This window comes from Pseudacidovorax sp. 1753 (assembly GCF_040544975.1).
GTDB lineage: Bacteria > Pseudomonadota > Gammaproteobacteria > Burkholderiales > Burkholderiaceae_C > Xenophilus.
On the sequence record NZ_JBEPKY010000015.1, the window covers coordinates 113506 to 168906 of the forward strand.

Annotated in this window: 55 protein-coding genes and 2 tRNA genes (2 of these 57 cut by a window edge); 32 read left to right on the forward strand and 25 right to left on the reverse strand. The window is 63.5% G+C overall.

The window, feature by feature from the left end; genetic code table 11:
* From ABIC63_RS19405 to ABIC63_RS19420, 4 genes are all read left to right on the forward strand, one after another.
* Positions 1-249 carry the final stretch of a gamma carbonic anhydrase family protein gene (locus tag ABIC63_RS19405; RefSeq protein ID WP_294373164.1) on the forward strand. Its footprint begins 276 nt before the window's first position, so 249 of the gene's 525 nt are visible here — the last part of the coding sequence; the start codon falls outside the window, past its left edge; its stop codon occupies positions 247-249.
* Positions 250-294: 45 nt separating this feature from the next.
* Positions 295-1281: an Hsp33 family molecular chaperone HslO gene (hslO, locus tag ABIC63_RS19410; protein ID WP_354320999.1), complete on the forward strand. Its 987-nt coding sequence runs from the start codon at positions 295-297 to the stop codon at positions 1279-1281.
* A gap of 188 nt (positions 1282-1469) precedes the next feature.
* Positions 1470-1829 (forward strand): hypothetical protein, encoded by a 360-nt coding sequence (locus tag ABIC63_RS19415; protein WP_234193892.1) that lies wholly within the window; start codon positions 1470-1472, stop codon positions 1827-1829.
* Positions 1830-2104: 275 nt separating this feature from the next.
* Positions 2105-3481, forward strand: a complete 1377-nt coding sequence (locus ABIC63_RS19420) for a phospholipase D family protein (protein WP_354321000.1) — start codon at positions 2105-2107, stop codon at positions 3479-3481.
* 21 nt (positions 3482-3502) lie between these two features.
* On the opposite strand, the gene ABIC63_RS19425 is transcribed toward ABIC63_RS19420, so the two are convergent.
* The 9 genes from ABIC63_RS19425 to pyrG form a co-directional block, all read right to left on the reverse strand.
* The gene (locus ABIC63_RS19425; RefSeq protein WP_294373173.1) at positions 3503-4495 is read right to left on the reverse strand and encodes a hypothetical protein; all 993 of its coding nucleotides are present in this window, start codon (positions 4493-4495) and stop codon (positions 3503-3505) included.
* A gap of 7 nt (positions 4496-4502) precedes the next feature.
* Positions 4503-5147: a hypothetical protein gene (locus tag ABIC63_RS19430; RefSeq protein WP_294373175.1), complete on the reverse strand. Its 645-nt coding sequence runs from the start codon at positions 5145-5147 to the stop codon at positions 4503-4505.
* A 35-nt stretch (positions 5148-5182) separates the two neighbouring features.
* On the reverse strand, positions 5183-5461 hold the full coding sequence (locus tag ABIC63_RS19435) for a septum formation initiator family protein (protein WP_294373177.1): 279 nt from the start codon (positions 5459-5461) through the stop codon (positions 5183-5185).
* A gap of 65 nt (positions 5462-5526) precedes the next feature.
* On the reverse strand, positions 5527-6813 hold the full coding sequence (gene eno, locus ABIC63_RS19440) for a phosphopyruvate hydratase (RefSeq protein ID WP_234193896.1): 1287 nt from the start codon (positions 6811-6813) through the stop codon (positions 5527-5529).
* Between the two features lie 48 nt (positions 6814-6861).
* Positions 6862-7152 carry a DUF1330 domain-containing protein gene (locus tag ABIC63_RS19445; RefSeq protein WP_234193897.1) on the reverse strand — a complete coding sequence of 97 codons (291 nt, stop codon included), beginning with the start codon at positions 7150-7152 and terminating at the stop codon, positions 6862-6864.
* Between the two features lie 14 nt (positions 7153-7166).
* On the reverse strand, positions 7167-7595 hold the full coding sequence (gene hepT, locus ABIC63_RS19450) for a type VII toxin-antitoxin system HepT family RNase toxin (RefSeq protein WP_076503362.1): 429 nt from the start codon (positions 7593-7595) through the stop codon (positions 7167-7169).
* Positions 7592-8011: a type VII toxin-antitoxin system MntA family adenylyltransferase antitoxin gene (mntA, locus tag ABIC63_RS19455; protein WP_354321001.1), complete on the reverse strand. Its 420-nt coding sequence runs from the start codon at positions 8009-8011 to the stop codon at positions 7592-7594. Before mntA ends, hepT begins: the two co-directional genes overlap by 4 nt.
* Positions 8008-8865: a 3-deoxy-8-phosphooctulonate synthase gene (kdsA, locus tag ABIC63_RS19460; protein ID WP_354321002.1), complete on the reverse strand. Its 858-nt coding sequence runs from the start codon at positions 8863-8865 to the stop codon at positions 8008-8010. The genes mntA and kdsA overlap by 4 nt, the downstream gene beginning before the upstream one ends.
* 23 nt (positions 8866-8888) lie before the next feature.
* Positions 8889-10559, reverse strand: a complete 1671-nt coding sequence (gene pyrG, locus ABIC63_RS19465) for a CTP synthase (RefSeq protein WP_354321003.1) — start codon at positions 10557-10559, stop codon at positions 8889-8891.
* Between the two features lie 133 nt (positions 10560-10692).
* Here pyrG and coaBC point away from each other — a divergent pair, with 133 nt between their 5' ends.
* The 4 genes from coaBC to ABIC63_RS19485 all read left to right on the forward strand — a co-directional run bounded on the left by coaBC (position 10693) and on the right by ABIC63_RS19485 (position 13532).
* Positions 10693-11919: a bifunctional phosphopantothenoylcysteine decarboxylase/phosphopantothenate--cysteine ligase CoaBC gene (coaBC, locus tag ABIC63_RS19470; RefSeq protein WP_354321004.1), complete on the forward strand. Its 1227-nt coding sequence runs from the start codon at positions 10693-10695 to the stop codon at positions 11917-11919.
* Between the two features lie 20 nt (positions 11920-11939).
* The gene (locus tag ABIC63_RS19475) at positions 11940-12404 is read left to right on the forward strand and encodes a hypothetical protein (RefSeq protein ID WP_354321005.1); all 465 of its coding nucleotides are present in this window, start codon (positions 11940-11942) and stop codon (positions 12402-12404) included.
* The gene (gene dut / locus ABIC63_RS19480) at positions 12401-12850 is read left to right on the forward strand and encodes a dUTP diphosphatase (RefSeq protein ID WP_354321006.1); all 450 of its coding nucleotides are present in this window, start codon (positions 12401-12403) and stop codon (positions 12848-12850) included. Before ABIC63_RS19475 ends, dut begins: the two co-directional genes overlap by 4 nt.
* A 163-nt stretch (positions 12851-13013) precedes the next feature.
* A complete protein-coding gene (locus ABIC63_RS19485; protein WP_354321007.1) occupies positions 13014-13532 on the forward strand; it encodes a glycine zipper 2TM domain-containing protein in 519 nt (172 codons plus the stop codon).
* An 88-nt stretch (positions 13533-13620) separates the two neighbouring features.
* Here the strand turns inward: ABIC63_RS19485 and ABIC63_RS19490 are convergent, their stop codons facing one another.
* Positions 13621-14145, reverse strand: coding sequence for an FKBP-type peptidyl-prolyl cis-trans isomerase (locus ABIC63_RS19490; protein WP_043117948.1), 525 nt, complete (start codon positions 14143-14145; stop codon positions 13621-13623).
* Positions 14146-14162: 17 nt separating this feature from the next.
* Here ABIC63_RS19490 and ABIC63_RS19495 point away from each other — a divergent pair, with 17 nt between their 5' ends.
* The 3 genes from ABIC63_RS19495 to ABIC63_RS19505 all read left to right on the forward strand — a co-directional run bounded on the left by ABIC63_RS19495 (position 14163) and on the right by ABIC63_RS19505 (position 17473).
* Positions 14163-15290 (forward strand): JmjC domain-containing protein, encoded by a 1128-nt coding sequence (locus tag ABIC63_RS19495; protein ID WP_354321008.1) that lies wholly within the window; start codon positions 14163-14165, stop codon positions 15288-15290.
* Complete coding sequence (locus ABIC63_RS19500; protein ID WP_354321009.1) at positions 15280-15774, forward strand: hypothetical protein; 495 nt, start codon at positions 15280-15282, stop codon at positions 15772-15774. The genes ABIC63_RS19495 and ABIC63_RS19500 overlap by 11 nt, the downstream gene beginning before the upstream one ends.
* Positions 15775-15988: 214 nt before the next feature.
* Positions 15989-17473 (forward strand): putative bifunctional diguanylate cyclase/phosphodiesterase, encoded by a 1485-nt coding sequence (locus tag ABIC63_RS19505; RefSeq protein WP_354321011.1) that lies wholly within the window; start codon positions 15989-15991, stop codon positions 17471-17473.
* 45 nt (positions 17474-17518) lie between these two features.
* Here the strand turns inward: ABIC63_RS19505 and ABIC63_RS19510 are convergent, their stop codons facing one another.
* The 6 genes from ABIC63_RS19510 to ABIC63_RS19535 form a co-directional block, all read right to left on the reverse strand.
* The gene (locus ABIC63_RS19510) at positions 17519-18298 is read right to left on the reverse strand and encodes an MBL fold metallo-hydrolase (RefSeq protein WP_294373199.1); all 780 of its coding nucleotides are present in this window, start codon (positions 18296-18298) and stop codon (positions 17519-17521) included.
* Positions 18299-18301: 3 nt separating this feature from the next.
* Entirely contained in the window at positions 18302-19390 is a 1089-nt protein-coding gene (gene bamC / locus ABIC63_RS19515; protein WP_043117943.1) for an NlpB/DapX family lipoprotein, read from the reverse strand.
* A 118-nt stretch (positions 19391-19508) separates the two neighbouring features.
* Positions 19509-20435, reverse strand: a complete 927-nt coding sequence (gene dapA / locus ABIC63_RS19520; protein ID WP_476345651.1) for a 4-hydroxy-tetrahydrodipicolinate synthase — start codon at positions 20433-20435, stop codon at positions 19509-19511.
* Position 20436: 1 nt separating this feature from the next.
* Positions 20437-21030: a class I SAM-dependent methyltransferase gene (locus ABIC63_RS19525; RefSeq protein ID WP_354321012.1), complete on the reverse strand. Its 594-nt coding sequence runs from the start codon at positions 21028-21030 to the stop codon at positions 20437-20439.
* Positions 21027-21176 (reverse strand): hypothetical protein, encoded by a 150-nt coding sequence (locus ABIC63_RS19530; protein ID WP_294373205.1) that lies wholly within the window; start codon positions 21174-21176, stop codon positions 21027-21029. The genes ABIC63_RS19525 and ABIC63_RS19530 overlap by 4 nt, the downstream gene beginning before the upstream one ends.
* Positions 21173-22387, reverse strand: coding sequence for an MFS transporter (locus ABIC63_RS19535; RefSeq protein ID WP_294373207.1), 1215 nt, complete (start codon positions 22385-22387; stop codon positions 21173-21175). Before ABIC63_RS19535 ends, ABIC63_RS19530 begins: the two co-directional genes overlap by 4 nt.
* Before the next feature lie 129 nt (positions 22388-22516).
* Between ABIC63_RS19535 and ABIC63_RS19540 the strand changes: the two genes are divergently transcribed.
* The 4 genes from ABIC63_RS19540 (at position 22517) to parC (ending at position 28900) form a co-directional block, all read left to right on the forward strand.
* Positions 22517-23101: a Uma2 family endonuclease gene (locus tag ABIC63_RS19540; protein ID WP_354321013.1), complete on the forward strand. Its 585-nt coding sequence runs from the start codon at positions 22517-22519 to the stop codon at positions 23099-23101.
* Between the two features lie 68 nt (positions 23102-23169).
* Positions 23170-25146: a DNA topoisomerase IV subunit B gene (locus tag ABIC63_RS19545; RefSeq protein WP_294373210.1), complete on the forward strand. Its 1977-nt coding sequence runs from the start codon at positions 23170-23172 to the stop codon at positions 25144-25146.
* A 194-nt stretch (positions 25147-25340) separates the two neighbouring features.
* The gene (locus ABIC63_RS19550) at positions 25341-26327 is read left to right on the forward strand and encodes a lytic transglycosylase domain-containing protein (protein WP_354321014.1); all 987 of its coding nucleotides are present in this window, start codon (positions 25341-25343) and stop codon (positions 26325-26327) included.
* Between the two features lie 203 nt (positions 26328-26530).
* A complete protein-coding gene (gene parC / locus ABIC63_RS19555; RefSeq protein ID WP_354321015.1) occupies positions 26531-28900 on the forward strand; it encodes a DNA topoisomerase IV subunit A in 2370 nt (789 codons plus the stop codon).
* Positions 28901-28981: 81 nt separating this feature from the next.
* Here the strand turns inward: parC and ABIC63_RS19560 are convergent, their stop codons facing one another.
* From ABIC63_RS19560 to ABIC63_RS19575, 4 genes are read right to left on the reverse strand one after another with little or no spacing between them, the layout of a single operon-like run.
* Positions 28982-29752 carry a glycosyltransferase family 2 protein gene (locus tag ABIC63_RS19560; RefSeq protein WP_354321016.1) on the reverse strand — a complete coding sequence of 257 codons (771 nt, stop codon included), beginning with the start codon at positions 29750-29752 and terminating at the stop codon, positions 28982-28984.
* Positions 29749-30384 carry a methyltransferase gene (locus ABIC63_RS19565; RefSeq protein WP_354321017.1) on the reverse strand — a complete coding sequence of 212 codons (636 nt, stop codon included), beginning with the start codon at positions 30382-30384 and terminating at the stop codon, positions 29749-29751. The genes ABIC63_RS19560 and ABIC63_RS19565 overlap by 4 nt, the downstream gene beginning before the upstream one ends.
* 21 nt (positions 30385-30405) lie before the next feature.
* Positions 30406-31191: a PIG-L deacetylase family protein gene (locus ABIC63_RS19570; RefSeq protein WP_354321018.1), complete on the reverse strand. Its 786-nt coding sequence runs from the start codon at positions 31189-31191 to the stop codon at positions 30406-30408.
* A complete protein-coding gene (locus ABIC63_RS19575) occupies positions 31188-32243 on the reverse strand; it encodes an acyl-CoA dehydrogenase family protein (protein WP_354321019.1) in 1056 nt (351 codons plus the stop codon). The genes ABIC63_RS19570 and ABIC63_RS19575 overlap by 4 nt, the downstream gene beginning before the upstream one ends.
* 204 nt (positions 32244-32447) lie before the next feature.
* Here ABIC63_RS19575 and ABIC63_RS19580 point away from each other — a divergent pair, with 204 nt between their 5' ends.
* The 5 genes from ABIC63_RS19580 to ABIC63_RS19600 all read left to right on the forward strand — a co-directional run bounded on the left by ABIC63_RS19580 (position 32448) and on the right by ABIC63_RS19600 (position 35736).
* Entirely contained in the window at positions 32448-33341 is an 894-nt protein-coding gene (locus tag ABIC63_RS19580; protein WP_354321020.1) for an NAD(P)-dependent oxidoreductase, read from the forward strand.
* Positions 33342-33445: 104 nt separating this feature from the next.
* Positions 33446-33519, forward strand: a tRNA-Cys gene (locus ABIC63_RS19585).
* 43 nt (positions 33520-33562) lie between these two features.
* A tRNA-Leu gene (locus ABIC63_RS19590) sits at positions 33563-33653 on the forward strand.
* 26 nt (positions 33654-33679) lie between these two features.
* The gene (locus ABIC63_RS19595) at positions 33680-34321 is read left to right on the forward strand and encodes a DUF6806 family protein (RefSeq protein ID WP_294373228.1); all 642 of its coding nucleotides are present in this window, start codon (positions 33680-33682) and stop codon (positions 34319-34321) included.
* A gap of 104 nt (positions 34322-34425) precedes the next feature.
* Positions 34426-35736, forward strand: a complete 1311-nt coding sequence (locus ABIC63_RS19600; protein WP_354321021.1) for an MFS transporter — start codon at positions 34426-34428, stop codon at positions 35734-35736.
* On the opposite strand, the gene ABIC63_RS19605 is transcribed toward ABIC63_RS19600, so the two are convergent.
* From ABIC63_RS19605 to ABIC63_RS19615, 3 genes are read right to left on the reverse strand one after another with little or no spacing between them, the layout of a single operon-like run.
* Positions 35719-36504 (reverse strand): PA3715 family protein, encoded by a 786-nt coding sequence (locus ABIC63_RS19605; protein WP_502935890.1) that lies wholly within the window; start codon positions 36502-36504, stop codon positions 35719-35721. The genes ABIC63_RS19600 and ABIC63_RS19605 overlap by 18 nt on opposite strands.
* Positions 36505-36553: 49 nt before the next feature.
* Complete coding sequence (murI, locus tag ABIC63_RS19610; protein WP_354321023.1) at positions 36554-37354, reverse strand: glutamate racemase; 801 nt, start codon at positions 37352-37354, stop codon at positions 36554-36556.
* A 3-nt stretch (positions 37355-37357) separates the two neighbouring features.
* Positions 37358-38908, reverse strand: coding sequence for a fumarate hydratase (locus tag ABIC63_RS19615; RefSeq protein WP_354321024.1), 1551 nt, complete (start codon positions 38906-38908; stop codon positions 37358-37360).
* Positions 38909-39159: 251 nt separating this feature from the next.
* On the opposite strand from ABIC63_RS19615, the gene ABIC63_RS19620 reads away from it, so the two are divergent.
* From ABIC63_RS19620 to gmd, 12 genes are all read left to right on the forward strand, one after another.
* Positions 39160-40554: an undecaprenyl-phosphate glucose phosphotransferase gene (locus tag ABIC63_RS19620; RefSeq protein WP_354321025.1), complete on the forward strand. Its 1395-nt coding sequence runs from the start codon at positions 39160-39162 to the stop codon at positions 40552-40554.
* 11 nt (positions 40555-40565) lie between these two features.
* A complete protein-coding gene (locus ABIC63_RS19625) occupies positions 40566-41732 on the forward strand; it encodes a nucleotide sugar dehydrogenase (protein ID WP_354321026.1) in 1167 nt (388 codons plus the stop codon).
* A gap of 35 nt (positions 41733-41767) precedes the next feature.
* Positions 41768-43051, forward strand: coding sequence for a lipopolysaccharide biosynthesis protein (locus tag ABIC63_RS19630; protein WP_354321027.1), 1284 nt, complete (start codon positions 41768-41770; stop codon positions 43049-43051).
* The gene (locus tag ABIC63_RS19635) at positions 43041-44282 is read left to right on the forward strand and encodes an O-antigen ligase family protein (protein ID WP_354321028.1); all 1242 of its coding nucleotides are present in this window, start codon (positions 43041-43043) and stop codon (positions 44280-44282) included. Before ABIC63_RS19630 ends, ABIC63_RS19635 begins: the two co-directional genes overlap by 11 nt.
* Positions 44215-44727 carry an acyltransferase gene (locus ABIC63_RS19640; RefSeq protein WP_354321029.1) on the forward strand — a complete coding sequence of 171 codons (513 nt, stop codon included), beginning with the start codon at positions 44215-44217 and terminating at the stop codon, positions 44725-44727. Before ABIC63_RS19635 ends, ABIC63_RS19640 begins: the two co-directional genes overlap by 68 nt.
* The gene (locus ABIC63_RS19645) at positions 44714-45889 is read left to right on the forward strand and encodes a glycosyltransferase family protein (protein ID WP_354321030.1); all 1176 of its coding nucleotides are present in this window, start codon (positions 44714-44716) and stop codon (positions 45887-45889) included. The genes ABIC63_RS19640 and ABIC63_RS19645 overlap by 14 nt, the downstream gene beginning before the upstream one ends.
* A 6-nt stretch (positions 45890-45895) precedes the next feature.
* Positions 45896-47005, forward strand: coding sequence for a glycosyltransferase family 4 protein (locus ABIC63_RS19650; RefSeq protein ID WP_354321031.1), 1110 nt, complete (start codon positions 45896-45898; stop codon positions 47003-47005).
* On the forward strand, positions 46995-48185 hold the full coding sequence (locus ABIC63_RS19655) for a glycosyltransferase (protein WP_354321032.1): 1191 nt from the start codon (positions 46995-46997) through the stop codon (positions 48183-48185). The genes ABIC63_RS19650 and ABIC63_RS19655 overlap by 11 nt, the downstream gene beginning before the upstream one ends.
* A gap of 271 nt (positions 48186-48456) precedes the next feature.
* Positions 48457-48747 carry an LbetaH domain-containing protein gene (locus tag ABIC63_RS19660; RefSeq protein ID WP_354321033.1) on the forward strand — a complete coding sequence of 97 codons (291 nt, stop codon included), beginning with the start codon at positions 48457-48459 and terminating at the stop codon, positions 48745-48747.
* A complete protein-coding gene (locus ABIC63_RS19665; protein WP_354321034.1) occupies positions 48744-49979 on the forward strand; it encodes a glycosyltransferase WbuB in 1236 nt (411 codons plus the stop codon). The genes ABIC63_RS19660 and ABIC63_RS19665 overlap by 4 nt, the downstream gene beginning before the upstream one ends.
* Positions 49980-50063: 84 nt before the next feature.
* Positions 50064-51560, forward strand: coding sequence for a glycosyl hydrolase family 28-related protein (locus ABIC63_RS19670; RefSeq protein WP_354321035.1), 1497 nt, complete (start codon positions 50064-50066; stop codon positions 51558-51560).
* Between the two features lie 30 nt (positions 51561-51590).
* Positions 51591-52709, forward strand: coding sequence for a GDP-mannose 4,6-dehydratase (gene gmd, locus ABIC63_RS19675; protein ID WP_354321036.1), 1119 nt, complete (start codon positions 51591-51593; stop codon positions 52707-52709).
* Positions 52710-52808: 99 nt separating this feature from the next.
* Here the strand turns inward: gmd and fcl are convergent, their stop codons facing one another.
* Both fcl and ABIC63_RS19685 read right to left on the reverse strand, forming a co-directional pair.
* Positions 52809-53795, reverse strand: coding sequence for a GDP-L-fucose synthase (gene fcl, locus ABIC63_RS19680; protein WP_354321037.1), 987 nt, complete (start codon positions 53793-53795; stop codon positions 52809-52811).
* A gap of 672 nt (positions 53796-54467) precedes the next feature.
* A protein-coding gene (locus tag ABIC63_RS19685) for a hypothetical protein (RefSeq protein WP_354321038.1) crosses the window boundary here: on the reverse strand, positions 54468-55401 show its 3' portion. 854 nt of this gene lie beyond the right edge of the window; 934 of the gene's 1788 nt are visible here — the last part of the coding sequence; the start codon falls outside the window, past its right edge — the gene reads right to left on this strand; it ends in the stop codon at positions 54468-54470.

Consider the following 55401-nt stretch of genomic DNA (forward strand, 5'->3'; position numbering starts at 1 on the left):
GACGGCTCGCTGATCGGCATCCAGGCAGTGGTCTTGAACAATGCGCGCATCGGCCGCAACTCCATCGTCGGTGCCGGCAGCGTGGTGACCGAAGGCAAGGAGTTTCCGGACAACTCGCTGATCATCGGCTCGCCGGCCAAGGTGGTGCGCACGCTCGATGATGCTGCCGCCGCCAAGCTGCGCCAGAGCGCGCAGCACTATGTGGAAAACGCCCATCGCTTCGCGAAGGGCCTCAAAAAGATCGGCTGACCCCTTCGGCGCAGTGCGCCGGCCCGTCGGCCGAGGAAAGCAACCTTGAGCGAACTACACACCTTCCTCTTCGACGGCCTGCCGGTGCGCGGCATGATCGTGCGCCTGGACGGCGCCTGGCAGGAGATCCTTGCCCGCCGCGCCGCCAACACCCAGACGGGCGCCTATGCACCGCCCGTGGCCGAACTGCTGGGCGAGATGACCGCCGCAGCCACGCTGATGCAGGCCAACATCAAGTTCAAGGGCTCCTTGATCCTCCAGATCTTCGGCGACGGGCCGGTCAAGGTGGCCGTGGCCGAAGCGCAGCCCGACCTGAGCCTGCGCGCCACGGCCAGCGTGGTGGGCGATGTGCCGGCCACCGCCGGCCTGGCCGACCTGGTGAACGTGGGCAACAAGGGCCGCTGCGCCATCACCCTCGATCCCAAGGAGCGCCTGCCGGGCCAGCAGCCCTACCAGGGCGTGGTGCCCCTGTTCGGCGACCGTGGCGAGCGCCTGGGCAAGCTATCGGACGTGCTGCAGCACTACATGCTGCAGAGCGAGCAGCTCGACACCACGCTGGTGCTGGCCGCCGACGAGCAGGTGGCCGCGGGCCTGCTGATCCAGCGCCTGCCGCTGGCCGGCGAGGCCAATCTGGCCGGCAGCGCCACCGCGCGGGACGAGGACGAGATCGGCCGCAACGAGGACTACAACCGCATATCGACGCTGGCCAGCAGCCTCACGCGGGCCGAACTGCTGTCGCTGGACATCGAGACCATCCTGCGGCGCCTGTTCTGGGAGGAGCGGTTGCTGCGCTTCGCGCCGCGCGACGGCATGCTTGGCCCGCGCTTTGCATGCACCTGCAGCCGCGACCGCGTCGCCAGCATGATCCGCAGCCTGGGCCGCGAGGAGGCCGACGACATCCTGGCCGAGCAGGGCCGCATCGAGGTGAGCTGCGACTTCTGCGGTCAGCAATACCGCTTCGATGCTGTCGACACGGCCCAGATCTTTGCAGGGCCGCCGGGGCAGGTGCCGGGCAGTTCAATCGTTCAGTAATCGTTCAGCTTTGTCCTTTTTGTTTAGCTGCGGCTTCCGCGGAGTGTCGTCCGCGCCACAGAGGCAGGTCCATTGGGGGGATGGGAGCAGATTCCTTGTGTCACAACCCTTGACGCTTTTGTAAGCCGGTTCCACGATGGGGTGTCGGCCGTTCGCGGTCGGCTTCAATCAACTATCTCGAGGACGATATGAACACCAAGAACCTCTTTGCGGCAACTGCAGCTCTGGCCGTCGCGCTTCTGGCCGCCAGCCCCGCGATGGCTGACGATCCGACCAAGGAACCGCCGACGCCTGCCGCCAAGAAGACCACCAAGGCCGAGCGTGCCGCCGCACGCGAGAAGCGCAAGGCCGACATGACCGCTGCCGAAAAGAGCGGCACCGCTCCCACCGGTGGTGAAGCCACGGCTCCCGAGAAGCAGACCAAGGCCATCTCGGGCACGCACGAGTCGCGCAAGGCCGAGCGCGCGAAGAAGCGCAAGGAAATGGCCGCCGCCAACAAGGCTGGCGCCATCCCGGCTCCGACCGAAGCCGGCGAACCCAAGAAGTAATCGGCCTTCGCTGAGTGGCACAGGCGCATGCCGGCCGCGTGGCGCGCCACGCTCATGCTGGCGCGTCGCCGGTTCCGTGGGTGGGGTGGCTGGTTCGGTGCCTGGGGCTCGGACTTGTTGCGCTGCTCACGGCCTGTGCCAGTCTGCCCGAACCGTCCGTCGCCGCGGCACCGTCCTTCGCGGCGACGGACGTTGGACCCACACCCCTGGCCCATATCGCTGCGGCCAGTCTCGCGGCGGACGCGGCGTCGCGCGGTCGTTCCGGCTTCCTGCTCATGCCCGAGGGGCCCACGGCCCTGAATGCCCGGATTGCACTGATCCGGGCTGCGCGTAAGACCCTCGACGCGCAGTACTACATCCTCCAGGACGACGCGACAGGCCTGCTTTTCCTGAGTGAACTGCTCGATGCTTCGCGCCGCGGCGTGCGTGTGCGCCTGCTGGTCGACGACCTGTACACCCCTGGCAAGGACCAGCTCTTCGCTGCCCTGGCCTCCCAACCGAATTTCGAACTGCGCCTGTTCAATCCGCTCGCCGTGCGCAGCGGTCCATTGGCCTGGCGCGTGGCGCTGTCCCTGGGCGATCTGCGGCGCGTCAATCGCCGCATGCACAACAAGCTGCTGGTGGCTGACAACAGCGTGGCGATCACGGGCGGTCGCAACATCGCTGACGAATACTTCATGCGCAGCGACCAGGCCAACTTCGTCGACATGGACCTGCTCGCCGCCGGGCCGGTGGTGCCGGCGCTGTCGAACAGCTTCGACGACTTCTGGAACAGCCGCCAGGTGAGGCCCATCGGCAGCCTGATGGAATTGCCGCCCGACGATGACCGCACCCGCCGCGTGCTGGCCGAACGTTGCGAGGACCGGCGCGACCTGCTGCCCGAGGCGGCCACCGATGTGCTCGGTCACCCGCCCGTGAGCGTGCAGCTGGCCGCGGGCCGGCTGCTCCTGACCGAAGGCGACGGCCGCGTGGTGTCGGACGTGCCCGAGAAGATCACCTACGACGACCCCGAAGCCAGCTTTGCCGACAGCGTGAGCCAGCGAACCATCGCCATGCTCTATGGCGCGCGGCGGGAAGTGCTGATGGTGTCGCCGTACTTCGTTCCGGGCCAGGCCGGCCTGGCGCTGCTGCGGGAGCAGGCCGCCAGGGGCGTTCAGGTGCTGGTCTTCACCAATTCCCTGGACGCCACGGACGAGACCCTGGTGTATTCCGGCTATGCCCGCTACCGGCTCGCCATGCTCAAGGCCGGCGTGAAGATCTACGAACTCGGCTCGCGGCTGGTGCCCAAGGAACGCCGCTTCGGCGAATTCCGGCATTCCAGCGCGCGGCTGCACGCCAAGATCATGCTGGTGGACCGCGAGCGCGTCTTCATCGGCTCGATGAACCTCGATGGGCGCTCCGCCCGCCTCAATACCGAGGTGGGCGTCATCATCGAGAGCCCGGCCTTGATCGAGCAGTTCGGCGCGCTGATGCCGGTGCGCGAACTGGGCGCCTACGAACTGCGCCTTCGCAAGGACGTCGACGACGTGCAGTGGATCGAGCACCACTCGGACGGCAGCGAGGCGGTGCTCGACGAAGAGCCCGGTGCCAACGTCATCGACCGCGTGCGCGACTGGCTCCTGCTGAAATTGCTGCCCGAAGACGTACTGTGAGGGCGCGGGCCGCGGCCGTCCTCAGCGTTCGAAGGCGCTGTAGCGGATGTCCGGGGCGCTGGTGTTGTGTCGGGAGGGCTCGCTGCGGCCGAAGCGCACCTCTCCCACCCCCGAGGCGCGCCCGAAGTCCGGCAGCGGCTGCGTGTGCGCCACCGCACCGGCGTCGCCGCTGCCGTGCCAGCGGACCTCGCTCATGTCGGCGTTGTCTGCCGCCACATACATCGACCGCAGCACCGAGAAGGGCTGCATGCCGCGGACCGGCCGCGAGAAGCGCACGTCAAGCGCCGTGCGCTCGCGGCTGACCTCGGCAAGGCGGATGCGTGCAGCGCCCCCACCGGCGAATCGCAGGTCGAAGCGGATATCGGGCTGTGTGCGAATGCGGATGTCCCGGATGTTGACCACCGGCCGGCCCTCCTGGCGCACCGGGCCCAGCAGCATCGAGGAGCCGTAGACGCCGTCCCCGAAGCGGGCCAGCGGCAACGGCTTGATGCGCCAGTAGCCGTCCGAGGGGTACATGACCAGCGCTTCCTTCATCTGGCCGTCGATCCGGCGATAGACCTGGATCATGTGGAAGCCGCGGTCGCGCTTGCCGTCCACTTCCACCGGCACCTGCTGCGGCCGCCAGAACACCGGCAGCGTCATGCCCACGATGCGCCACTTGGCGTCCTCGTGCAAGGTGACGGTGCGTGGCTCGAAGCGGTGTTTGGGGTCGGTCGGATGATCGCCGCCGTCGAAGTTGCAGCCGGAGAAGTCGGGGGCGGTGGTGTCCTGCGCGATGCGTTCGATGTAGCCGGGTTGCAGCGCCTCGACGGTGAAACGCTTGACGCCGCCACGCAGCAGCAGCGAGACGTTGTCTTCCTCGGCGCATCGCGTCGGCTTCGTCTGGTTCTCGACCGTCACGGTAGTGGCCGCGGCCTGGGCGGCGGGCGGCATTCCTGCCGCGAGTGCGATCAGTGCGGCACAGGCGGCGAGCGCGCGGCGGATGGGGAAGGGGGCGGATGTCCGGAGGTGCATGAGTGGGTCAGCCCGCGGCCGGCGTCTGCCGGGCAGCGATCAGGTCGGTGAAGAGGCGGTGCTCGCAGTCAGGGTCGGAACAGCGCTCGCAGTTCCACGCCGGCGCGCGCAGGTGGCGCGGGGGGGCCGGTGCCTCTTCCCGCGCATCCAGGGCTGCCTGCAGCGCCGACCAGGCGCGGGACATGTGTTGGGCGGCGTCGCGGCCGTGAATGACGGCGCAAGGCAGGCCTGCCGCGGCGAACCCCGCCCGCAAGCGACCGTCGAGAACCTGCTCGTCGTGGCCTGCCGTGTCCTGTGGGGGCAGCAGCAGGGTGAAGGCATGGCCGCGCTCGGCGGCGACCAGCGAGGGGGGCCAGCTTTCGACCGGGACGCCCCTTTGGGCGAGCAGGGCGATGGGACTGCCGGCCGCCACGACGAGTGCGTCATGGCGCGCTTGATCGATCCGCATGCGCCAGGCATGGGCCCGTGCAAGCGCATCGGCGGGAGCCGGCGGGCGTTCGGGTGCGTCGGTCGGCGCCATCCCGACCAACGCGATGGCCTTGATGCCCCGCTGCATGAAGCGGCGGGCCAGCGCGTCGACCAGTTGCTCCCCGTCTGCCGCCGACACACCCCAGACGGCGATCACGCTGCCGGTGCCGAGGCGCGGTGTCATGGGAGCGGCAGCGCGCGCATTCTTGACGCGCCGTCCTAGCGCGCGATCTGCACCAGGATCTCGTTGGGTTTGACCATGCCCAGCTCCTGTCGCGCCCGCTCCTCGGCCATCTCGATGCCTTCCTTGAGGTCGTTGACCTCGGACTCGAGCCGCTCGTTGGTGTGCTGGGCGCGGAGGTTGGCGGTCTTCTGGTCTTCCAGGTTCTTGCGCAGCTTGGACACGTCGGGCAGGCTGCCGCGGCCTGTCCACAGCTGGAGCTGCAGCAGGCCGAGAAGGCACAGCAGGATGGCCGGGATGACGAGGCGCGTGCGCATCGCCGCTCAGCCGATCTGCACTGGCACCGTGGCCCGCACCACGCCCGAACTGGAAGACCGGCGCATCAACGCAGGTTGTAGAACGCGGCGCGGCCGGGGTAGCTCGCGACGTCGCCCAGGTCTTCCTCGATGCGCAGCAGCTGGTTGTACTTGGCCATGCGGTCCGAGCGCGACAGCGAGCCGGTCTTGATCTGGCCGGCGTTCAGGCCGACGGCGATGTCGGCGATGGTGCTGTCTTCGGTCTCGCCGGAGCGGTGCGAGATCACGGCGGTGTAGCCGGCGCGCTTGGCCATCTCGATGGCGGCGAAGGTCTCGGTCAGCGTGCCGATCTGGTTGATCTTGATGAGGATCGAGTTGGCGATGTTCTGGTCGATGCCCTGCTTCAGGATCTTGGTGTTGGTCACGAACAGGTCGTCGCCCACCAGCTGCACCTTCTTGCCCAGGCGCTCGGTCAGCAGCTTCCAGCCGGCCCAGTCGCCTTCGTGCATGCCGTCCTCGATCGAGATGATCGGGTACTTGTCGCACCAGGTGGCCAGCATGTCGGTCCAGCTTGCGGCCTCCAGCTGCAGACCACCTTCGCCTTCGAGCACGTACTTGCCGTCCTTGTAAAACTCGCTGGCGGCGCAGTCCAGGCCCAGGGCGATCTGCTCGCCGGCGGTGTAGCCGGCCTTGTCGATGGCTTCCAGGATCAGCTGGATCGCCGCTTCATGGTTCTCGACGCTGGGGGCAAAACCGCCTTCGTCGCCCACGGCCGTGGGCATGCCGCGGCTGTCGATAATCTTCTTGAGGGCATGGAACACCTCGGCGCCGTAGCGCAGCGCTTCGCGGAAGCTGGGCGCGCCCACCGGGATGATCATGAACTCCTGCAGGTCCAGGCTGTTGTTGGCATGCGCGCCGCCGTTGATGACGTTCATCATCGGCACCGGCAGGCTCATGCCGCCCATGCCGCCGAAGTAGCGGTACAGGGGCAGGCCGGACTCTTCGGCCGCAGCGCGCGCCACGGCCATCGACACGGCCAGCATGGCGTTGGCGCCCAGGCGGCTCTTGTTCTCGGTGCCGTCCAGGTCGATCAGGGTCTTGTCCAGGAAGGCCTGTTCCGAGGCGTCCAGGCCCAGCACGGCTTCGCTGATCTCGGTGTTGACGTGCTCGACGGCCTTGAGCACGCCCTTGCCCAGGTAACGGCCCTTGTCGCCGTCGCGCAGCTCGATGGCTTCGCGGCTACCGGTGCTGGCGCCCGAGGGCACGGCCGCACGGCCCATGGTGCCGCTTTCCAGCAGCACGTCGCATTCCACGGTGGGATTGCCGCGGCTGTCGAGGATCTCGCGGCCGACGATGTCAACGATGGCACTCATTCAGGGTTCTCCGGTTTTTTGAAATCGGTTCAGGCGGGCGTGCCGCGCTCAGACGCCTTCGACGGCGATCATGTTCATGATCGCGGCGCCGGCACGGGCCTCGCGGGCCTTCTTGTATTCGGGGGTCTCGTAGAAGGCCTTGGCCTGCTCGAACGTGGCGAACTTGAGCAGCACCACGCGCGTGGGCTGCCAGGTGCCTTCGAGCGGCTCGACCTGCCCGCCACGCACGCAGACCTCGGCGCCATGCGCCTGCATGGCGGCGGAGGACCACTTCTTGTATTCCTCGTACTGCGTCGGGTTGGTGACTTCGACGTGGGCGATGACGTAGCCGCTGGGCATGTTGCAGGTGTCCTTCAGTTCGAATCGGGGAATTGGCGCGACAGCAACAGGCCGGCGAAGCGCAGCAACCCGTCCAGCTCGTGCCGGATGACAGCGACCACGATGGCCACATCCAGGCTCTGGTACTCGTGGACCGCGATGTTACGAAAGCCAACCATGCGGCCCAGCACAGCCGCCAGGTCGGCGTCGATCACGCCCTCTTGCTGCAGTGTCGCAAACACCTCGCGCGCACTGCCCGGCAACGCCCAGCCCTGGGCCGCGATCACCATGTTGCCCATGTCGATCGCCAGTTCGCAGGCACGTTGCACGTTGAGGATGGCAGCGTCCTGACGCGAGAAATCGGTCATGAAGTCTGCCGCCGCAGCCAGCTCTTCGCGGGCGCGGCGCACGCAGCGCTCGAGACGGGCGCTCTTTTGCGCCAGGGCGTCAGCAAGGGCCGTCATGGACGCGCTTCTCCCGCGCGAAGCAGTCGATGGGCCAGTTGCTTCACCATCGGCTGCCGCCATGCCTGCATGTGCTGGTACTCGCTGAGCACGAATGCGCAGTAGCCCGTCAGCGCCACCGGGTCCAGGCTGAAGAGGAGGTGGCCGGTGGCCAGGACCTGATGCTGCATCAAGGTGGACAGGCGCCGGAAGTCCAGCAGGTCCACGTCGACGCCAAACTGCGCTGCGATTTGTTCGGAGGCTTCCCACCGAATCTCGGGCGACAAGGGGGCCGGTAGATCCACTGCGATGTCCAGATCGCTGTGGGGGCCGAAGCGGCCAGAGGCCGCACTGCCGAACAGCCAGGCAGCCCGCGCCTGCGGCAGCGCGTTGCGCAGCGCGGCGACGATCCGGTCCTGGCTGGGCGGCAGGGTCATGCGCTGAAGCTGTCTTCCAGAAAGCCGTTCTTCTTGGTGATGCGGTCGAGTTCGACCAGCGTCTCGAGCAGCGCCTTCATGTGCTTGAGCGGCACGGCGTTGGGGCCGTCGGACAGCGCGTTCTTGGGGTCGGGGTGCGTCTCCATGAACAGGCCTGCCACGCCCACGGCCACCGCGGCGCGCGAGAGCACCGGCACGAATTCGCGCTGTCCGCCGGAGCTGGTGCCCTGGCCGCCCGGCAGCTGCACAGAATGCGTGGCGTCGAACACCACCGGTGCGCCGGTCTCGCGCATGATCGCCAGGCCGCGCATGTCACTGACCAGGTTGTTGTAGCCGAAGCTCGCGCCGCGCTCGCAGGCCAGGAAGTTGTCGTCCGGCAGGCCCTTCTCGCGGGCGGCCGCGCGCGCCTTGTCGATCACGTTCTTCATGTCGTGCGGCGCGAGGAACTGGCCCTTCTTGATGTTCACCGGCTTGCCCGACTGGGCAGCGGCGCGGATGAAATCGGTCTGGCGGCACAGGAAGGCGGGCGTCTGCAGCACATCGACCACCTGGGCGGCCTCGGCGATGTCCTCTTCGGAATGCACGTCGGTCAGCACCGCCACGCCAAGCTCCTGCTTCAGCTTGGCCAGGATGGCCAGGCCCTTCTCGCGGCCCGGACCGCGGAAGCTCGTGCCCGAGGAGCGGTTGGCCTTGTCGAAGCTGCTCTTGAAGATGAAGGGAATGCCCAGCGAACTGGTGATTTCCTTCAACTGGCCCGCGGTGTCCATCTGCAGTTGCTCGGACTCGACCACGCAGGGCCCGGCGATCAGGAAGAAGGGCTGTTGGAGCCCGACGTCGAAGCCACACAGTTTCATGCTTGCTCCTTGGCGCCGGCCGCTCAGGCCACGACCTTCAGCGCGCTCTTGTCCGAGCCCTGGTGCGACAGCGCCGCACGCACGAAGGCGTTGAACAGCGGATGGCCGTCCCAGGGCGTGGACTTGAACTCGGGGTGGAACTGCACGCCCATGTACCAGGGGTGCACGTCCTGCGGCAGCTCGACGATCTCGGTCAGCTGCTCGCGCTGTGTCAGGGCCGAGATCACCAGGCCGGACTGGCGCAGCTGGTCCAGGTAATTGACGTTGGCCTCGTAGCGGTGGCGGTGGCGCTCGGTCACCACGTCGCCGTAGATGCTGTGGGCCAGCGTGCCTGGCATCACGTCGGAGCTCTGCGCGCCCAGGCGCATCGTGCCGCCCAGATCGGACTTGGCCGTGCGCGTCTTGATGGTGCCGTCGGCGTCCTTCCACTCGGTGATCAGTGCGATCACGGGGACGCTGGCATTGGGGTCGAACTCCGTGCTGTTGGCGCCCTTGAGGCCGGCCACGTTGCGCGCGTATTCGATGGTGGCGACCTGCATGCCCAGGCAGATGCCCAGGTAGGGAATCTTGTTCTCGCGGGCGAAGCGGGCCGCGCAGATCTTGCCTTCCACGCCGCGCTGGCCGAAGCCGCCGGGCACCAGGATGGCGTCGTACTTGTCCAGGCGCGCCACGTTGTCGGGCTGGATGGTCTCGGAATCGAGGTACTCGATCTTCACGCGGGCATGGTTCTTCATGCCGGCGTGGCGCAGCGCTTCGTTGAGCGACTTGTAGCTGTCCGACAGGTCGACGTACTTGCCGACCATGGCGATGGTCACTTCCTTCTGCGGATGCTCCACCTCGTAGACCAGGTCGTCCCAGCGCTGCAGCTTGGCCGGCGGCGTGTTCAGGCGCAGCTTGTCGCAGATGAGGCCGTCCAGGCCCTGCTCATGCAGCATGCGCGGCACCTTGTAGATGGTGTCCACGTCCCACATGCTGATCACACCCCATTCGGGCACGTTGGAGAACAGCGAGATCTTGGCACGCTCCTCGTCGGGAATCGGCCGGTCGGCGCGGCACAGCAGGGCGTCGGCCTGGATGCCGATCTCACGCAGTTTCTGCGCCGTGTGCTGCGTGGGCTTGGTCTTGAGCTCGCCGGCCGCCGCGATGTACGGCAGATAGCTCAGGTGGACGAAGGCGCTGTTGTTGGGGCCGGCCTTCAGGCTCATCTGGCGCACGGCCTCGAGGAAAGGCAGGGACTCGATGTCGCCCACCGTGCCGCCGATCTCGACGATGGCGATCTGCACCTCGTGCGGCGTGCCGATGCCGGCGCCGCGCTTGATGTATTCCTGGATCTCGTTGGTGACGTGCGGGATCACCTGCACCGTCTTGCCCAGGTAGTCGCCGCGGCGCTCCTTCTCCAGCACCGACTTGTAGATCTGTCCGGTGGTGAAGTTGTTGGACTTGCGCATGCGCGTCGTGATGAAGCGCTCGTAGTGGCCCAGGTCCAGGTCGGTTTCGGCGCCGTCGTCGGTCACGAAGACTTCGCCATGCTGGAAGGGGGACATCGTGCCCGGATCCACGTTGATGTAGGGATCGAGCTTGATGAGGGTGACCGTGAGGCCGCGGGATTCGAGGAGGGCGGCGAGGGAGGCGGAAGCGATACCCTTGCCGAGGGACGACACCACACCGCCGGTGACGAAGACGAATTTGGTCATTGCCGGACGCGGGCGCCATGGCCCGCGGATGGGAAATTGAGATTGTACCGGCCGGCCGATGTCCTCTTTTCAGTTCGGTCACATCGCGTGACGCAGGGCTGGGGCCGGGCGGCGCTCCCTCTACACTGCCCGGATGCAACAAGACCTGGCGGGCAAGCACATCCTCCTGGGCCTCACCGGCGGTGTGGCCTGCTACAAGTCGGCGGAGCTGTGCCGTCTGTTCGTCAAGGCCGGCGCGACCGTGCAGGTGGTGATGACCGAAGCCGCCACGCAGTTCATCACGCCGGTGACCATGCAGGCGCTCTCCGGCCAGCCCGTGTACCTGTCGCAATGGGACGCGCGGCAGGCCAACAACATGCCCCACATCAACCTGGGCCGGGAGGCGGATGCGATCGTGCTGGCGCCGGCCAGCGCCGACTTCATCGCACGGCTGGTGCAGGGGCGCTCCGACGAGCTGCTCAGCCTGCTGTGCCTGGCCCGTCCGCTGGAGCGCGTGCCGCTGCTCGTGGCGCCCGCCATGAACCGCGAGATGTGGGCCCACCCGGCCACCCAGCGCAATCTGCGCCAACTCGCAGACGATGGCGCCCGGGTGCTGGGCGTGGGCCAGGGCTGGCAGGCCTGCGGCGAGACCGGCGACGGCCGCATGCTGGAGCCGGCCGAACTGCTCGAAGAGGTCGTGGCCCACTTCCAGCCCAAGGTGCTGCAGGGCGAGCATGTGGTGGTCACCGCCGGCCCCACCTTCGAGGCCATGGACCCGATCCGCGGCATCACCAACCATTCCTCCGGCAAGATGGGCTTCGCCATCGCCCGCGCCGCGCGCGAGGCCGGCGCCCGCGTCACGCTGGTGGCCGGCCCGGTGCACCTGCCCACGCCGCGTGGCGTGCAGCGCGTGGACGTGGCTTCGGCCCAGCAGATGCTGCAGGCCGTGCAGGCGGCCGTGGCCGATGCCTCGGTGTTCGTGGCGACGGCGGCGGTGGCCGACTGGCGGCCGGCCGATCCGCAGATGCACAAGATCAAGAAGGACGGCAGTGGCCAGACGCCGGTGCTGCGCTTCGTCGAGAACCCCGACATCCTGCACACCGTCGCGCAGGGCGAGCGGGCGCGTGGGCGGCAACTGTTTTGCGTCGGCTTCGCGGCCGAGAGCGAAAACCTGCTCGAACATGCCAAGGCCAAGCGCCAGCGCAAGGGCATTCCGCTGCTGGTGGGCAACATCGGGCCGCTGACCTTCGGTCAGGACGACAACAGCCTGCTGCTGGTCGACGAGCAGGGCGCACGAGAGCTGCCGCGGGCCTCCAAGCTCGCGCTCGCCCGCGAACTCGCCTCCGAAATCGCTGTCCGGCTGCGGCCGTGGCGCGGCTGAGGCTTCCCATCCTTCTGCCGATGAACGAGACCGACTGGAACACGCCCCGCAATGGCGATTTCGTGCGCTATGTCGAGCAGTTGACGGCCGAGTCGCTGCAGCGTGTCCACGCGCGACAGGATCGACCTTCGGCAGCCGCAGCATCGGTGCCGCCCGGTACTGCGTCGCCGGGTGCGACTTCTTCGCCTGGCCCACGCAGCGCGCCGGGCGACCTGTCGGCGCCGCCAGGCGTGGCGGGCTGGGCCGCGGCGGGAATCGTGGGCCTTCTCGTGCTGTGGGCCATTGGCGCGCCTGTCGGCGTCCTTGTGCTGCTGGCAGCCCTCGGTGCCGCGGTGTTCAAGCGCTTTGTCCGGCGCGGCGCTGCAGCGCCAATTGCCCGCCAGTTGCTGGCCGGCCTTCGTCAAGGCCCCCAGAACGGCAAACCCCGACCTCCCGCCGGCGGCACTGCCGCACGGCCCAACCCTCGAAGACAGTCCTCCCCATGAAGATCGACGTGCGCGTGCTCGACGCGCGAATGGCCCAGCAACTGCCCACCTATGCCACGCCCGGAAGCGCCGGCCTGGACCTGCGCGCCTGCCTGGCAGAACCCCTGACCCTGGCGCCCGGCGCCTGCGAGCTCATCGGCACGGGGCTGGCCATCCACCTGGCCGATCCTGGCTTTGCGGCCTTGATCCTTCCCCGCTCGGGCCTCGGCCACAAGCACGGCATCGTGCTGGGCAACCTCGTCGGCCTGATCGACAGCGACTACCAGGGCGAGCTCAAGGTCAGCGCCTGGAACCGCAGCCAGACGCCGTTCGTCGTCGCGCCCATGGAGCGCCTGGCCCAACTGGTGATCGTGCCGGTGGTGCAGGCCCAGTTCCGCGTCGTCGAGACCTTCGATGCCGACACCCAGCGCGGTGCCGGCGGTTACGGCTCCACCGGAAAGCTGTAAGCATCTCCCAGAAGTTGTTTCGGCTGTGAGCAAGGGTGCCTTCCAGAACCTTTGCCGCGCGTCCGCCTCCAACCCCCGAGGTGGGCGGTCGCGCGCGACGCCGCATGGTGCGGCGGCGCAGTCGATCAGCCGAGGGCAGGCCCGCCTGTCGAGGATCCATACCATGATTCACAACAAGATTCGCTCCCTGGCCGTTCCGGCCGTTGCCCTGACCGCCGCCGTGCTGCTCGCCGGTTGCGTGACGCCGGTGCCGGTGTACCAGACCCGCTATCCCTATCAGCCCGCAGCGGCACCGGTGTACCCGGCGGCCCCTGCCTACAACCAGGCCGTGTATGTCGAAACCGGCATCGTCGCCAACATCGAGGTGTTGCGCAGCGAGACGCCGCCGGTGGCGCCTTCGGGCGGCGGCGCCGTGGTGGGCGGCCTGGTGGGTGGCGTACTGGGCAACCAGATCGGCCATGGTTCCGGCCGCGCGGCGGCCACCATGCTGGGCGTGGTGGGTGGCGCGCTGGCCGGCAACGCGGTCGAGGCACGCAATGGCGCCGGCCGCGTCTACGAAAGCTATCGCGTCTCCGTGCAGATGAGCAATGGCGGCTACCGCAGCTTCGATGTGCCCAGCCCCGGCGACCTGCGCATCGGCGACCGCGTGCGCATCGACGGCGGCCAGATCTCGCGCTACTGATCGCACCTGAATGCACAAAGGCCGGCCCCTCGGGCGCCGGCCTTTGTGCTTCATGGAACGCGTCGTCGCGACGCGGCCAATGGGGCGCTCAGTGCAGCGAGTCGCTGCCCGGCGCCATCGGCGCGAAGCGGAAGAAGCCGGTGCCGGCGGTACCGCGGCCGATCTCTTCTTCGGTCGCTTCGCGCACGGCATTGACGGTCAGGTCCAGCCGCAGGGCGATGCCGGCCAGCGGATGGTTGCCGTCCAGCACAAGGTGCTCGGGGTAGATCTCGGCCACGGTGTAGAGCACGTTCTTCGGCATGTCCGGATTGACCCCGGAGGGCAGGGCGGCGCCGTCGAAGCTCATGCCTTCTTCCACTTCCTTGGGGAACAGCGCACGCGGCTCCAGGAAGAGCAGGTGCTCGTCGAAGTCGCCGAAGGCCTGTTCGGGCTCCAGGTGGAGTTGCACGCGGGCGCCGGGGCCGTGGCCCTGCAGCGCTGTCTCGATCGCATCGAAGAGGTCGTCGCCGCCCACCAGGAATTCGACGGGCTCGGTGAGCACGTCCAGGGTTTCGCCAAGGGTGTCCTTGAGGGTCCAGGTCAGGGCGACCACGCATTGGGGGGTGATTTCCATATGAGAATTCTCCCACCATGCCCCTGACACAACGATTGCCCCTGCTCGGAGGACTGAGCGCCGACACCTTCATGCGCCGCCACTGGCAGAAGAAACCCCTGCTGGTGCGCCAGGCGCTGCCGATGACCGTCCCACCGATGTCGCGCGCCCGCCTGTTCGAACTCGCTGGCGAGGAGGGCGTGGAATCCCGCCTGGTCACCCACGACGCCCGCCAGGGCTGGCGCCTGCGCCACGGCCCCTTCGCCCGGCGCAGCCTGCCGCCGCTGGGCCGCCGCGAATGGACGCTGCTGGTGCAAGGCGTCGACCTGCACGACGACGAGGTCCACGCGCTGCTGCAACCCTTCCGCTTCCTGCCCGAGGCACGGCTGGACGATGTGATGATCAGCTATGCCAGCGATGGCGGGGGCGTCGGCCCGCACTTCGACAGCTACGACGTCTTCCTGCTGCAGGTGAGCGGACGCCGCCGCTGGTCCTGGGGCCGTCAGAAGGACCTGACGCTGCGCCCCGGCCCCCCTCTGAAGATCCTGGACCATTTCGAGCCCGAGGACACCCAGGTGCTCGAACCCGGCGACATGCTCTACCTGCCGCCGCGCTATGCCCATGACGGCGTCGCCGTGGGTGGCGACTGCATGACCTGCTCCGTGGGCCTTCGCGCGCCCGCGCAGACCGAACTGGCGTCCGACCTGCTCATGCGGCTGGGCGACATCGTCTCGGACGATGAAGCACCCGGCCGGCGCTATGCCGACCCCGGCCAACCGGCCTCCGAGTCGCCGGCCGCCATCCCCGAGGCGCTGCAGGCCTTTGCCCGCGACGCCGTCCAGAAGGCGCTGGCCCAGTCCACGCGCATCGACTGCGCGCTGGGCGAGTCCCTGACCGAGCCCAAGCCCAACGTCTGGTTCGATCCCGGCGAATGGCCGGAGCGCGTCGAGGCCGTGCGGCTCGACCGGCGCACCCGCATGCTCTACGACGTGCGCCATGTCTTCATCAACGGCGAAAGCCTGCTGGCCGGCGGCCGCGACGCGGTGCTGATGCGCCGGTTGGCCGATCGCCGCGAACTGGGTTCGCGCGAGTTGGCCAAGGCCAGCGCCGAGGCCCTGGCCCTGCTGGGCGACTGGTGCGAAGCCGGGTGGGTGCATGCCCGATGAGCTGAGGCTCAGCGCGGGCCCCTTCGACGGGCCCACGGTCTTCGCCGACCGGCTGCGCGAGGCCTTCGCCGCGGCGGCCGACCGCGCCTGGCCGGCTCTGTGGTGCGCCGACGCTCAGTTCGCCGACTGGCCGCTCGGGGAGGCCGCGGTCATCCAGGCGCTCCAGGCCTGGGCAGGCAGCGCCCGCCGCCTGCGCCTGGTGATGCGCGACGACCGCCTGCTGCGGGAGCGCCATCCGCGCTTCGTCGCCTGGCGCCAGCGCTGGGACCACATCATCGAGTGCCGGATCTGCGCCGACTGCGATGCCGCCGACCTGCCCAGCGGGCTGTGGACGCCAGGCTGGACGGTCGAGCGGCACGACCCCGTGCTCAGCCGCGGCAGCAGCAGCGGTGCACAGGCGGCCGTGGAGTCGCTGCGGCATCGCATGGACGATGCCTTCGCGCGGGGCCGGCCTGGTTTCCCGGCCTCCATCCTCGGCCTCTGAACCGCTGGCGCGACGGGTGGCGGCCGCCAGAGGCCGCCCGGCTCAGCTGCGCGCGGGTCGGGCGATGTGCGCGTCAGCGACACAGTCTGCTCACATTAAATGCGACATAAGTTGTAAATTGTTGATAAATGTAGACACGCTTCGGCCCGGCTGATCGAAAGTGACGATCATCTGGGTGACTCCCTGACGTCCTTCCGTTCCGCCTGTCCTTCCGATGAAAGTCGCTGCCTTCGACGAGGTTTCGCTCGGCCTGATCGGATTGAGCCTGCTGGCCGCGCTGGTCGCCCTGCTGCTGATGATGCGGGAGCGCTGGAAGTCGGCGGGCATCCGGCGCGAGCTGCAGGCGGTCTCGCGGCAGAAGCATGAGCTGGAGTGGGGCGACGCCCTGACGGGCCTGCGCAACCGCAAGGGGCTCGATGCTTCGCTCGACGATCTGGCGCATGTCGGCTCTCACGGTGTCGTTGTGGTGCTACTGGACCACTTCCGGCGCATGCGGCAGGCCTTTGGCCAGGAATTCGGCGACTTCATCGTCAAGCTCGCCGCCCAGCGCCTGTCGGGCTGCCTGCCGCCGGGCGCGACGGCCGCGCACCTGGAAGGGGGCGAGTTCGCGCTGGCGATCCCCGGCAACCGTGCCGACCTGCTCGAAGTGGCCGAGCTGGCGTTCGAGCAACTGGCGTTGCCGGTGCAGTCCGCCAAGGGCCAGGTGATCCTCGTCGCCTCGCTCGGTGTGGCCATGGCGGATGCTCCGGAGGATCGCGGCCGGCTCATCGAATTCGCCTCCCTGGCCGCCGAACGTGCGGGCGCCGGGCTCAATGGCGAGGGCAAGGTCTGCGTCTACGACCCCGCCTTCGCCGAGGAGGCGCGGGCGCAGGCCTTCTTCGTGAACGACCTGCGCGCGGCGGTGGAGAACAAGGAACTGCGCCTGCTGTTCCAGCCCAAGGTCGATGCCCAGTCGCTGCAGATCACCGCGGCCGAGGCGCTCCTGCGCTGGCAGCATCCGGTGCGTGGCAACGTGGCACCGGCCGTGTTCGTGCCCATGGCGGAGTCCGCGGGCCTGATGGGCATGCTGGGCCGGTGGGTGATCGAGGAATCCTGCCGTGTGGCCGCGTCCTGGCGGGCGATGGGGCTGCGCATGCGCGTGGCCGTCAACATCTCCGCACTGCAGATGCAGGAGGAAGACCTGGTCGATCACATCGCCCAGTGCCTGGAGCGCCACGGCCTGCAGCCCAACCGCTTCACCTGCGAGATCACCGAGTCGGTGGCCATGCAGCACACCGACACCGCCACCGCCACCTTCGAGCGCATGCGCTCGCTGGGCCTGCATGTCTCCATCGACGACTTCGGCACGGGCTATTCCAGCCTCGCCGCCCTGCGGCGCCTGCCCGCCTCGGAGTTGAAGGTGGACCGCGCCTTCGTGGCCGACCTCGAGCACAGCGAGGACGCGCGCTCCATCGCCGCGTCCATCGTCAGCCTGGGCAAGGCCCTGAACCTGAAGGTGGTGGCCGAGGGCGTGGAGACGCAGGGCCAGTGCGAGCTGCTGATGCTGATGGGCTGCGACGAGCTTCAGGGCTTCCTGTTCTCGAAGCCGATCTCGGCCGAGGAAATGACCGGCATGATCAACAGCGGCAGCGCCGACGGGCCCGAATCCCTGCCGTTCAGCGAGTCGCTGTTCATGAGCACCCGGCTCTCCGGCCTGTGAAGCGGTGCCCGCGGGCCGGAGGCGCGCGGTGGCGGTCCTGAAGGCTCAGGCGTCGAGCCAGGGCGAGCCCTCGGCGGCGTCGGCCGCCAGCATCTCGTGGGCGGCGGCGCCGAGTGCCTCGGCCATGGCCTGGCGCACCAGGTCCGGCCGGTTGTTCTGCTCCGACAGATGGGCCGCCACCACATGGCGCAGGCCGCCGTGGTTCACGGCCCGGGCGATCTCGGCCGCCGCGGTGTTGGACAGGTGCCCATAGTTGCCCCCGACGCGGCGCTTGAGGAAGGGCGGATAGCGCGACTGCGACAGCAGCGCCACGTCGTGGTTGAATTCCAGCAGCAGGGCATCCACGCCGGCCAGCCGGGCCATGACGTGGGCGCTGGCATGGCCCAGGTCGGTCAGGACGGCGAGAGTGCGGGCACCGTCGGTGCAGCGCAGCTGCAGGGGCTCGCGGGCATCGTGGGGCACGGTGAAGGGCTGGACCTGCAATTCGCCCACCTCAATGGCCTCGCCATCGCGGGCCAAGTGCAGGCGCCCCGCATAGTCGGGGGCCCCAGTGGCGAGCCAGGTGCCTTCGCTCATCCAGACATCGATGCCTTCGCGCTGCGACAGCGCATGGGCGCAGCCGATGTGGTCGCCGTGCTCGTGCGTGATGAAGACGGCATCGATGTCGCGCGCCTGCAGGCCTTCGCGCGCCAGCCGCTGGTCGAGCTGGCGCAGGTTGAAGCCGCAGTCGATCAGCAGGCGCGAGGTGCGCGACTCGCTGCGCACCTCCACCAGCGTGCCGTTGCCGCTGCTGCCGCTGCCGAGGCTGCGAAAGCGCAGCGCCACGCCTTACTTCAGGTCGTCGGCCAGCACGCGCACGATGCGCTGGGCGTTGTCCGACTTCTCCGGCGCACCGGCCTCGTTCAGCACCGTCACCGTGCTCTTGTCGCCTTCCGACTGCACGCGGATGCGGTACTTCATCGGCGCCTCGGTCTTGCTGTCGCGGCTGAAGAGCTTGCCGAAGATGCCCGGTTCCTTGCGGTCGGGATTGGGCGTCACGTAGCGCACGTAGTAGACGCCGGCCGAGCGGTCGCGGTCTTCCACGGTGAAGCCCGTGCGGTCCAGCGAGAGGCCGACCCGGCGCCAGGCGCGGTCGAAGCCGTCGGCCACCTGCAGCACCGGCTGCCCGTTGATGTTGCCGATGGTGGCGGCGCGGGCTTGGGGCGCAGCGGCCACGGAAGCGGCCGCGGCGCGCGACTGCTCCTGGGTCACGCCGAGCTTGACCATCAGGCGGCGCAGGAATTCGGTCTCGAGTTCGGGGTCCACGGCACGCGGTTGCCAGACGGTCTGGTCCTGCCGCTGGTTGGTGTAGACCTCCTGCATGCCGCGGTGGCTGATGTAGATCTCCGTGCCCTTCGAGGTGCGCTCCATGCGGGTGCGGAAGCGGTCGAGCTCGCCCGTGGAGTAGACGGAGTCGATCACCTTGCCCAGCATGGAACGGATCGGATCCTGCGGCAGCTTGGCCCGGTTTTCGGCCCAGTCGGTTTCCATGATGCCAAGGTTGCGCTGTTCGCTGGTCAGCAGGAAGCCGTTCTCCATCCAGAAGTCGCGCACCGTGTCCCACAGCTGCTCGGGCGGGCGGTCGACCACGATCCAGCGCTCGTTGCCGGCGCGCTCCATGCGCACGTCGCCGATCTTGTCGACGGCCGTGGGAATGCCCGGGGCGTTGGCACGGCCCGCCTCATAGGCGTTGGCCGAGACGACGCCGCCGGGAATGGCGTAGCGGTTGTCGCGCGAGAGCTGGGTCAGGTCGGGCGGTACCTCCAGCGTGGGGGCCTTGCCGGCGCTCTTGTAGTCGATCTTGTCGGACTCCAGCACGGAGCACGCGGCCAGACTGGTGGCCAGGGCCAGCACGGCGAATCGCAAAGGGGTGTTCAAGTCGTCTTCCTTCGGCGAAGAGAGGGGGGTAATCAGGCGGCCCGTCGAGGCGACGGCAGCCGCATGGGACAGATGGAGTGCCCGGGCGGCAAAAGGTTGCCGAATCTTGAGCTTTGTGTCAGCCGGACACCAGGCCGCATTGGCGCAGGGCATCTTCGACCGCGGCGTGCTGGGGGCCGGCCAGGGGCGTCAGCGGCAGGCGCAGGCCGGCTCCGATGCGGCCCATGCGCTGCAGCGCCCACTTGACGGGAATCGGGTTGGGCTCGACGAAGAGCGCCCGGTGCAGCGGCAGCAGCGACAGCTGGATCGCCATGGCCCGGCGCGCATCGCCCGAAATGGCCGCCGCGCACAGCTCGTGCATCTGGCGCGGCGCGACGTTGGCGGTGACGCTCACGTTGCCGTGGCCGCCGCAGAGCATCAGTGCCACGGCGGTCGGATCGTCGCCGGAATAGATGGAGAAGCCCTTGGGTGCCTCGCGGATCAGCCACTGCGCGCGTTCGATGTTGCCGGTGGCTTCCTTGATGCCGACGATGCCGGGCACCTGGGCCAGGCGCAGCACCGTGTCGTGGGCCATATCCGCCACCGTGCGGCCGGGCACGTTGTACAGCACCATCGGCAGGTCGCCGACGGACTCGGCGATGGCACGGAAGTGCTGGTACTGGCCTTCCTGCGTGGGCTTGTTGTAGTAGGGCACCACCTGCAGCTGCGAATCGGCGCCCACGCCCTTGGCGTAGCGGGCCAGTTCGATGGCTTCGCGGGTGGAATTGGCGCCACAGCCTGCCATCACAGGCACGCGGCCGGCGGCCTGCTCGACGGTGACGCGGATGATTTCGCAGTGCTCTTCGACGTCCACCGTGGGCGATTCGCCCGTGGTGCCGACCACGCCCAGGCAGTCGGTGCCCTCGGCGATGTGCCAGTCGATGAGCTTGCGAAGCGCGTCGTAGTCGACGCTACCGTCTTCATGCATCGGCGTGACGAGCGCGACGATGCTGCCAGTCAGTTGCTCCAAGGGACTCTCTTTGTCGGTGAACGCGGAACCGCGGATTCTAGCCAGCGACCTGGGAGGGACCGAGGCGATGTCGCGCAAGGGTTTCTTCGGGCCGGGGCCGGACGGCGGCAATGCGCTGGACGAAGCGCTCGGGCGAGGGCAGGAAGCCGTCTTCGTAGGCCACCACCCGCAGGCCGGCGCTGGCGGCGATCAGCTCGCCCGGCGTGAGCAAAAAGTCGGGCCGCGAAGGGCGCCCGACGGTCTCGTTGCCGGCGGCGAAGGTCTCGTACATCAGCACGCCGCCGGGCGCCACGGCCGCCACGATGCGGGGCAGCAGCGGGCGCCAGAGGTAGTGGGTGACGACCACGGCGTCGAACTGGCGCCCCTCGAAGGGCCAGGGGCCGTCCTCGATGTCGGCCTGCACGATCTCGGCGCCGATCTGTGCCAGGGGCGCCAGGGCGGCGATGGCCGCCGGATCGCGGTCGACGCCGGTCAGTGCATGGCCCTGGCTCTGCAGCCAGAAGAGGTGCCGGCCCGCACCGCAGGCCACGTCGAGCACCCGTCCGCCCGCGGGAATGAGATGGGCCCAGCGCTGAACCCAGGGCGAGGGCGGTGCCAGGGGCTGCGGCGGCTGCGGACCTGTCGTGCTCATCCGAAGCAGGTCCAGATCTGGTTGCCCAGCATCACCAGGAAGTCCGGCTGCGCATACAGCAGGAAGACGCCCGTGAGCGCCACGGCGGCGATGCCCCAGGCCGCCATGCGGCGGCCGAGCGCGGCGGAGTCGCGGCGCTGCTTCATGCCGGCTGCAGTCCGCGCCGCTCGATGGCGCGCTCGTTGACAGGCAGGTTCACCAGCGCCGCGAAGATGCCCAGCGCGATGGCGATGTACCAGACGATGTCGTAGCTGCCCGTGCGGTCGTAGAGGTAGCCGCCCAGCCAGACGCCGAGGAAGGATCCGACCTGGTGGCTGAGGAAGACGAAGCCGCCCAGCATCGACAGATGCGCCACGCCGAAGATCTGGGCAATGATGGCGTTGGTGGCCGGCACCGTGGACAGCCACAGCGCACCGATCACGGCCGAGAACACGTAGACCGATGTCGGCGTGAGCGGCGCCAGCAGGAATAGGCTGATGGCCACCGCCCGTCCCAGGTAGATGGCGGCCAGGATCTTGCGCTTGGCAAAGCGCTGCCCCAGCACGCCGGCGGTGTAGGTGCCGATCACGTTGAACAGCCCGATCAGCGCCAGCGCGTAGCTCGCCACCTGGGGCGCCAGGCCATGGTCCTTGAGGTAGCTGGGCATGTGCACGCCGATGAACACCACCTGGAAGCCGCAGACGAAGTAACCCGCCATCAGCAGCACGAAGCTGGGGTAGCGGAAGGCCTCGGCCACGGCCTGGGCGATGGTCTGCTCGCGCCGGCCCGCGCCCGTCGTGTGGGCCGGCTCGCGCAGCAGGAAGGCCAGCGGCACGATCACCAGTGCCAGGGCGGCCAGCGCCAGCAGCGCGCTCTTCCAGCCCAGTTGCAGGATCAGCTGGCCCTCGACCGGCACCATGAAGAACTGGCCGAAGGAGCCGGCCGCCGCCGTCACGCCCATGGCCCAGGAGCGCCGTTCCGCCGGCAACTGGCGGCCGATGACGCCGTAGATGACGGCGTAGGTGGTGCCCGCCTGGGCCATGCCGATCAGCACGCCGGCCGTGAGCGCGAACACCAGGGGTGTGGGCGACAGGGCCATGCCGGCCAGGCCGGCGGCGTAGAGCACCGCCCCCATCAGCAGCACGCGAAAGGCGCCGAGCTTGTCGGCCAGCATGCCGGCGAACACCCCGGCCACGCCCCAGGCCAGGTTCTGGATGGCGATGGCCAGCGAGAAGGTCTGGCGCGTCCAGCCCTGCTCCTGCGTGATGGGCTGCAGCCACAGGCCGAAGCCGTGGCGGATGCCCATGGACAGTGTCACGACCATCGCGCCGCAGATCAGCACCTGGCGCATGGAGAGGTTGGTGGCAGGGGAGGACATGGAAGCGGGTGTCTCTTGCTGGGTGTTGTGATCTATTGCGGCCCGCGAGGGGCGCGGCGCATTGTCGGCGGTCTGTCCGCACCTTGCTGTCGCTAGCATCGCGGCGGCTCGACGATCAGGGAGAAGAACATGGCACAGCCATCCAGCACGCCGCGCATGACGGAGGCGGACTATTTGGCCTGGGAATCGACCCAGGCACGACGGCACGAGTACGTGGAAGGCCGCGTCTACGCGGTGCACGACGAGGCCGAACCGGCCCCCGCCGACGCTGCGGACCCGCGCGCGGCGGTGGCGCCCAACCTCGCGGCGGCACTGCGCGCGCATCTGCGCGGCACCGCATGCCGCGTCCATCGGGGGGACCTGCGGCTGTACCTGCCCGGTGCGGCTGCCTACCTGTACCCCGACCTGGTGGTCAGCTGCCCGGGCGCGGCCCGCGAAAGGCGGGTGCCGGTCGCCGAGCCGGTGTTCATCGCCGATGTGCTTTCGCCCGGGGCCGGCAGCCTGTACCCCGGAGTGCGCTTCACGCATTACCGCGGGCTGCCCTCGCTGCGCGAATACCTGCTGATCGACGCGCATCGACGTGGCATCGACCTCTACCGCAAGGGCGCCGACGGCCTGTGGGCCTTGCAGCCCCTGGCGCCGGGCGAGGCGGTGCCGCTCGCCTGCCTTGACCTGCGCCTGCCCGCCGCCGCGCTGTTCGCCGGCCTGCCCTGAGGCGGCTTCCCGCAGGGGCTGGATGGGCATCCAGTCCCGGCCGTGGGCCGTGACTACAATCCGCCGCCATGGCAACCCCCAGCAAGACGCCTTCCGGCTACTCGGAAGGTTCCATCCGCGTCCTCAAGGGCCTGGAGCCCGTCAAGCAGCGGCCGGGCATGTACACCCGCACCGACAACCCGCTGCACATCATCCAGGAAGTGATCGACAACGCCGCCGACGAGGCGTTGGCGGGCTTCGGCAAGAAGATCAAGCTCACGCTGCACACCGACGGCTCGGTCAGCGTCGAGGACGACGGCCGCGGCATCCCCTTCGGCCTGCATCCCGAGGAAAAGGCCCCCGTCATCGAGCTGGTCTACACCCGGCTGCACGCCGGCGGCAAGTTCGACAAGGGCCAGGGCGGCGCCTACAGCTTCTCGGGCGGCCTGCACGGCGTGGGCGTGTCGGTGACCAATGCGCTGTCGACGCGGCTCGAAGTCGTCTCGCACCGCGAGGGCCAGGTGGCCCGCCTCGTCTTCGGCGCCGGCGACGTGATCGAGCCGCTGCAGCTGCGCGCGCAGGGCAGCGGCGACCGCAGGCAGGGCACCACCGTCCGCGCCTGGCCCGACGCCAAGTACTTCGAATCGGCCGCCTTCCCCATGGGCGAGCTCACGCACCTGCTGCGCAGCAAGGCGGTGCTGATGCCCGGCGTGGCCGTCAGCCTGACGGTCGAGAAGAGCGGCGAGACGCAGCAGTGGCTCTACAAGGGCGGCCTGCGCGACTACCTCATGCAGACGCTCACCGCCGACCCGGTGATCCCGCTCTTCGAGGGCGCCGGCCATGCCGACAAGAACACCGAGACCTTCGCCGAAGGCGAGGGCGCCGAATGGTGTGTGGCCTTCACCGAAGAAGGCCAGCCGGTGCGCGAGAGCTACGTCAACCTGATTCCCACCAGCGCCGGCGGCACGCACGAAAGCGGCCTGCGCGACGGCCTGTTCAACGCCGTCAAGAGCTTCATCGAGCTGCATTCGCTGCTGCCCAAGGGCGTCAAGCTGCTGCCGGAGGACGTCTTCGCCCGCGCCAGCTACGTGCTGTCGGCCAAGGTGCTCGACCCGCAGTTCCAGGGCCAGATCAAGGAGCGGCTCAATTCGCGCGACGCGGTGCGGCTGGTGTCCAGCTTCGTGCGGCCGGCGCTGGAGCTGTGGCTCAACCAGCACGTCGACTACGGCAAGAAGCTGGCCGAACTCGCCATCAAGGCCGCGCAGACGCGCCAGCGCGCCGGCCAGAAGGTCGAGAAGCGCAAGGGCTCCGGCGTGGCCGTGCTGCCCGGCAAGCTCACCGACTGCGAAAGCCGCGACATCGGCCACAACGAACTCTTCCTGGTCGAAGGCGACTCCGCCGGCGGCAGCGCCAAGATGGGCCGCGACAAGGAATGCCAGGCCATCCTGCCCCTGCGCGGCAAGGTGCTCAACACCTGGGAAGTGGAGCGCGACCGCCTGTTCGCCAACACCGAGATCCACGACATGTCCGTGGCCATCGGTGTCGATCCGCACGGCCCCAACGACACGCCCGACCTGTCGGGCCTGCGCTACGGCAAGGTCTGCATCCTGTCCGATGCCGACGTGGACGGCTCGCACATCCAGGTGCTGCTGCTCACGCTCTTCTTCCGGCACTTCCCCAAGCTGATCGACGCCGGCCATGTGTACGTGGCGCGGCCGCCGCTGTTCCGCGTCGATGCGCCCGCCCGCGGCAAGAAGCCGGCCGCCAAGTTCTATGCGCTGGACGAGGCCGAGCTCACCGCCATCCTCGACAAGCTGCGCAAGGACGGCGTGGCCGAGGGCAAGTGGAGCATCAGCCGCTTCAAGGGCCTGGGCGAGATGAGCGCCGAGCAGCTGTGGGAGACCACGCTCAACCCCGACACCCGTCGCCTGCTGCAGGTGCGCCTGGGTCGGCTGGACTTCAGCCACACGCAGGGCGAGATCACCAAGCTCATGGGCAAGGGCGAGGCTGCCGCCCGCCGCGAGCTGATGGAACTGCGCGCGGACGACGTCGAGATCGACGTATGAGCGCGTCATTCCCGGCCGCGGTGTTGGCTTTGCTCCTCTCCCCTCTGGGGAGAGCCTGGGTGAGGGGCCGCGGGCGCTCGATGGGGCGCGGCGTTGGCTTCGTCGTCGAAGCTGCCGAGCGTGTGAGTGCCGATAGGGCGCGCCGTGCGGTGCTGGCCCCCACCCCAGCCCTCCGCCAGAGGGGGAGGGAGTGGATGCGGGCGCTTGGCTTTGCAGCGGGCGCTCTTTTCTTTGTCTCCGGTTCCGCCCATGCCGCCCTCTACGGCTACACCGACGAGCGCGGTGTCGCCCATTTCTCGGCTGAGAAGCTCGACGCCCGCTACCAGCTGGTGCTGCGCGACGACACCGCTGGCAGGTTCGGCGCCGACGACGCGGTGCCCGCCGAGGCGGCGCAGGCGCTGCAGCAACTGCTGACCCGCCGCACCGGCGCCGGCGCGAGCGGCACCGTCTACGGCTACCTCGATCCCCAGGGCCAGCCGCATTTCGCCGACACCCGGGCCGATGAGCGCTACGAGCTGATCGTGCGCGACGGCGAGGTCCTCAACAGCCGCTGGAATCCCATCGACCGCCGCCGTCCGCTGCCCCCCGCGGCCGTTCCCGCCGGCGAGCCGCCGCGCAAGGGCCTGCTGGCGCTGGTCGAAAAGCCGCCGCTCTCGCCCGCCGCGCAGACGGCGCTGCGCGAGGCCGCGCGCAAGCACGGCCTGGACGAATCGCTGCTGCACGCGCTGATGGCCGCCGAATCCGGCTTCGATATCGACGCTGTCTCGCCCAAGGGCGCCGTCGGCCTGATGCAGCTGATGCCCGCCACCGCCGAGCGCTACGGCGTGCGTGCCGACGCCAAGCAGACGGTGGCCCACAAGCTCACCGACCCGCGCATCAACATCGCCGCCGGCAGCCGCTACTTCAGCGACCTGCTCAAGATGTTCGACGGCAGCATGGAACTCGCCCTGGCTGCCTACAACGCGGGCGAGGGTGCCGTGCAGCGCGCCGGCCGCCGCATTCCCGACTACCGCGAGACGCAGAACTACGTGAAGACGGTGATGCAGCTCTATGCGCACCTCAAGCCCTCGGCCTCCGCGCGTGTGCTCACGGCCAGCGTGAACCGCGCCGGCAAGCCCGCCACGCGCGTGCGCATGGAAATTGCGCCGCCCTCTGCCGAGCGCGACGCCGGCGCCGAGTAGTACGCCATGACCGATGCCGGCCCGCCGCCCGGCGGGGTGCTTCGTGCACCGAGGCCGCAGGCCCGGTGGCCGCGTAGGCGATGGCCCCCTTCACGCTGAGCCCGCCCTTCTGCGCTGCCCACCCGTAGCAGAACGCAAACCACCCCAACGACCGACGGCTGCCTGATGCAGCCGCCCGCCAGAACCCGACTTTCCGCAAGACGATGGACGACGACACCCAAGCCCCCCAGGCCCTCGCCGAGCCCGAGGACCCGAACAGCCTGACCCTGGCCGACTACGCCCAGACCGCTTACCTCGAATACGCCCTGAGCGTGGTCAAGGGCCGCGCGCTGCCCGACGTGTGCGACGGCCAGAAGCCGGTGCAGCGCCGCATCCTGTACTCGATGTCGCGCATGGGCCTGGGCTTTGGCGGTGCCAACGGCACCGTCGGCGCCAAGCCGGTGAAGAGCGCGCGCGTGGTCGGCGACGTGCTCGGCCGCTTCCACCCGCATGGCGACCAGGCTGCCTACGACGCGCTGGTGCGCATGGCGCAGGACTTCGCCCAGCGCTACCCGCTGATCGACGGCCAGGGCAACTTCGGCAGCCGCGACGGCGACGGCGCGGCGGCCATGCGCTACACCGAGGCGCGGCTGGCGCGCATCACCTCGCTGCTGCTGGACGAGATCGACGAGGGCACGGTGGACTTCGTGCCCAACTACGACGGCTCCACCGACGAGCCGCGCCAGCTGCCGGCGCGCCTGCCCTTCGTGTTGCTCAATGGCGCCAGCGGCATCGCCGTGGGCCTGGCCACCGAGATCCCCAGCCACAACCTGCGCGAGGTGGCCGACGCCTGCGTGGCCCTGATCAAGGCCGGCGGCCAGCTCAGCGACGAGGAGCTGTTCGCCCTCATCCCCGGCCCCGACTACCCCGGCGGCGCGCAGATCATCAGCAGCGCGGCCGACATCGCCGACGCCTACCGCACCGGCCGCGGTTCGCTCAAGGTGCGCGCCCGCTGGAAGATCGAGGAACTGGCCCGCGGCCAGTGGCAGGTGGTGGTCACCGAGCTGCCGCCGGGCGTGAGCAACCAGAAGGTGCTCGAAGAGATCGAGGAGCTGACCAACCCCAAGGTCAAGGCCGGTAAGAAGGCGCTGACCACCGAGCAGCAGCAGGTCAAGGCCGCGCTGCTGGCCGTGCTGGACGCCGTGCGCGACGAGTCCAGCAAGGACGCGCCGGTGCGCCTGGTCTTCGAGCCCAAGACCTCGCGCATTCCGCAGGAAGAGTTCATCGCCACGCTGCTGGCGCAGACCTCGCTGGAAACCTCGTCGTCCATCAACCTCACGCAGGTGGGCCTGGACGGCAAGCCGACGCAGAAGTCGCTGCGCCAGATGCTGGAAGAGTGGATCGCTTTCCGCGCCCGCACGGTCGAGCGGCGCTCGCGCTACCGGCTCGACAAGGTGCTGGACCGCATCCACATCCTCGAAGGCCGGCAGCTGGTGCTGCTCAACATCGACGAGGTGATCGCGATCATCCGCGCCGCCGAGGATCCGAAGGCCGCGCTCATCGCCCGCTTCAACCTCAGCGACCGGCAGGCCGAGGACATCCTCGAGATCCGCCTGCGCCAGCTGGCCCGGCTCGAAGCCATCAAGATCGAGCAGGAGCTGGCCAAGCTGCGCGACGAGCAGAAGAAGCTCGAAGAGATCCTGGGCAGCCCGGCCGCGCTGCGCCGCCTGCTGGTCAAGGAGATCGAGCACGACGCCAAGACCTTCGAGGACCCGCGCCGCACGCTCATCCAGGCCGACAAGCGCGCCGTGGCCGAGGTCAAGGTGCTGGACGAGCCGGTGACGGTGATCGTGTCGCAGAAGGGCTGGGTGCGCACGCAGAAGGGCTGGAATCCGGAGAAGGCGGACTACACCTTCAAGGCCGGCGACAGCCTGTACGGCGCCTTCGAATGCCGCACGGTGGACACGCTGCTGGTCTTCGGCACCGCCAAGGGCGGCTCGGTGCGCGTCTACACCGTGCCGGTGGCCAGCCTGCCGGGCGGGCGCGGCGATGGGCAGCCCGTCACCACCATGATCGAGCTGGAGGCCGGCACGCAGGTGTCGCACTTCTTTGCCGGTCCGCCGACGGCGCAGCTGCTGCTGTCGAGCACTGGCGGTTTCGGCTTCATCGCCGCCATCGAGCACATGATGTCGCGGCACCGCAGCGGCAAGGCCTTCATGGACGTGGCCGAGGGCGACCAGCTGTGCCGCCCCAGCCTGGTGGGCGGCGCGGCGGGCACCGAGCCGCTGCCCGCTGCCACCCATGTGTGCTGCGTGGCGAGCGACCGGCAGATCCTGACCTTCGACATTGCCGAATTGAAGCTGCTGCCCAAGGGCGGCCGCGGCCTCACGCTGATGGACCTCGCGCCCAAGGCGCGCCTCGCGGGCGCGGCGGCCTACACCCGCAGCATCCGCATCGAAGGCGACTTCCGCGGCAAGCGGCGCGACGAGCAGCTGGACATCCGAACGCTCAACAACGCGGGCGGCACGCGTGGCCGCAAGGGCAAGCCGGGTTCGTTCACCTTTACGCCCGACTGGGTCCAAAGGGTGCTGTGATGGGTGGCATCGACTTCAGCACCCTCGGCCTGGTGCTCGGCGCCGTGGCCGGCCTCGTGAGTTTCTGGCTAGGTCGCAAGCTCAGCGCACGGCGGCGCGAGCGCAAGCGGGAGAAGGAAGAAGCCGCACGCCGAGCGACGGAGACACGTCAGCAACGTCGGGCACGGGAACGGCGGGCAAGACCTCGCTGAGGCTGCGCGCCATCGCCAGCAGCGTGTCGCCGAAGCCGCCACGCGCACGCGCCTGCGGGCGGGCACTGGTCCACACGCGGGGCAGGGCGCTCCAGGCGATGCGGGCGCCGGTGCGCGCCAGCGCGTCGACCAGCGCCACGTCCTCGCTGCAGCGCAGCGGCGCAAAGCCGCCAGCGCGCCGGTAGGCCTCGGCACTCACGCCCAGGTTGGCGCCATGGATGTGGCGGTGACCGTCGGCGTCGCGGTAGTGGTGGTCGAAGTGGGCCTGCAGCCGGTCGGCCAGGGGGCCGTGCGCCGACCAGTCGTCCACGGCCACGCTGCCGCACACGGCATCGGCCTGCAGCGTCAGTTGCGCGGCCAGCCAGCGCGCATCGACGCGCGTGTCCGCGTCAGTGAAGGCCAGCCAGCGCGCGCCGGCCGCCAGCAGCCAGTCGGCGCCTGTGGCTCGCGCCGTGCCGACGTTGCGCGCCTCGATGGGCAGCGTCCAGGCGCCGGCATGGCGGGCCAGCCGCGCGGTGCCGTCGGCACAGGCGTCCAGCACCACCACCACCCGCACCGCCTCACCCTGCAGGTCCGGATGGGCCGCCGCGACGCGCACGGCGGCCAGCGTGGCGGCGATGTGGGCCTCCTCGTCATGGGCCGGGATGGCCACGCCGATCAACGCACGCCCTCCTGCTGCGCCACGGAGCGGCGCTCGCGCTGCCATACGTGCAGCAGGAAGTCGTCTTCCTCGTGTCGTACGACGCGGTACAAGCCCAGTCCTTCCAGCACGCGGTGCACTTCGGCGGTGGCGGTGCGGCGGCCCTCGAAGTCCGGCCGCCAGTCGCAGGCCACCAGCACGCCGTCGGGCGCCAGCGTGGCGGTGCAGCAGTGCGCCACGCGGGCCACGTCGATGCGGGGCAGAAAGTAGCTCACTTCGCTGAGCACGATGAGGTCGAAACGCTCGGCCGCCGGCCAGTCCTGCGGCAGCGTGCGCTGTTCGACCCGCACATGGGGCTGGCCGGACAGGCGCCGGGCGGCCGTGACCACCGCGCGGGGATGGAAGTCGCTGCACAACAGGGCGTCGCAACGCGTGGCGAGTGCGGCGCTCAGCTCCGCGGCACCGCAGCCGGGTTCGTAGGCGCGTCGGAAGCGCGGGCGGGGCAGGGCGGCCAGCAGCACGTCGCGCTTGCGCCGCTCGTACCAGCGGGTGCGCAGGCCGTAGGGGTCGTCCTGATGCGCATAGATGCCGTCGAAATAGCGCTGCCCGCTATCGGGGTGATCGGCGGCGGGATGGGCATGGAAGGAGGACATCACAAGCGGCTTTCCGGACTCTCAGGGCAGGAAGAACACCTCGAAGGGACGATCGGCGCGCGCCACGGTCGTGGCGCGCAGCACAGGCTCGGCGCCGGTGCTCGGGTCGGGCGCCAACTGGCTCGCGAAGGCGCGCATGGCCGCCTGCTTGCGGCGGGCGATGGCGGCCGGAAGAGGCAGGCGCTGCGCGCGCGCCCAGGGCATGCGCGCGTCACCCGGGCGGGCCCAGTGCCAGGCCCACACGGGTGCCTGCAGGCAGCGGGCGCCCACGGCGCGGGCCGCCTGCGCGGCGGCACGGCCAGTGGCTTCGTGGTCGGGATGGCCGTCGAACTGCCAGGTGGTGATCACCACGTCGCGCGGACGCAGCACCGCCTGCAGCTGGCGGGCGAGTTCCGCCTCCTGCGCGGCGAGCCCGCCGTCGGGCAGGCCCAGGCGCACCAGCGCCTGCGGATGCGCGCCCAGGGCCGCCAGCGCGGCCAGCGTCTCGCGCGGGCGCTCCGCGGCCAGGCGCTCGGCCGGCCACAGGCGCGAGGCCGGGTGACTGGCCGCCCCATCGGTGACGGCCACCAGCGCGATGGAGCGCCCGATCTGCGTCGCCAGCGCCAGCAGGCCGCCCGCGGCCAGCACTTCGTCGTCGGGATGCGGTGCCACCACCACGGCCCGGGCATCGGCCGGCACCAGGTCGCTGAACTGCGCGAAGGGCACGGCCGCGAGGCGGCTGCAGCGCGCCCATTGCCATTCGGGCGTGCCTTCGCCCGGGCCGATATGGCGCGTGGCAGGCGGCTCGGCCAGGACGGCGCCGTTCACAGCGCGCACCAGCCGCCGAAGGCGGCAGGCGTCCCGTCGTCAGCCAAAAGGGCCAGCATGCCAAGCCCGGCTTCGTCGCGCTCGGCATGGCTCTGGCGCATGAACACGGGCAGGTCCGCCATCAGGCGCGCCAGGCGCGCGTCGGTGCACAGCGGGCCTGCGCCCAGCGCGCGGCCTGCGTGCTGCATCACCGTGCTCGCCGCATACTCGACGGCAAGCCGTGCGCGCAGGGCCGTGGCCTGGGCGTCGTCGGTGGGATGGGTGTCGATCCAGGAAGCGCTTTCGCGCAGCAGCGCCGCGCAGGCGCACAGCAGCGCTTCGGCCGCGCCCAGATGCGCCTGCTGGTGCGCGTTGGGCCGGCCCTGGCGCAGGTGCTTGCGCATGCGCGCCGCCACGGTGGCCGCGGCACCCCACCAGCAGGCGGCTATGCCCGCGCCGCCATGCCAGAAACCGGGCCGGTTCACGTAGTCGCCCGGCGCGCCCACGGGCGTGGCGAGCACGCCGTCGAAATTTACCTGGGCCGTGTCCGTCGGGCCCATGCCCACGGCGTGCCAGTGCTGGCTGCCGATGGTCACGCCCGGGGCGTGCATCTCCACGGCCGCGAGCCCGGGCTGGCCGTCGTCGTACCAGCCGCTCACCAGCGCATGGGTGAGCTGCCGGGCGCCCGAGCACCAAGCCTTGGGCCCGTGCAGCCGCAACTGGCCGCCCGGCGCCTGTTCGAAGCGCAGCCGGGCGCTGGGGGGCTCGGCGCACCAAGTGCCCCACAGGCTGCCTTCGGGGCGGGGTGGACCGCGCAGCTCGTCCAGGATGGCGAGCGCGTCGGTGTGGCCTTCGTACAGCTTGGCGAGATTGAGGTCGTGGCCTGCCACGGCCGCCAGCCATTGCCAGCGCAGCAGCGTGCTGCCATGGCCGGGCAGGGGCAGTGCGTCCAGCCCTTGGCCGACCAGATGGTCCAGTGTCAATGCAGCGGTGCCCGAGTCTTCTACCAGCCGGCTGAGTACCCGCTCGGGCGGTTCTGCCAGAGGCGACGATGAGAAGAGCGCAGCGGTCATTGGAAAAGACATTACGTGCGTAGCGGTCGGCGGGCGGTCGGTCCGCGCGGGCGGCGCTGGTCGGTGCGGGTGCGCTGGCGGTGTAGGCGCGCGTGCGGTCGGGCTGCCCGCCTCAGTGCCGGCCGGTGCGCGGGCGGGCAACCTCGCACAATGGCGGGCTGCGACTTTTTCTCGTCGCCCTGCATCCCATTGGAGATCCTCCGCATGAACCCCCTTCGCCTCGGCATGATCGGCATCGGCCTGATGGGCCACGGCATTGCCACCAACCTGGTGAAGCACGGCCACCAGCTCACCATGCTGGAGCACCCGGGCAACCAGCCCCTCGATGCCCTGCTGGCCACCGGCGCCCGCACGGCGGCCACGCCCGCCGCGCTGGTGGCCGACGCCGACTACGTCATCCTCTGCGTGACCGGCTCGCCGCAGGTCGAGGCCGTGCTCGTCGGCGACGGCGGCCTGCTCAAGGCCATCAAGCCCGGCACGGTCATCATCGACTGCTCCACCTCCATCCCCGATTCGACGCTTCGCATGGCCAAGGCCGTGCAGCAGGCCGGCGGCCGCTTCCTGGACGCGCCCATGACCCGCACGCCCAAGGAAGCGGCCGAAGGCCGGCTCAACCTGCTGGTGGGCGGCGACGCGGCGCTGTTCGACGAATGCCGGCCGCTGCTGGCCTGCTTTGCCGAGAACATCACGCACGCCGGCGGCGTGGGTGCCGGCCACGGCATGAAGCTGCTGCACAACTACGTCTCGCTGGGCTCGGTGGCGCTGATCGCCGAAGCTGCCGCCTGCGCGCGGCGTGCAGGTGTGTCGGCCGACGTCTTCGTCGACGTGCTCGCCAAGGGCGGCGGCGGTGGCGTGGCGCTGGAGCGGCTCAAGCCCTTCATCCTGAACAGCGACGCCAGCGGCCTGCGCTTTGCCATGTCCAACGCGCAGAAAGACCTGGGCTACTACACCCAGATGGCCCACGGCTTCGACGCTGCGCAGCGCATTGCCGAGGCCGTGTATGGCACCTATGCCGGCGCCGTGGAGCAGGGCGGCGTGCAGCGCCTGGTGCCCGAACTGGTGGCCTTGCTGGCGGAGTCTGGCGGCAAGGCACGCTGAGCTGTCTGCAGCATCGGAAACGGCCAGAAAACGCTATATACTGCGAGGCTCTTCGGAACTGCAGCAGGCGCTCGCCGCCTCACCTGTACCGAAGGTCTCCCAGCGGCGCGATAGCAAAGCGGTTATGCCCCGGATTGCAAATCCGGTCAGTCCGGTTCGACTCCGGATCGCGCCTCCACCCCACACCCTCGTCGACGCTCCTGCTATCGTCCGCCCACGCCGCCCGGATGGTGAAATTGGTAGACACAGCGGACTTAAAATCCGTCGCCGTTGAAAGACGGCATACCGGTTCGACCCCGGTTCCGGGCACCACCTTCACACAGAACAGGGAGCTGCTCATGCCTCGCTACAACGCTCCATTCGAAATCCATGTGCACGGCGATGTGCCCATGCGCGCGGATGTCACCTACGCCCAGATCCAGGAAGCGCTCAAGCCCCTGTGGACGTACGCCGGCGCCAAGTCCCTGGCCGACGGCGCCACCAGCGCCTACGAAGAAGAGCCCGGCATCCGCTTCGACGCCAAGGAGCGCATGCTCCAGGTCTGCTGGACCATCACCGGCGACGAAGACTTTCGCCAGGCCCTCGACGAGATGTGCATGGCCCTGAACGAACTGACCGAGCAGGGCGCCGCCATCGAGGTGAGCTTCTACGACACCGAGTTCGACGAAGAGGAAGACGGCGACCCCGAGGCCGATTCCCGCGACGACTTCGTCATGCTCTTCGTGGGCCCCAACCCCGCCGCCATCATGCAGGTGCAGCGCGACCTGCTGGTGGAAGACGTGGTGCACCTCATGGAGCGCCACTTCGACGGCGCCGAACTCGGCGGCGTGGTTGCCGAGATCGACAAGCTCTTCAGCGATCGCTTCGACGCCCTGGTCAATTCGCTCGAAATCGGCCGCCCGCCCCGCGGCGGTGGCAGCAGCGGTGGCCCCGGTGCCGGTGGCCATGGCGGTGGACGCCGGCCGCGCCACCTGCACTGAGTCTTCGCGTCAGCGCCTCCGATGCCCGCCCTGGCGGGCATCGTCGTTTCTGTCGCAGCGCGCCGCTATCCTGGGCCTCCGCCCACACTCCTGCGCGCGCCGCCATGCCCCTCTTTCCTTCCTCCGCCCTCCGCCCTGGCGTGCGCAAGCGCGAAGTGCTGGCCTGGGCCATGTACGACTTCGCCAACTCGGGCTACACCACCGTCGTCATCACGGCCGTGTATGCCGCGTACTTCGTCGGCGGCATCGCGGGCGGTGCGCCCTGGGCCACGCTGGCCTGGACCTCGGCGCTGAGCCTGTCGTATGCGGTGGTCATGCTCACCATGCCGGCCATTGGCGCCTGGGCCGACCGGCGCGCCGCCAAGAAGCGGGTGCTCATGCTCAGCACCGCCGCCTGCGTGCTCAGCACCGCGGCCCTGGCCCTGACGCCCACGGTGCATGGCGCGGCCGGCGTGGCGGTGGCGATGCTGCTGGTGGCCGTGTCCAACACCTTCTACTCGTACGGCGAATCGCTCACCGGCGCCTTCCTGCCCGAGCTGGCCACGGCCGAGGGCATGGGCAAGGTCAGCGGCTGGGGCTGGGCCTTCGGCTACGTGGGCGGCATGCTCACGCTCGGCCTGTGCCTGGGCTATGTGCTGTGGGCGCAGGCGCGCGGGGTGCCTGCGGCGCAGTTCGTGCCTGTCACGCTGCTGGTGACCGCGGGCGTGTACGCACTGGCCGCCTGCGCCACCTTTGCGGGGTTGCGCGAGCGGGCGCAGCCCCAGTCCGACCGCGGCATCGGCGCGTGGCGGCAATTGCGCCACACCTTCGCGCAGGCGCGGCAGTACCGCGACTTCATGTGGCTGCTGGCCTGCACGGTCTGCTACCAGGGCGGCGTGGCCGTGGCCATTGCGCTGGCGGCCATCTATGCCGAGCAGGTGATCGGCTTCAAGACGCAGGAGACGATGGCCCTGATCTTCGTGCTCAACATCGCCGCCGCGGCAGGCGCTTTCGGCCTTGGCTACCTGCAGGACAGGCTGGGCCACCGGCCCACGCTGGCGATCACGCTGGTCGCGTGGATCGCCGTCTGCGTGCTGGCGGCGCTGGCGCAGGGCAAGGGGCTGTTCTGGGTGGCGGCCACCATCGCGGGGCTGGCCATGGGCGCCAGCCAGTCGGCCGGGCGCGCCATGACGGGCGTGCTGGCGCCGCAGGCCCAACTGGCGGAGTTCTTCGGGCTGTGGACCTTCGCCACGCGCCTGGCCAGCATCGTCGGGCCACTGTCGTACGGGGCCATCACCTGGGCCGCGGGCGGCAACCAGCGGGTGGCCATCATGGCGACGACGGTGCTGTTCGTGGGTGGGCTGGTGCTGCTGCTGCCCATCGACATGCGGCGGGGCAGGGCGGCTGCGCTTGGCGCCTCAGGGCGCGCGCAGTGAGGGCGGGATCGGGTAGCGCCCGTCCCGCGCCTTGAGCATCACCGAGGTGTAGCGCGGCGCTGCGGCACGCTCGGCGCACTGGCCGTTCTCGTCGACCGCCATCTGCCGCACCACCAGGCTGCGCCGCACCAGCAACTCGGCCCAGGCGCCGGCGGGTCGCGCGGGCGGCGGCTGGGTGGTGAGCTGCGTGCGGACCTCCTCGAAGCGGCCGTGGCAGCTCAAGTCCCACTCGCCGCTGTCGCGCTGCATCACCAGCTCGTCCAGCACCGGGCGGATCGTCTTGCCCTGCACGACGAAAAGCCGCAGCGTCTCGACGCTGTACGGCCGGGCCGGATCGTCGCCCCGGTACAGCACGCGCAGGCCAAAGGCGCGCTCGCCGCTCGCCAGCACATAGCGGCCCATGTCCAGCCGCAGTTCCTGAATGCGAAGGCGTGCGTCTTCCACCAGCAGCTCCGGCAGAAAAAGCCGCGCCGCCACCGTGTCGCGCTCGGTATTGCCGTTGTCCGGCCTCTGCACCAACAGCAGCTCGACGTCAAGGGTGCGGGCCCCCTTGTCGCTGACACCGTTTTGAAGTGGCAACGCAACTATCGTCTTGCTGACAAATGTGGAGAAACTCTTGCAGGCCGTTAACGAATGATCGATTACACGTAGGGGATGCAGTTTCGCTTGCATCCGTTCAGCCAAACCCGTGTCACACGCTGCTGTTGCCATAGCAGGTGCGCACAGGAATGTCACCACCAGAAACAACGTCAAAAACCTTTGCACCATCTCGTATCATCGCCGCGCCAGAGTGGCGCATCGGCGCACCAAGCCGGCTTCAGCTGCTGACTGCGGTCGAGCCCATCAGCCAACGTCGAACCGCCCGATGCAAATTTTCACAGTCTCCACTGCTGAGCAGCGCCAAGCCGCCGGGTCCGTCCGCGCGGGCCAGTCCGGCCGCATCCAGCAGACGAACAGTGTGACGAGCGACAGGTTCCCCGGTTTCCACAAAACGAACATCACTCCCTGCCAGCCCGGCCATCAGGCCCTGGGCGAAGGGGTAGTGCGTGCAACCGAGGACGACGACGTCGGCTTGACCTTCATCAATTCCGAGCGGTCCAGCCTCGGCGATGTAGCGGGTGCACAGGGCGCGGATGGCGGCCTGGTCGTCCTGCTCGATGGCATCGGCCAGCCCGTCGCAGGGCACCGGGCGCACCTCGTGCCCCGGGCCGGCCACGCGCTCCACCAGCGCGCCGAACTTGGCGCTGGCCAGCGTGCCGCGCGTGGCCAGCACCGCCACCCGGCCGGTGCGCGAAACAGCCAGCGCCGGCTTGAGGGCCGGCTCCACCCCCACGATCGGCATACCGGGCCAGGCCGCGCGCAGCAGGTGGATCGCCGCCGCGGTGGCCGTGTTGCAGGCCACCACCAGCGCCTTGACGCCATGCTCGCGCACCAGCTGGCCGGCCACCTGCAGCGTGCGCTCGGCCACGAAGGCATCGCCCCGCTCGCCGTAGGGCGCGTACGCCGTGTCGGCGTAGTAGACGAAGCGCTCGTGCGGCAGCCGCGCCTGCAGGGCCGCCAGCACGCTCAGGCCGCCCACGCCGCTGTCGAAGACGCCCACCGGCGCGCAGAGGCTCATGGCTCAGGCCGAGGCCACCTCGATGCCCTTGAACTCGCCCGTGGCGATGCGCTTGCTCCACTCGGCCGGGCCGGTGATGTGCGCGCTGGTGCCGCCGGCGTCCACGGCCACCGTCACGGGCATGTCGACCACGTCGAACTCGTAGATGGCTTCCATGCCCAGGTCTTCGAAGCCCACCACCTTGGCCTGCTTGATGGCCTTGCTCACCAGGTAGGCGGCGCCGCCCACGGCCATCAGGTACGCGCTTTTGTGCTTCTGGATGGCCTCGATGGCCACCGGGCCGCGCTCGGCCTTGCCGATCATGGCGATCAGGCCCGTCTGGGCCAGCATCATCTCGGTGAAGCCGTCCATGCGCGTGGCGGTCGTCGGGCCCGCGGGGCCCACGGCCTCGTCGCCCACCGGATCGACCGGGCCCACGTAGTAGATGACGCGGTTGGTGAAGTCCACCGGCAGCTTCTCGCCCTTGGCCAGCATGCCCTGGATGCGCTTGTGCGCGGCATCGCGGCCCGTCAGCATCTTGCCGTTGAGCAGCAGCGTGTCGCCTGGCTTCCAACTGGCCACGACTTCGGGCGTGAGGGTGTTCAGGTCGACCCGCTTGCTCTTGTTGTAGTCGGGCGCCCAGTCGATCTTGGGCCACAGGTCGAGCGAGGGCGGATCGATGTACGCCGGGCCCGAGCCGTCGAGCACGAAGTGCGCATGGCGCGTGGCCGCACAGTTGGGAATCATCGCCACCGGCTTGCTGGCCGCGTGCGTGGGGTACATCTTGATCTTGACGTCCAGCACCGTCGCCAGGCCGCCCAGGCCCTGCGCGCCGATGCCCAGGGCGTTGACCTTCTCGTACAGCTCCAGGCGCAGCTCTTCGACCTGCGTGAGCGCCTCGCCGCGGGCCGACTTGGCCTGCAGCTCGTGCATGTCGAGGCTGTCCATCAGGCTCTCTTTGGCCATCAGCACCGCCTTCTCGGCCGTGCCGCCGATGCCGATGCCCAGCATGCCGGGCGGGCACCAGCCGGCGCCCATGGTGGGCACCGTCTTCAGCACCCAGTCGACCACGCTGTCGCCCGGGTTGAGCATGACCATCTTGCTCTTGTTCCCGCTGCCGCCGCCCTTGGCCGCCACCGTCACATCGACGGTGTTGCCCGGAACGATCTCCGTGAAGATCACGGCCGGCGTGTTGTCTTTGGTGTTCTTGCGGGCGAACTGCGGATCGGCCACCACCGAGGCGCGCAGCATGTTGTCGGGGTGGTTGTAGCCGCGGCGCACGCCTTCGTTGATGGCGTCGTCGAGGCTGCCCGTAAAGCCTTCCCAACGCACGTCCATCCCCACCTTAAGAAAAACGTTCACGATGCCCGTGTCCTGGCAAATGGGACGGTGGCCGGTGGCGCTCATCTTGCTATTGGTGAGTATCTGGGCCATCGCGTCCTTGGCCGCCGCGCTCTGTTCGCGCTCATAGGCCTTGGCCAGATGGGCGATGTAGTCGGCCGGGTGGTAGTAGCTGATGTACTGAAGGGCGGCAGAGATGGAATCGATCAGGTCGTTTTGTCGGATCGTGGTCATGACAGAAGGGGAAAGTACCGTGGGGAACTGCCGATTATCGGGCGAATGTCGGCAGCCTTGCCATGAACAAAGTGAAGAGTGCTGTGCGACCCAGTGCTTCCCAAATGTGCTTCGGCTGAGGCACAAGTCGGCCGCCAGAAGCTAGATATTGCTAAACGAGTAGCTTGACGAACCCAGCTATCACCTACAAAAAATGACCACGCGCATGTTCAGCCTTCCGGCAGACCCGCAGTAAAAAAGAAAAACATTTTATGCAACAGATGCATATGCGCAGTATGCCTGCCCGGTTCGCTGATAGCTTCATCGTTACGCTAACTGGGTGGATTGCCCTCAAAGTACCTGTTTACGACTTTGAGGCAGTAACGACGAATCCGGCGATATTCACCATAGCGAGTGTTGTGGCGGGTTTATTGGCGTACATCACATTTCCAGTGATGGACCTGTATCGTTCATGGCGGGGCTCCCCCTTCAGTTCATTACTTCTCCGAACCACATTGGCGTGGTTAATTGTTTGCACCACTGTTGTAGCGGGGCTCTTCTTTTTGTTGGGAGGAGCTTTTATTTCGAGGCGTTGGGTGGTGAGTTGGCTAATATATGGAATTAGTTCGCTATGGCTCTTTCGCGGCGCCATCAACTATCTCCTAAAAACTGCTCGCCGACGGGGATATAACGCAAAAAAGGTAATTTTGATTGGGTATGGCCCACTCGGGAAACTTGTTCATCGACGTACGCTTCTTTACCCTGACGTAGGTTTTCAAGTCCAGTATGTAATGGATGAGAAAGAGGAAATCATTAACGAAACGGGCGGCCCAGCGAGAATTAGAGAAGTCGCAGAAATCGAGCGGATAGTTCGATCAGGTGCCATTGACGAAATTTGGTTTACTCTTGCCCTCTCGGAGAAAAACAACATGCGGGAAATAATGAGCCGCCTGCGAAACGAATTGATCAAGATTCGTTGGCTTCCTGACCTGTTTTCTCTTCAGATTCTTGATCACAAGCTTGAGGAATTTATGGGAGTACCTGCTGTTCACTTAAATGCCTCTCCATCCCCTGGGGTGCACGGCCTTTTAAAGCAAAGTTTCGACCGGACTTTCGCCGCCGCAGCACTGGCATGTCTGTCGCCAGTTTTTTTAATTATCTCGATTGCGATAAAGGTTACTTCACCAGGTCCTATCTTCTTTCGCCAACCGCGCCAAGGAAAGGGCGGGCGAGAATTCATGATCTACAAATTCAGGACTATGAAAGTTCATGAAGAAAAAGGCGCCGTGACACAAGCAAGAAGAGGCGACTCACGTATCACCAAGGTTGGCGCAGTACTGAGGAAAACGAGCCTAGATGAACTGCCTCAATTTATAAACGTGCTCCTAGGCGACATGTCGGTCGTGGGGCCTCGGCCTCATGCGGTTGAACATAACAGAATATACAGTGAAAGAATAGAAGGATACATGCTCCGCCACCTAGTTAAGCCTGGCATTACCGGATGGGCTCAAATAAACGGATGGCGGGGGGAGACCGACACTCTCGAAAAAATGGAGCGCCGTGTGGAATGCGACATCTTTTACATCAAAAACTGGAGCTTTCTCATGGACATCAAAATTATTTGGAGAACCGCCTTCAGGGGTTGGACCGACCAAAACGCGTACTAACGGATCGTAAAATGAAAATTGCTGTTGCCGGTACAGGCTATGTGGGACTCTCCAACGCAGTTCTTCTGTCGCAGAAAAATACTGTTGTTGCGCTTGATATAAATGAAGAAAAGGTCCGATCAATAAATGAGCGGCGAAGCCCCATCCAAGATGAAGAAATAACTGAATATCTACAGAAAAAGAATTTGAACCTGACTGCGACAATAGATAAATTTGAAGCGTACGCTGATGCGGATTTTGTAATTGTCGCAACTCCCACCGATTACGACCCTATTTCAGACTACTTTAACACCAGCTCGGTAGAGGCCGTCATTTCCGACGTGACGGCAATAGCTCCAAATGCAGTGATTATTATTAAATCTACCGTGCCTGTAGGGTATACACGAAAAATCAGCAAAGATTTTAATAGTAGCAATATCATTTTCTCCCCCGAATTTCTTCGGGAAGGACGAGCTTTGTATGACAATTTATATCCAAGCCGCATAATTGTCGGCGAAATTTCAGATCGCGGTCAGAAATTCGCATCTCTTCTTGCTGAAAGTTCGCTAAAAAAAGACGTCCAAACTTTGCTATTGGATTCCACTGAAGCGGAGGCTGTGAAGCTCTTCTCAAACACATATTTGGCGATGAGGGTTGCCTACTTCAACGAGCTGGACTCGTACGCAGCAACGCACCAACTCGACAGCCGCCAAATAATCAAAGGCGTGTGCTTAGATCCTCGTATCGGGGATCATTACAACAACCCTTCCTTCGGTTATGGTGGCTATTGCCTTCCCAAAGATACGAAACAGCTTCTCGCAAACTACAAGCAAGTTCCCCAGAACCTCATTCACGCAATCGTTCAGTCCAATTCGACGCGTAAAGATTTCATTGCGAGTGATATTCTACGATCAAAGCCGCAATGTGTGGGTATGTTCAGGCTTATCATGAAAGCAGGCTCTGATAATTTTCGAGCTTCAAGCATACAAGGCATAATGAAAAGAATAAAGGCAAAAGGAGTTAAGGTTGTTATATACGAGCCTACCTTAAAAGACAGTACATTTTTTAATTCCGAGGTAATAGACAATTTGGAAGAGTTTAAGAAAATCTCAGACGTGATAGTTACGAATCGCTATTCGAAAGACCTTTCTGACGTGGCAACTAAGATTTACACGCGGGATCTTTTTGGGTCCGATTGAATATTTGCCGCCGCAAAATTGAAGCCTGGAATTTCGTGCTCTTTAAACTAAAAAAACTTGCGGAATCCGCAATTTTCGCGGGGCTTAGCGCCAATGCATTTGGTCAGGCGGCTACATTAATCATACAAGTATTATCCGTCCCCTTATACTTGCATTACTGGTCGTTGGAAAAATACGGTCAGTGGGTTGTCATATCATCAATCCCCATATACATCTCGCTTATGAATTTCGGCGTGACGTCTGTGGCGATGAACAGTATGACGATGCGGGCGGCAAAGGGGGAATATGCCGAAGCTAATCGGATTCTGCAAACAGCTACTACTGCAGTAACTGCTTTTTTCGTTATTTTCTCCGTAATTTATTGGGCTATAGCGGTAGCATTGGGCGGATCGCAAGAGTCTAAAACAGCTCTGTACTTTTTGATTGCAACCGTCATATTGAATCTGAATAGCAGTTTAATTGATGGCGTATTTCGCTCATATAATCGATATGCGACTGGCACAAATCTGTTAACTGCGGGTCGTTTGGTTGAATGGGGCGGATCAATGATTGGGCTCGCCCTTACGAAGCGACTAGATGGCTGTGCAGCTGGTCTGTTTTTAGGAAGAAGCATTTCACTTATTCTTCTCGCATTCACCTGTGGCGCCATGGGTAGAGAATTCCGGTTTGGCTTCGCGGGTGCATCGCTCGACAGATTCAAGGGCCTCGTTGGCACCTCGGTTCAATACATGGCGTTTCCGTTGGGAACGGCTTTTAGTATCCAGGGAGTGAGCCTCGTCGTCGGCATGGCCATAGGCAATGAGGCGGCTGCCATCTACAATTCTTACAGAACAGTATCGAGAATTTCCAACCAACTAATTGGTGCAATCGGTCATACACTGTGGCCACGATTTTCGCGACTGTTTGCAAAGGAGGATTGGAATACATTAGATTCCGAGGTCCGCCGGTGGTCGCTCCGGACACTCATCGCCGTTATGGTGGTTTCAGTCCTCATGCTAGCAATTGCAAAGCCCGTATTTGTACGATGGACGCACGGCAAAATTGACTTCGAATTATCAATAATGGCGATTTTAATATTGGCCTCTGCAATAAATTCTATTGGTAATGTCAGGTATGTCTTGGCGCTGGCCACCAATAAATTTGGAAGCACGCCCGCTCTATTTTTTTCGGCCGCATTGGGACAGCTAGTTCTCTGCTATTTTTTTTGCAGAGCATATGGAATATATGGAGCGCTCGTACCCAGCGTGATCTTTGAAATAGTGGCATTTTATATTTTCTTCCGCAATGCTAATAAAATAGTTATTAGATATGAGCAGTAACAAATTCAAATACTTCCTGTTTACATCTTCTGTTCTGCTGCTACTAACCGCGGGATTCTGGAATTGGATATTTGGATCGAGTGCACTAGCAAGTTGGCGGCAGATGCTAATTGTCTTTTTGTACGCCTATAGCATCAAGCTTTTAAAAACCAGGGGTGATTTATTGATCTATATGTTAATGATCATCGCTCAACTTGTAGGAATATTTTTCAGTGCCCTAAACGGTGTTAGCTTATACGACAGTATATATAACATCTTCTTTTACGCCGCATGGTATCCCTTTTTTCTATTTGCACGAGCGGGTTTTGCGGAAAGACTTTTCTCTAGAAATACACAATTTATCTGTGTATATCTAGCAATCTGCGCTGCTGGTCTATATATCGATTTTAATACAGATATATTTAATGCCCTAACTGTCCGCGACTATGACAATGAATTTCTGGAACAAATCGGTGCAGCAAAGAGAGCTGCGTTTATATTCACCACATCCACGTTTGTGATGTTGATCTTGGGGGGGGTTATATCTGTTTTGCTCACTTACCGGGCAAACGCTAAGACTTTGATCCTTTCCGGAGCAGTCGGCGCCGTAGCTGTTCTATGCAGCGGTAGCCTAAGCGCTAACATCATATTTATGCTGGTCGTCGCAGGGGGATTGCTAAGAGTCGCTCGTCGCTCGCCTCGAGCACTATTAGTTTTCCTCGCCGTGATATTTACTGTCTCCCTATTCGTGAGTACAGAGAGCGTCACGGTGCAGCGCCAGCTTGACCGCATCACTTCCAACGAAGGACGGGAGGAGTCGAATGCTGCGCGAATTGGCTTGTGGCAGTACGCCGTGGATCTTATTTCGACATTCTCAATTCCAGAGCACTTACTTGGAAAAGGACTTGGAACTACAAACAACCGTTTGTCAGGGGGAAGTCTTTATAAGCATGGCGAGTCTTCCTTCTTTCAAGCATATATAGAATTAGGCCTGTTAGGGGTGTTTCTCAGATTTGCCCCGTTCCTTTTGTGGCTCCGATATTGGAGAGCCACGCCGGTAACGTTGAAGTTCTATGGAGTAGGGTTCTTTATTGCGGTACTGGTTGCTCCCACCTACGGGTACGCGACAAACCAGATGATTCTGGGAACGATTCTTGGGATGTGCGCCAAATATGCTAGGACAAATGAGAATTCTACGAAACGTTATCGCCAACGTGACGCTTGGCGTGCTTCCCCCCACTCGACTATTTAAAGTCAAGAGGGTAATTCTAAGGACAATTGGGTTTGAAATTGCTGAGGGTGCTAAATTAACAGGCCGCATACGCTTTTACGGTCGCGGCGAGATCAGCTTCGGCGAAAATTGCTGGATAGGTATCGGATGCACGTTTTATACGGCTGTCGGCGCGGGTGTTGTAATAGAGAAGAACTGCGACATTGCGCCCGAAGTGGTGTTTCACACCGGGACGCATCTGCTCGGCCCCTCTGAGCGGCGCGCCGGAAAGGGGTCTTCTAGTCAAATCGTAGTTGGCGAGGGCTGTTGGCTAGGGTGCAGGGCAACTGTTTTAAGTGGAGTGGTGATTGCTCCCGGATGCATAGTGGCTGCAGGAGCCTGCGTTAATAAAACTGTAGTGGAAAGAGATGTCCTGGTAGCCGGAACTCCGGCCAAAATAAAAAGGAAAATTGATGCGCAGAGCTGAAACTATATTTTTTTTCGCGCCAATATGCGGCTCTAAATATACCGACGTTTCCGCAAAATCGGCAACGCATATCGCCGCAGCGACAAACAAAGTTTTAAACCTTTGCAAATCCGTTAGGACTCAAAAGGTAAGTGCTGTAGTAATTGCTTCGCCTATTACAACCTCGAATAAGGAAAAGATTTTTACTAAACCACACGCGACATTTGAGCGTGGAATCCCGGTCTTCTATTTAAGGACTCTAACAAAAAAAGGGCTCAATAGAATATTCGCTGCATGGGGCTACTTGTTTGCAGCTAAGCGGATTTGTACATGCGAGGGGCGAAAATCAGCAGTATTCTATAATTTTTTTATCGAGTATACACTAGCCCTGATTTTGTTAAAAATAATGGGTATACCGGCATATCTTGATGTAGAAGACGGGCCGAGAGCCGATGAAAAAGATTTTCGAGGTTTTGTTAATAGAGTTTCTTATTGGATTATTTCGCGGCTCACTGTCGATAGAAAACTAGTTGCGTCGAAAAAATTAGCCGAAAAGCTAAAATTTGATGACTACTGCGTAGTTTACGGGGCGGTATCAAGCAATTTAACGCGGGAAAAGAAGGCCAGCGGCGGTATAAAAATACTCTATGGCGGGGCTCTTATGCGCGATACCGGCCTTGATTTGTTTCTAGACGCGCTTAACAATTTAAGCAAATGCACACTACCTAGTAAGCTTACATTCGTAGTTACTGGGTTCGCCGACAGAGATTTAAGTAATATTCCCTTTAATCTCACAAGTAGCAATATAGACGTACATCTGAAGCTAGGATGTTCCAGACAGGAATATCTAGAAGAGTTAAAGACGTCATTTGCCTCTCTCGCTTTAAAGCTACCGTCTACGGAGATGGGAAGTACCACCTACCCGTCAAAAACGCTGGAAGTCGCAGCGGAGGGATTGTTATTGATTTCGACCGACGTTAGCGATGTAGGTGCAGTCTTTACGAGCGGAGTTAACGCGCTCATATTGGAGCGCGAAGACCCCCTTTGTTTGGTACGTGCCATTAAGTCTATATTAGAGCAGCCGAAGCGCTTTGAGGAAATTGCTAGGGCGGGCAGAGATTTAATTATGACGGAGCATTCATACCAGGCGGTGGGCGCTCGACTCTGTCGCTTTTTGAGCTGATTTAGTATGAAGCAGCCTCAGCAGTACATTTTTTGGGAGCCGACGGCCTCCCCTCACAAGAATTGGCTCTATGAAGAGTTCCAATCTCAAGTAGCGCCACGCCGTTGCAAATTTTTCGCTCATAGCGAAATTTCTGCTGGTCGACGCCGCCTTGGATGGCCATCTGTGGAACAGCTATCTCTGCCGTGGACAGTTGCGCCTACGACTGAACTTATCAACGAAGTTGTAGCTACATCACCGGACGCCCTGCATGTCGTCGCCGGATCGTCGGGGCGAAACAAAATAGTCCTTCGAGCTTTGAAAGCGAAGTCGATACCTTTTTTTATCTATGCGGAGCCACGCTGTAGCGACGACGGTAAGGGTTGGCTTCGGTATATGCACTCCATGGTCTTTGAGCGGTGGATTTCTCGAAGGTCAGCCGGCGTCCTAGCAATTGGCATAAACGGGCCGTCTTGGTTCAAACGTGTAGGCTTTCCGGGAGAAAAAATCCACGAGTTCGGATACTTCGTCCCGCTCCCAGAATTTCAGCCAAGAAAAGATCTGGAAGATCGAAAGTTGAGAATATGCTATGTAGGGCGCCTTATAGAAAAAAAGGGCATCCGCGATCTCATTTACGCGACAGAAATGTTAAAAGAGCCGGCTCATCTTTGCGTGATCGGAGAAGGAGAGGATAGGGGCTCTTTAGAGCGCTTGGCGTCAAGCCTAGGAATCGACTGCGAATTTCGTGGAGCCGTTCCCATGAATCGCGTCGGGCAAGAACTTGCGGAAAGCGATGTATTGGTGTTGCCGTCAAGGTCTGACGATGAAGGGTGGGGTGTTGTAGTAAACGAAGCACTTGGTGCAGGCGCAGCGGTGATTGTTTCGAATAAAGCTGGAGCTGCAGCCATGATCAAGGATTCGCGTCTAGGAATGGTTGTGGCACCGTATAGTTCAACCGAAATAGCTGCAGCGATCAGCATGCTCCAAGAATCAGCATTATTCTCTAATGAGGCGAGGGCGTATCGCCATTGCTGGGCCTTGACGAACGCCTCGTGCAAGAGAGCTGCGAAGTTCATGATCTGGGCGTTTACTAGAACTCCTTCGAGAGAAAGGCAGGAAATGTTTTATGGAAGCTAAGAAGAAATTGCGCATTCTTCGTTTGATACCTAGCTTAGATCCAAAACGTGGCGGGCCCGTAAACGGCGCCTCGATGATTGATCGTGAGTTGCTGAAGCTCGGTCACATAGTTCAGGTAGTTACTTTTGGAGATTACGACGAAGGAATTCAGAAGAATTATCCGGCTCCAATTCATTTTCTCGGAAAATCATACTTCAATTATTCCCTTAATTTGTCTGCAATAAGATGGTTGAAGGAGAATGCGGCAAATTTTGACAAAGTCATCGTGAATGGCATCTGGCAATTTCATTCATACGCCGCGTGGGCGGCCTTAAGAAATAGCGGAATCCCTTATTTTGTTTTTACCCACGGTATGCTTGACCCTTGGTTTAAGCGGGCATACCCATTGAAGCATCTGAAAAAATGGCTTTATTGGCCCTGGGCAGACTATCGTGTCCTGCGAGATGCGAGTGCAGTTTTGTTTACCAGTGAGGAAGAAAAAATAAAATCCAGAGAGTCGTTCTGGCTCTATAAAGCGAAAGAGATCGTTGTATCCTATGGAACCTCTGGTCCTCCCGAAAATGACGGAAAGAAATATTCAGAAATCTTTTTCCTGAAATATCCGGACTTGAAAAATAAGAGGCTTGTACTCTTTCTTAGTAGAATACATGAAAAAAAAGGATGCGATCTAATCATTGACGCATTCGAAAAAATATCTAGGTCTTATGACGATGCTCATTTAGTCATGGCCGGGCCCGATGATAGTAATTATGCTAAAGAACTTAAGCAGAAGGTCGAGGCCCTAGGGATCGAAAAGAAAGTTACATGGACTGGGATGTTAGTCGGCGATGAGAAATGGGGTGCGTATTTTTCCTCAGACGTTTTTTGTTTGCCGTCGCACCAAGAGAATTTTGGAATAGTAGTCGCCGAGGCATTGGCGTGCGGTAGACCCGTGCTCATCAGCAATAAGGTGAATATTTGGAAAGAGATCCAAGCCGACGCTTGCGGAATTGTTAATGAAGACACTGCAGAAGGTACATATGCAGGGTTGGCTAAATGGTTTCTAATGAACGACCAAGAGAGGGTAGCTATGGGGCGCAGAGCTAGTGCGACCTTCGTACGAAGATTTGAAATTAAAAGTGTCGCCTCTTCTTTGCTCGCCGTACTACGTTCTAATGGGGATGGTGATCGTGATTCTTGATGCAAAGGAAAGCGGCTCTTTAACTGGAGGACCAAGCTTTTCGATCAAGCATCGCTTGTTTAGAGCTTGTTGGGGAGTGACTTGGCTTGTACTTGCGGCATGGACGCCAGCTCCATTTCACGCTTGGCGGCGGCTGCTTATAAATCTGTTTGGAGGGTCTATTGGGAAAGGTGCCCGGGTCTATGGATCAGCCAAAATATGGTACCCGCCTAACGTCCGGATGGGTAAGTTTGCAGTAATGGGCCCTCGTGTGAATTGCTACTCACAAGACTTGATCTTCATTGGAGATTTTGCTGTCGTATCTCAAGGCGCGCATCTTTGCGCGGGTAGCCACGACATCGAAGACGAGAATTTTCAGCTCATAACCCGACCCATAAATATCGGTCCGCGTGCTTGGGTCGCAGCCGAAGCATTTGTAGGGCCGGGAGTCACGGTTGGCGCGTCGGCGGTTTTGGGTGCTCGGGGAGTTGCCTTCAAGGATTTAGATGGATACGGCGTGTATGTCGGCAATCCAGCTAAAAAGATTAAATCCAGAGTGAAAAACATGGAGGAAGAGTCTTGAATTTGCTGTTTTGCTCCATTAACTATGCACCGGAGCTAACCGGGGTGGGAAAGTACACCGCAGAGATGGCCGAGGAATTGGCTGCAAAAGGTCATGCGGTTACTGTAATTACCGCGCCGCCATATTACCCGGAGTGGAAGATCGGCGCAGGCTATAGTAGTTACTTGTATAGGGTTGAGGAGTCAAGGGGGGTGAGGATTATTCGCTGTCCGATATGGATCCCCGTCCGGCCCAAAGGTGTGAGCCGACTTATTTATTTGGCTAGCTTTGCTTTATCCGTTATACCTGCATTCTTATATTGCCTAAAATTTCGGGCTAATATAATTTTTGTGACTGAGCCGCCCCTGATCTGCGCCCCTTGGGTTCTGCTATGGGCAAAAATAACAAGGGCGAGAAGTTGGCTGCACATTCAGGATTACGAAGTTGACGCGGCATTCGATCTCGGAATAATAAAGGGTGCTCGACTAAAAAATCTTATCCTGAAGGGGGAGAGATTCATCCTAGGGAGATTTGATAGAATATCAACAATTTCTTTTAAGATGATTGAACTTGCAGAAAATAAAGGAGTTAGGCGAGAAGTTGTTTATTTTCCTAATTGGGTGGATCTGAGCGCTATAACCCCCCTAAGGCGGCCTAGTGTTTTTCGTGAGAAATTGGGTATTGATCCTGAGGCGATTGTTGCGCTTTATTCGGGAAACATGGGCGCGAAGCAAGGGTTGGAAATTTTGGCCGAAGTTGCTCGCCAAGTGGGATCGGCTATTGGAGTTCCAAAGATATTCTTCGTATTTTGCGGAAATGGTGCCGGTAGGCCTTCGCTGGAGCAAAATTGTCAGAGCCTAGGCAATGTAAGGTTTTTGGATTTGCAACCCGTTGAGCAATTGGGAAGTTTGTTGGGTCTAGCAGATATCCATTTATTGCCACAAAGGGCAGACGCGGCAGATTTAGTTATGCCGTCTAAACTCACGGGTATGTTGGCGAGCGGGCGGCCTGTAATCGCTACTGCGCATGCTGAAACGGAACTCGGCGGGACTATCTTACGCGCGCAGTGTGGGCTTGTTGTGGAACCAGGCAATGCAACAGCATTCTCGGACGCCATAGTAGCAATGGCGCGCGATAAGGAACTGCGTGAGAATTTTGGGAGGAGGGCAAGGGAATACGCAGAACGCAATCTGGGTAAGGACGCTGTGTTGCGTTCCTTGGAGAGCAGTTTGGCGCGTTGCTGTGAATCATAACTTTTGAGTCGTGGGTATATGTATAGAAGAGACTTTGTTCCCGGCGCAGCGACCCTAATTGCGTCCGCCTTAGGCTCCCGCACTATGGCTGAGGCTCAGATCAACCCGCAGCAAAATTCGGGGAAGAATGATGCTACGCCCTTGGACGTGAACGCGATTTCTAAGAAGCTGGAAAATTCCGCTATCGCGCGCGCTCGCACATTTGTGAATGTGAAAGACCCTACGTTCGCCGGAGGCGCTGTTGGTGACGGAAAAGCTGATGACACCGAGGCTATGAATGCCGCTCATTCTTTAGGGGCCGTTGTTTTCTATCCTCCTGGTATCTACAAGTGCAGTAGACTGGAAATTAAATCGGGCGGTATTGTCGGTGCAGGTAGCGGGGTTGCTCCGGGTTCGGGGGCCACTGTACTTCAGCAGTCAGGATCTAGCGGCGATTTTATTGTTGTAACAGGAGAGAATTCGGAAAGCGGGGGTGTTGTTTTCCGAGATTTTATTGTAAGAGGAAACTCAGGTCAGAGCACTGGTGCGTTAATCGCTACTAGACCAAGCGCTGCTAACTCTAACAGATCGCAGATGGCATTTTTGTCTAATGTTCATTTTCGTTTTATGTGGATTGGCGTCGACTTTTCTAATAGCAGTGATTTTTCTATTATTTCGTGCAAATTCTTTTTTTTCCGCTCTAGCGCCGTTCAAGTGTCGAACGACGATAGGGGCGATGTTGGGGATAGTTGCATCATAGGAAGCCATTTTTTCAACGGCCGTGGTAAGTACGTAGGCGTCGGGGTGGCTATCACTCAAAGAAGCTCTGGAGGGCTCAGGATTCTAGGTAATAAGTTCAATGGCGGCCGGAGTGCGTACTGTCTAGACATCGACCGGGTGACAAGTGATCTCTTGATGACGAATAATTCGGTGGAGAACTACGAGTCGGCTGCTGTGGTATTTCGAAACAAGACTAATAGTAGTCAAGCGCCAGTCCGCTTTTCCAACGTTGTTATATCCGGAAATCAGTTCGCGTTGAACGTGTCAGACATTTTCTTTGATGAGATCAGCGACTATAAAAACACTTCCTACTGGGATAATGTTTGTATAAATAATAACGTCTTTTATTGTAACAGGCAGCAGGGAAAGTGGTCGGTTTCTGTGAGCTGTGGAAGGTACTTCAACATAAGTGGGAACGTTTTCAATGGGAATAATCAGGGCGGTGGGGCAATTTGGTTGGAACCGTCGTGCCAGTCAGTAGTTATTAGTTCTAATGCACGCGGGGGACTCCCACTCGGATACATCGGGGGCAATTGGGGCGGATTCGATTTCGTTCGGAAAGTCGTCTCTCACGGAGTAATACGCACTGATGATGCGGCTTTGGACAAAGGCGTAGGGGAGCTTCAGGAACTGACGGGGTATGTGTCGACCAAAATTGCCACTGGCGATTTTCCTGTCGTAACACTTGCATCAGCATCTGAACAGTACGCGATTTCTTGTCATGTCTTTGAGATCAAAAATGACGGGTTCAAATGGAGGTGCCTCCGACGGCGTCCGGACGCAGGGCTAATTTTGCGATGGGAAATTTCGGTAATTTCCTAATTTAATTTAATTTTTAACTGAAGGAAAAATATGCGCAAAGCTTTAATTACAGGTATCACAGGCCAAGATGGTTCGTATTTGGCAGAATTTTTGTTGGAAAAAGGTTATGAAGTTCACGGCATAAAAAGGCGCGCTTCACAATTTAATACACAACGCATCGATCACATCTATGAAGACCCTCACGTGGAGCGTCAGCGGATGAAGCTTCACTATGGCGATCTAAGTGACAGCTCCAACCTGACTCGCATCATTCAACAGATTCAGCCCGATGAGGTCTACAACCTTGGCGCGCAGTCCCATGTGGCGGTTAGCTTCGAGTCGCCGGAATACACTGCAGACGTCGACGCGATGGGGACGCTGCGTCTGCTGGAGGCGATCCGATTCCTTGGACTGGAAAAGAAGACGCGCTTTTACCAAGCTAGCACCTCCGAGCTGTATGGGCTGGTCCAAGAAATCCCGCAAAAGGAGACCACGCCCTTCTATCCGCGCAGCCCCTACGCAGTCGCCAAGCTCTACGCCTACTGGATCACGGTGAACTACCGTGAGGCCTACGGCATGTATGCCTGCAACGGCATCCTGTTCAATCACGAGTCGCCGCGCCGGGGTGAGACGTTCGTCACCCGCAAGATCACGCGCGGCTTGGCCAACATCGCGCAGGGGCTGGAGCAGTGCCTATACATGGGCAACATGGACGCGCTGCGCGACTGGGGCCACGCCAAGGACTACGTTCGCATGCAGTGGATGATGCTGCAGCAGGAGCAGCCCGAAGACTTCGTCATCGCCACCGGCGTCCAGTTTTCGGTGCGCCAGTTCATCCAGTGGTCGGCGGCCGAGCTGGGCGTCACGCTGCGCTTCGAAGGCACGGGCGTGGAAGAAAAGGGCATCGTCGACAAGATCGAGGGCGACGATGCTCCGGCGCTCAAGGTGGGTCAGACCATCGTGGCCGTCGACCCGCGCTACTTCCGCCCCGCCGAGGTCGAGACGCTGCTGGGCGATCCGGCCAAGGCCAAGACCAAGCTCGGCTGGACGCCCGAGATCACCGTTCAGGAGATGTGCGCCGAGATGGTCGCGTCCGATCTGGCCAGCGCCAAGCGCGACGCCATGCTCAAGCGCGAGGGCTACAAGGTGTCCACCTCGGTCGAAAACTGATCTTGTCCGGGGCGTCCGCTTGACGGCCGCCCCGGCGATCAGAAAGAGAAAAGGGCGCAATGCGCCCTTTCTTGCTTTTGGGTGGCCCGAGGCCGCCGTTCAGGCGGTCCGCAGGTTGGCGTGGTTGGTCAAAAAGTCCTGGTACGCCAGCTTGAGGCCATCGCGGAGCGACACCTGTGCACGCCAGCCCAGCTTGCCCAGGCGCGACACATCCATCAGCTTGCGCGGCGTGCCGTCGGGCTTGGTCGGGTCGGTCACGATCTCGCCCGTGTAGCCCACCGTCTCGGCCACCAGCTTGGCCACGTCCAGGATCGAGATGTCGTCGCCGCAGCCCACGTTGATGTGGCTCTGCATGGGCTGGGTGTGCGCGCGGTAGATCTCGGGCGCCAGGTCCATCACGTGCACGGTGGCGGCGGCCATGTCGTCCACATACAGAAACTCGCGCTTGGGCGTGCCCGTGCCCCAGATGGTGACCGTGGGCGTGCCGGCCAGCTTGGCCTCGTGAAAGCGGCGGATCAGCGCGGGCAGCACATGGCTGTTTTCCGGGTGGTAGTTGTCGCCCGGGCCGTACAGGTTGGTGGGCATCACGCTGCGGTAGTCGATGCCGTGGCTGGCGCCGTACTGGCGGTTGTAGCTCTCGGTCAGCTTGATGCCTGCGATCTTGGCGATGGCGTAGGGCTCGTTGGTGGGCTCCAGCGTCCCGGTGAGCAGGGCGTCTTCCGTCATGGGCTGGGGCGCCATGCGGGGGTAGATGCAGCTGCTGCCCAGAAAGACGAGCTTCTTCACGCCGGCGCTGAAGGCCTGATGGATGACGTTGGCCTCCATCATCAGGTTGTCGTAGATGAACTCGGCGGGGTAGGTGTTGTTGGCATGGATGCCGCCCACCTTGGCCGCCGCCAGGTACACGTCGGTGATGCCCTGGGTCTGGAAGAACTCGCGCACGGTCGCCTGGTTGGTCAGGTCCAGCTCGGCGTGGGTGCGGGTGACGATGTCGGTCTCACCGGCCGCCTGAAGGTGACGAACGATGGCGCTACCGACCATGCCACGATGGCCGGCGACGTAGATGCGCTTGGAGGAAGAGGTCATGGTGCTTGCGGATGCGGCGGAGGAGGGGGAGGAAGAGGGCCAGGCGCACAGGGGTGCGAGCCAGCCTAGAAAGGTTCGTGCCCGCTGGAAGCACGGCCTTCGGCGTCGGCTCCGATTCTGCCGGGTTCTTGACACATTCTTGCGGCGCTTGCGCTGTGTCTGAAGCCTTCGTAACAGTTTGGGCTATGGCATCGGCAGGGGACGGATTGTGGTGGTGCCTGTCCGTCCAGAGGGGGGCGATCGCCGAGCTCGCGGATGGTGCTCAGGTGTGCTGCGCCTGAACGCGCGGCCTGTGCCCGCGCGGCCACCTCTCGCTGACCAAAATGCAAGCCGACGGCTCATGCGGTAAGAGCCATCTGCGGGCCGGGCGCGGGTCGCTCCATCATCCTGACCCTTAGGGTTTGGAAAAAGCTAAAGCTATTTTTGCCGCCAGCATCAGCGCGCCGCGACTGAGCGGCATGGGCCAGAAGGTGAGCACACAGCAGGTGATCATTGATACCCCCGTTTCATGGCAAAGCCATGTCCCATCCATCCGACTGGAGGCCGTTGGATAACTGTCGCCAGTCGGTAGCAAGGTGGCCGACGATCACAGGACCTCAGAAGCGGTGGAACTGAAACCGGTGGCTCTGAACACTGGACGCAGCACTCGCGCTAGACAGTGCAATATAGGTCCTATTGACTTTTGCCGCGGTGGGCTTGATATGCATTTTGCTCCGGACTCCACCGCAAGCGCAGTTTCGATAAGCGGGGCTGCGCAGGAAATTGGACTTTGGGGATGAGTTGGATTTGCGGCCATTGCTGGCGGGGATCGGTTTGCAACTGCACTCGCCATTGGCCGTTATATTCATGATGCTCGCGAACTCCGTTTGGCCGCCAGTCTCCGGCAAGCAGTAGGGAATATGCGGTCTGATAACAGGAAACAGGTCGTAGTTCTCCTGATTTGCTGTAGTAAAGCCAGCGTTCGTAAGAGAAGGAGCCGCCACCGCCGGCATACCCTTCCATTTTTTCAAAACCGGCAATCAAAACCCATTTTTTATTGATCTGCTGCCACCTCCATCCGGATGACTTCGGAACTATCACATCGCCCTCACTCGCCCCGGGATCCCCCTCTTTAACCGGACTAACACAAGCTGGAGTCTCGAGGTGCGAGTTGGCGTCACTCGGCGCAAATTCTTGACTCTTCCACAGCGAATCGAGTGAGAACTTCTCCAAGATATAGATTGTCAGAGGTTTTTCGTCGTCGATGCTATTCTTGTTCGGAGTTGATATATGCAGCAGGAATAAATGCCCTGACGTGTCGGGGCGGTACACATCTAGATTTGTCACTAGAGCCCAATTGGATAGATATGGAACTTTGTTGTCTTGTTTTGCATTCAATTCTATTTTATTCGAGCCGGTTCTGATTGGAATTAAGAGTCCGGTCGCATCTTTCCCTTCCAATTGGCTCGCCAGCGCCTCGGATTTGATCTTTTGCTCTATGATTTCTTGATCCAGCTTGCTGTGTTTGATCTTGGCTACAGTACGAAAATCTGGCAGGCCCTCGGCTTCGGCTAAAACATAGCCTAGACGTCTTTGCAAATCCTTGGAGAGCAGCTGTGCTTCCGGT

What these genes read in the sequence shown, in the direction of transcription:
- ABIC63_RS19415 (WP_234193892.1), top strand. Translation starts at nt 1,470, where the DNA reads ATGAACACCAAGAACCTCTTTGCGGCAACTGCAGCTCTGGCCGTCGCG.
- ABIC63_RS19420 (WP_354321000.1), top strand. Translation starts at nt 2,105, where the DNA reads ATGCCCGAGGGGCCCACGGCCCTGAATGCCCGGATTGCACTGATCCGG.
- ABIC63_RS19425 (WP_294373173.1), bottom strand. Translation starts at nt 4,495, where the DNA reads ATGCACCTCCGGACATCCGCCCCCTTCCCCATCCGCCGCGCGCTCGCC.
- ABIC63_RS19430 (WP_294373175.1), bottom strand. Translation starts at nt 5,147, where the DNA reads ATGACACCGCGCCTCGGCACCGGCAGCGTGATCGCCGTCTGGGGTGTG.
- ABIC63_RS19435 (WP_294373177.1), bottom strand. Translation starts at nt 5,461, where the DNA reads ATGCGCACGCGCCTCGTCATCCCGGCCATCCTGCTGTGCCTTCTCGGC.
- eno (WP_234193896.1), bottom strand. Translation starts at nt 6,813, where the DNA reads ATGAGTGCCATCGTTGACATCGTCGGCCGCGAGATCCTCGACAGCCGC.
- ABIC63_RS19445 (WP_234193897.1), bottom strand. Translation starts at nt 7,152, where the DNA reads ATGCCCAGCGGCTACGTCATCGCCCACGTCGAAGTCACCAACCCGACG.
- hepT (WP_076503362.1), bottom strand. Translation starts at nt 7,595, where the DNA reads ATGACGGCCCTTGCTGACGCCCTGGCGCAAAAGAGCGCCCGTCTCGAG.
- mntA (WP_354321001.1), bottom strand. Translation starts at nt 8,011, where the DNA reads ATGACCCTGCCGCCCAGCCAGGACCGGATCGTCGCCGCGCTGCGCAAC.
- kdsA (WP_354321002.1), bottom strand. Translation starts at nt 8,865, where the DNA reads ATGAAACTGTGTGGCTTCGACGTCGGGCTCCAACAGCCCTTCTTCCTG.
- pyrG (WP_354321003.1), bottom strand. Translation starts at nt 10,559, where the DNA reads ATGACCAAATTCGTCTTCGTCACCGGCGGTGTGGTGTCGTCCCTCGGC.
- coaBC (WP_354321004.1), top strand. Translation starts at nt 10,693, where the DNA reads ATGCAACAAGACCTGGCGGGCAAGCACATCCTCCTGGGCCTCACCGGC.
- ABIC63_RS19475 (WP_354321005.1), top strand. Translation starts at nt 11,940, where the DNA reads ATGAACGAGACCGACTGGAACACGCCCCGCAATGGCGATTTCGTGCGC.
- dut (WP_354321006.1), top strand. Translation starts at nt 12,401, where the DNA reads ATGAAGATCGACGTGCGCGTGCTCGACGCGCGAATGGCCCAGCAACTG.
- ABIC63_RS19485 (WP_354321007.1), top strand. Translation starts at nt 13,014, where the DNA reads ATGATTCACAACAAGATTCGCTCCCTGGCCGTTCCGGCCGTTGCCCTG.
- ABIC63_RS19490 (WP_043117948.1), bottom strand. Translation starts at nt 14,145, where the DNA reads ATGGAAATCACCCCCCAATGCGTGGTCGCCCTGACCTGGACCCTCAAG.
- ABIC63_RS19495 (WP_354321008.1), top strand. Translation starts at nt 14,163, where the DNA reads ATGCCCCTGACACAACGATTGCCCCTGCTCGGAGGACTGAGCGCCGAC.
- ABIC63_RS19500 (WP_354321009.1), top strand. Translation starts at nt 15,280, where the DNA reads ATGCCCGATGAGCTGAGGCTCAGCGCGGGCCCCTTCGACGGGCCCACG.
- ABIC63_RS19505 (WP_354321011.1), top strand. Translation starts at nt 15,989, where the DNA reads ATGAAAGTCGCTGCCTTCGACGAGGTTTCGCTCGGCCTGATCGGATTG.
- ABIC63_RS19525 (WP_354321012.1), bottom strand. Translation starts at nt 21,030, where the DNA reads ATGAGCACGACAGGTCCGCAGCCGCCGCAGCCCCTGGCACCGCCCTCG.
- ABIC63_RS19530 (WP_294373205.1), bottom strand. Translation starts at nt 21,176, where the DNA reads ATGAAGCAGCGCCGCGACTCCGCCGCGCTCGGCCGCCGCATGGCGGCC.
- ABIC63_RS19535 (WP_294373207.1), bottom strand. Translation starts at nt 22,387, where the DNA reads ATGTCCTCCCCTGCCACCAACCTCTCCATGCGCCAGGTGCTGATCTGC.
- ABIC63_RS19540 (WP_354321013.1), top strand. Translation starts at nt 22,517, where the DNA reads ATGGCACAGCCATCCAGCACGCCGCGCATGACGGAGGCGGACTATTTG.
- ABIC63_RS19545 (WP_294373210.1), top strand. Translation starts at nt 23,170, where the DNA reads ATGGCAACCCCCAGCAAGACGCCTTCCGGCTACTCGGAAGGTTCCATC.
- ABIC63_RS19550 (WP_354321014.1), top strand. Translation starts at nt 25,341, where the DNA reads ATGCGGGCGCTTGGCTTTGCAGCGGGCGCTCTTTTCTTTGTCTCCGGT.
- parC (WP_354321015.1), top strand. Translation starts at nt 26,531, where the DNA reads ATGGACGACGACACCCAAGCCCCCCAGGCCCTCGCCGAGCCCGAGGAC.
- ABIC63_RS19565 (WP_354321017.1), bottom strand. Translation starts at nt 30,384, where the DNA reads ATGTCCTCCTTCCATGCCCATCCCGCCGCCGATCACCCCGATAGCGGG.
- ABIC63_RS19575 (WP_354321019.1), bottom strand. Translation starts at nt 32,243, where the DNA reads ATGACCGCTGCGCTCTTCTCATCGTCGCCTCTGGCAGAACCGCCCGAG.
- ABIC63_RS19580 (WP_354321020.1), top strand. Translation starts at nt 32,448, where the DNA reads ATGAACCCCCTTCGCCTCGGCATGATCGGCATCGGCCTGATGGGCCAC.
- ABIC63_RS19595 (WP_294373228.1), top strand. Translation starts at nt 33,680, where the DNA reads ATGCCTCGCTACAACGCTCCATTCGAAATCCATGTGCACGGCGATGTG.
- ABIC63_RS19600 (WP_354321021.1), top strand. Translation starts at nt 34,426, where the DNA reads ATGCCCCTCTTTCCTTCCTCCGCCCTCCGCCCTGGCGTGCGCAAGCGC.
- ABIC63_RS19605 (WP_502935890.1), bottom strand. Translation starts at nt 36,504, where the DNA reads ATGGTGCAAAGGTTTTTGACGTTGTTTCTGGTGGTGACATTCCTGTGC.
- murI (WP_354321023.1), bottom strand. Translation starts at nt 37,354, where the DNA reads ATGAGCCTCTGCGCGCCGGTGGGCGTCTTCGACAGCGGCGTGGGCGGC.
- ABIC63_RS19615 (WP_354321024.1), bottom strand. Translation starts at nt 38,908, where the DNA reads ATGACCACGATCCGACAAAACGACCTGATCGATTCCATCTCTGCCGCC.
- ABIC63_RS19620 (WP_354321025.1), top strand. Translation starts at nt 39,160, where the DNA reads ATGCAACAGATGCATATGCGCAGTATGCCTGCCCGGTTCGCTGATAGC.
- ABIC63_RS19625 (WP_354321026.1), top strand. Translation starts at nt 40,566, where the DNA reads ATGAAAATTGCTGTTGCCGGTACAGGCTATGTGGGACTCTCCAACGCA.
- ABIC63_RS19635 (WP_354321028.1), top strand. Translation starts at nt 43,041, where the DNA reads ATGAGCAGTAACAAATTCAAATACTTCCTGTTTACATCTTCTGTTCTG.
- ABIC63_RS19640 (WP_354321029.1), top strand. Translation starts at nt 44,215, where the DNA reads ATGAGAATTCTACGAAACGTTATCGCCAACGTGACGCTTGGCGTGCTT.
- ABIC63_RS19645 (WP_354321030.1), top strand. Translation starts at nt 44,714, where the DNA reads ATGCGCAGAGCTGAAACTATATTTTTTTTCGCGCCAATATGCGGCTCT.
- ABIC63_RS19650 (WP_354321031.1), top strand. Translation starts at nt 45,896, where the DNA reads ATGAAGCAGCCTCAGCAGTACATTTTTTGGGAGCCGACGGCCTCCCCT.
- ABIC63_RS19655 (WP_354321032.1), top strand. Translation starts at nt 46,995, where the DNA reads ATGGAAGCTAAGAAGAAATTGCGCATTCTTCGTTTGATACCTAGCTTA.
- ABIC63_RS19670 (WP_354321035.1), top strand. Translation starts at nt 50,064, where the DNA reads ATGGCTGAGGCTCAGATCAACCCGCAGCAAAATTCGGGGAAGAATGAT.
- gmd (WP_354321036.1), top strand. Translation starts at nt 51,591, where the DNA reads ATGCGCAAAGCTTTAATTACAGGTATCACAGGCCAAGATGGTTCGTAT.
- fcl (WP_354321037.1), bottom strand. Translation starts at nt 53,795, where the DNA reads ATGACCTCTTCCTCCAAGCGCATCTACGTCGCCGGCCATCGTGGCATG.